Consider the following 45619-nt stretch of genomic DNA (forward strand, 5'->3'; position numbering starts at 1 on the left):
ATAACGCTCGGCGGCTTCAGCCAGCTGCTCATCGGTGGTAAGCGTCGTGGCATCGATATAATTACCGGCGTCCGGCAGGCCAGCCCTTTTGGCAATATTTGCGACGGTCAGGGCATTATCGCCGGAGATTACCTTGATGGCCACACCCTGCTCCGCAAAGTAGGCCAGTGTTTGGGGCGCGCTGGGCCTGATTTTGTCGCTCAATACGAGCAGGCAGACCGGCTCCGGTTTTTGAGGAAGCTGTTTTTCGACAAAGCCCTCGGCGGAATGTGCCAAGATGAGCACCCGCTGCCCTGAGGCGGCATAGCGTGCCATTTTCTCACGGATATCAGCGGGGAGGGTTCCCTTAAACACAAACTCCGCGGCGCCGATGATGTAGCTGCCCTTTCCGGCAAAGGTGGCGCCGCTCCATTTCCTGGCGGAGGAGAAGGGAACGGCGTTTGTGCATTGCCAGTCCGGGCATTGGGAAAAGGCCTGCCTCAATGCGGAAAACGTAGGGCTGGTGTCGGGGCTGGAGGCAGTCAGTGCTGCGATAATGGCTGAAATCTCTTCAGTAGATACGGAGGAAAGCGGAAGCACGTGATCCACCTGCATGGTTCCCTCCGTGATGGTCCCTGTTTTATCCAGACAGAGAACATCCACACGGGCCAATGTTTCAATGGAGTACAGCTCCTGCACCAATGCATGGTGGCGGGAAAGGCGCAGTACACTGACGGCCAGAACCATACTGGTCAGCAAGACGAGCCCCTCCGGAATCATGCCTACCAGGGCGGCGACCGTACTGACGACAGCCCGTTGCAGCCCCTGGCCGGAAATGAAAATTTGTTTGTAAAACAGCAGCAATCCGATGGGAATAATGGCAATGCCAATATATTTGATGATGCGGTTGATCCAGGTCATGATTTCAGAGTTTGGCTTTTTAAAATATTTAGCCTCGTTGGTAATTTTCGCAGCGTAGTTTTCTCTGCCGACATGCTCTACCCGCGCCAAGCAGGAGCCCGCAACGACAAAACTGCCTGAAAGCAGCAGGTCGCCCGGCTTCTTGGCAACAGGTTCGCTTTCCCCGGTGACAAGCGATTCATTGATCTCGCATTCCCCCCGCAGAAGCAGACAGTCGGCACAAATTTGGTTGCCGCTCTCCAGTGCCAAAATATCATCCAGAACAAGCTCTTCCACGGAGATTTGCCGCTTTTGTCCGCTGCGGATGACATGGGCCTTTGGCGCTGCGACAACAGCCAGTTTATCAATGGTTTTTTTGGCACGGATTTCCTGAAAAGCGCCGATAAAGCTGTTACAGATGGCAACGCCCAGAAAAAGCATGTTTTTGTATGAGCCTACCAGAAAGACCAGAAGCCCAAGAATTACATTCAATAAATTAAATGGAGTCAAGATGTTATCGCAGATAATTTTTTTAATGCTTTTTGTCCGTACATCAGGAAAACCGTTGCTAAGCCCTTTTGAGGCCTGCTGTGCAACCTGTTCGTTGCTGAGTCCCTGGTCGGGGCTTACATGCAGCCGTATAGGCCCGGCGGTATGCTGCGAGAAATGGGTGGACATAAGAAACGCGCTCCTATCCTTAATAAATGGCAACAGCCCGGCGATGCTGTGCTTTATTTCGTATAAAGACTGCTGTTAAAGCCTAAAGGCGCCGACCTTTATTATACTAGCAATTAAGAAAAATTGCCAGAAATGTGAGGTATTTGTAAGGGACGTTAAAGATTTGTAAATATTTTCGTTGATATATACAAAGCGCAATCGTCAGCAAGCAGGGATTCCATCACAAATACACCTTGAGTTCAGGTTCATACCTGTTTATAATAGGAAAGCATAGAAAATAGGGGTGAAGGCTGATTTCCTATGCCTGCCCAGTTTGTTTTGCGGCTCCATCTACTTGGAGACCCGTACAGGACAGGATGGCGGATAGATTTTAAAGTAAGTCTCGCATAAATAATTTTTTATTTTGGAAAAGGAGGCGTGTACTATTATAGCAGCAATAAAAAAGAGGTTTATAAAGGAAGGCGGCCAATCCGGCCGGCTTGATCAATATATGGTTCTGCTGTTTACGGTTTCGATTTTTTTGCCTTTTATAATCAGCACCTTGGTAGCTTGCGGCATTGCAGTTGTAACAATGTTTCACTATGGGAGGCGACAGCGGGTTTTTGATGAGCCCTATACGAGGTTGCTGCTGGGTTTTCTGATTCTTCCCTTTTTTGTATCGGCGGTTTACGGGAACTATAAGGGGATGCTGATCTCTCTTTTAGTGCCGGCTATATTGATTAGCGGCCTGTACATTAAAAGCATTATGAATAAACAGCTGTTTAACCGGGCGATGGATCTGGCCTGTGTATGCAGCTTGCTTTGTTTTGCGGTAGCATTGGGACAGAAGTGGTTTTTCTATGGCGAAAACCCCTCCTATCGTCCGGAGTCTCTATGTATGAACGCCAATTATTACGGTATGCTGATCGAGTTTGTCATTCTGATTGCGGTTTACCGCATGGTGACCAATCCCAAACGCCTATGGGCCTACCTGGCCATTGTCGGCGTTAACCTGATTGGCCTTTATTTGTGCGCAAGCTTGTCGGCGCTGTTTGCCACCTGCTGCGGCTTGTTTGTATTTTTGCTGTTAAAAAAGAAATATAAGCTGGCAGCGGTGTTTTTTGTTGTCACGGCGTTATTTGTCGGCGCTAATTTTATCTATCCGCTTTTAATCCCGCGGGTTGAGAGCATCGATATTTCCTTTGGGCAGCGGTTTTCTATTTGGGAAACTGCAATGAAAGGTATTCGCCAGCATCCGCTTTTGGGGCAGGGACCGATGTCTTACAGCATCATCTGCGGCCCCTTTGGCGGCTATAAAACCTTTCACTGCCATAATTTAATTTTTGATGTATTGTTGAATTATGGGGTTATCGGCGCCGGTGTCTTCTTTTTCTATGGACTGCAAAAGCTGCATCTGATTGTCCGGCGCTTCAAAAGGGGGATCAGTAAAAATATGAATGCTTTGGTGCTGGCCCTGCTGACCGCTGTGCTGGCACATGGCATGACGGATGTGACTATTTTCTGGATTCAGACTGCAATGCTGTTTTTCCTGATCTATTCCTCGGTGGGAACGGTTTCGGAAGAGGAGCGCAGGGGGCAGGCTTCCCCTCTCCCGTTACCGGATTATGCTTTGGACCTGAATGCAAAAACAGCCTATGCGGTAAAGAACAGTTGACAGCCCACCATAGGGAATGCGTATTTTAGACAGGCATAAAAAAGATTGAAATTTGTCCGCCTCTGCTGTAAAATAAAAGCGGCAGAGGCATTCCTATATCTATTTGAGAAGGCGGTGTGACCTTGCGTTTATTGGTAGTAGTGGATTATCAGCATGATTTTGTAGACGGTTCCCTGGGCTTTGCAGAAGCGGTTGCTTTGGAAAAGCCAATTTGCGACAAGATACGTGCCTACCGCGAAAATGGCGACGATGTGGTATACACGATGGATACGCACGAGGAAAACTATTTAGAGACACAGGAGGGGCGGAAGCTCCCGGTTCCCCATTGCAGGAGGGGGACACCCGGCTGGCAGCTGTTTGGCGAAGCCGGCAAGGAACTGGCAGGCTGCCGTTCTTTTGAGAAGGAGACTTTTGGCAGTGCGGCGCTGTTTTCCTTTTTACAGCAAAATTTGTACGACAGCATTGAGTTGGTTGGAGTAGTCAGCAATATTTGCGTCATTTCTAATGCGGTCCTAGCGAAAACTGCACGGCCGGAAGCGGAAATTTTGGTGGATGCCCGCTGTACAGCTTCCAATGACGCGCGGTTGAACGAAATGGCGTTGAAGGTTATGGCAGGGCTGCAAATCACGGTGATATCATGATAAAGGAGCGTTTCCTGTAATGACGAAGAAGCAAAAGGCAGCCCTGGCGGTAGAGGCATTGAAAAAGGAATATCCGGATGCCGTTTGTTCGCTGACCTACCGGGAACCCCTGCAGCTTTTGATTGCAACCCGGCTGGCGGCTCAATGCACGGATGCCAGGGTGAATATGGTTACGCCCGCATTGTTCGAGCGTTTTCCGACTCTGGAGGCCTTCGCCCAATCGAGTGCGGAGGAAATTGAGCCCTATATTCATTCCTGTGGGCTCTACAAGACAAAGGCACGCGATATTCATGCGATGTGCCGCAGCCTGCTGGAGAATTATGACGGGGTGGTTCCGGATACCGTTGAAGAATTGACAAAGCTGCCGGGGGTGGGCCGGAAAACGGCGAACCTGGTGGTTGGCGATATCTATCATAAGCCTGCGGTGGTGACGGATACGCATTGCATCCGCCTGTGCGGAAGGCTTGGGCTCAGCGAGGGAAAGGAGCCCTATAAGGTGGAAAAGCAGCTTCGCGCGGTTTTGCCAATGGATGAGGCTAACGATTTTTGTCACCGCTTAGTACTGCATGGCCGTGCTGTTTGTCAGGCGCGGACCCCTAGGTGCGAACAATGCTGTATGAAGGAATTTTGTAATTATTTTAAAGCGGCCCAAAAAAAGTGAAATTATCTTTATTTTGTAGTTGAAAAATAAGAGAAAGCATGCTATAATAAATAACGCTGTTTAAAGCTTCGCTATTGTTATAGCAGATTAGGGCCTGTAGCTCAGCTGGGAGAGCGTTCGGTTCGCATCCGAGAGGTCAAGGGTTCGAATCCCTCCAGGTCCACCAGTAAAATGTTGAAAGAAGTCGACTGCTTTATAGCGATCGACTTCTTTCGATTTATATGATATAATACTCAATATTTGAGCATAAGAAAAAAGGAAATCAGTATGAATATTATTTATAATGATACGAAAAAGGATTTGCCAGCTGACCAGCTCCATAAATTATTTGTAGCTGTGGGGTGGTCAGCGGGAACGGACACTCCCGACATGATTAAAAACTATTCTATACCGTTTATTAATTCTACTCTGGTAATTTCAGCATGGGAAAATGAGCGTTTGGTTGGAGCGGTGCGGGTATTGAGTGATAAAATGTTTAGGTCAATTATATATGATTTGCTTATTCTTCCAGAATTTCAAAATATGGGAATTGGTAAAGAGCTATTAAAACGCTGTTTAGCACATTTTCCAACATCAGAATGGTTGGTTCAAACGACAGAAAATATATCCGGCTATTATGTGAAAAATGGCTTTAAGGTTATGGATGATGTGTTTTTAAACATCCCCTGTAAATTATTTTCGGATACCTAACGAATAATTTTATTGTGAGAGTTCAAGTGTTCCTCAAAAAACGGTAGGCGATTCATTTTGTGTCACATTTACACGTCGCGGCGAATCCTTGAGGTTCGCCGTATTTTTCTGCGCAAAACACGGCTTCACCGTTCGGACTTGCCGCTCCTCCTCCGTAAAAAGCCACGCTGCGCCTGCGCTATTCGCTTGTAAACGTGCTCACAACGCTTCGACTTGCTACCAGCCTTTTGGGGGTGCCGGCTTCGGCGCATGGCGCCTTTTTCTTTTTGTATTATTCATTTTGATAGAACTGATTAAAAGCTTTACAAGAGAAAGGTAGAGGAATACAGTGAAACTATATGTGAAGCAGATGTATGACTGGAACTATTATGCCTGCTATGCAGAGGATGTTGATGAAAAGTATTGGAATTATTTTAAAACAGAACTGTGGTGGCAGCTTGGAAATGGATTTATTAAGACCTATGACAATGTAGAGGGGTTTGAATACTGTGCTAAAAATTTCATGGAATTTGGTGAGGATTCGGTTAACCAGTCTTTAAAAATAGCGAAAGCCCCTTGGCAAGAAGCTTTACAATGGCTCATTATAGAGATGAAAAAGACAGGCGCGCCCTGGTACCTTCACGGCAGTACGGCAATGGCGCTGTGGGGAATTGATGTGGAGCCGAGGGATATAAATATTATTGTTGCCAATTATTCTGATTACGACAGAGTGCGGGAGCATTTTTACCAATATGCAATCAAACCCTTTCAGCGTTGCGGCAACTGGGTTATGAGCGGTTTGGGAACCGTTTTTCACCAGGCAAATATCGGCTTTTCCTTCAATAATAAAGAGCTTGAGCCGTATGATATGTCCACCCTGCGGAAAACAGAATATAAGGGAGAGGTGCTCTACATTTCCACCCTTGAAATGCTAAAGCGGGATAACGAAAGCTATGGCCGCCCGGAGCGCGTTGAGCAAATTGAAGAGAAAATCAAGCGCTGCTGATCGTTTATAAGGATGTATGTATGGCTTCAGGCCAATTTTTCTTACTAGGCGGTATTGGGAAAGAAAGGCTGTTATTTCGGTACAGGCGTACCGGAATAACAGCCTTTTGTTCTGCGCAAAACGACATGCACTTTGATGATAGTCTAAAAAACCGCACCCGGACAGAAGCCTTTTCTGTCCGGGTGCGGTTTTTACATTTGGGGTCTCTGAGGTCCAGAACCATTGTCAAAACCGGTATTATGGAAGATTACAACGTAGCTTGTCAATAAATCCCGGCTGGCTCAAAGGTGTTTGAAAGCTGCTTTACCATATTGACATGTGGAACCGATTCGTCATAAACAATGCCGCCCACACGCCGGTAACCCAGTTTTTCATAAAATCCAAGCGCACGCTCCTGCGCGCAAAGCTGGATGGACCGTGCTCCGTTTTCTTGGGCAGCCTGCTCCAGGCGCAGGACGATTTGGGATCCGCAGTCCCGTCCCCGGAAGGCGGGAAGAACGGCGATGCGGCCAATGGTAAAGACACCCTCTGTTTCAGAGGGAAATGTGCGGCCAGTCGCAGCAGGAACCTGCTCCAGCCATAAAACCGCATGCCAGGCAATGGGGTCGGTACCGTCAAATTCCAGCTGAAAGCCCTGCTCCTCCACAAAGACCTTCTGCCGGATGGCCTGTGCGGCGGGTATATTTTCCAGCCCTTTGGCAAGTTCAATTTTGATGTCGTTCATTGCTGATAAGCCTCCAATAAGGATTTATTTTTTCTTAAACTACCTGGAACAGGTAAAATTTTAAATAGTTGGTTTCCGGCACATTCCAGAGGATGGGATGGTCCGGAGATTGCTGTCGTGCTTCAATTTGCCGAAGGGAAACGGCGGCATCCGCAGCTGCATCGCGCAGCATTTTGCAGAAAAGCTCTTCCGTCATAAAGTGGGAACATGAACAAGTAGCCAGGTAACCGCCCCGAGGAAGCAGCCTCATAGCCCGCAAATTAATTTCCTTATAGCCGCGCAGCGCGCTTTTTACCGTCGCGTGGTTCTTGGTAAAGGCGGGCGGGTCCAAAATAATAAAGTCATAGGGATGGCCGCCGGCCTCAACCAGTTTTGGCAGCAGGTCGAATACATTGACGGTCTCAAAGGAGATGCGATTCTCCAGCCCGTTGAGCTGTGCGTTTCCGACAGCCGCACGAATGGCATCTGCGGAAATATCCACTGCGTGCACGCTGGCGGCGCCGCCATTCGCCGCATTGAGAGCGAACGCCCCCGTGTGGGTGAAGCAGTCCAGCACATGCCGGCCTGCCGCCAGACGGGCGACTGCCTGGCGGTTATATTTTTGATCCAGAAAATAGCCTGTTTTCTGGCCGTTTTGATAATCGACCCAGTAGGATAGGCCGTTTTCCACAATTTTTATACGGCTGGGAAAATCTGTACATGGCGCTACCGGCGGATAAAAACCGGCGCCCTGCTCTAACCCCTCCAATGTACGAATTGCGGCATCATTGCGCTCGTAAATGGCATCGATGGTTTCGCCCTCTTCGCGCAGGATTTGCAGCAGCAGGGGAAAAAGCAGGTCCTTCCGCTGCTCAATACCAAGGGACAGCGTCTGCGTGACGAGAAGATTGTGAAAACGATCCACTGTTAAACCAGGGAAAAAGTCGGCCTCCCCAAAAATGAGGCGGCAGCAGTCAAAATCAGCGCCCATCACAGTTTTACGGTAGGCTATGGCATGCCGCAGGCGCCGCTCCCAAAAAGCGGTGTCAAAGCGGTCGTTGGCATTGCGGGATATCAGGCGCACCTGAATTTTTGAGTGGCCGTTGATAAAGCCCGTCCCCAGATAGCGGCCTTTGCTGCTCAGTACGTCGACGAGGCCGCCGTTTTGGCAGGCGCCCTCCCGGCGAGTGATTTCAGCGCCATATACCCATGGGTGCCCGGCCCGTATGCTGCGTTCTGATTTCTCGGTGATGAATATTTTAGCATATTGTCGCTGTTGCTCCATGACGGTCAATCCTTTCTTGGGTGGGGCCGAAAACGGCTTTTCGGCTTCGTGTCGTTGTTTAATCTCAGGTTTCAAAGGGAAAACGAATGCCCCAGCGGGCACGCAGCGTGTCCATCAGGCCAATGACGCGCAGTGTTTCAGCGTGCGGGCTTTGCGGGCATTCCGTCCTTCCCTCTGCAAGAGCGGCGAATGCGGCTCGGATTTCATATTCAAACCCGTTGACCTCAAAGGGGAACCGGTACTCGTCAGGCGATTGTCCGTCAATATGGAGGGTAAAGCGTTCCGCGCTCATAAAGTTTGGCACCTCGATGCGCCCTTTTGTGCCGTAAATGGACGCATAAACCGGCATGTGGTTCAGCATGGAACATTGAACGGTACCCAGCGTGCCGTTGCGGTAGCGGAGCACGGTGGTACTCTGTGCATCGACGCCAAGCGTTGTCTTTACGGCCTCAGTAGCAATGGAGGCGATGTCTGATTCCATAAACAGGGAGAGAAAGGTGAAGGGGTACACGCCGAGGTCCAGCAGCGCGCCGCCGGCCAGCTCGGGCCTTGCCATTCGCTCGACATGGCTCAGCGGGCATCCGAAGGTGGCGCTGGCTGAGCAAATTTCGCCGATAGCGCCGCTCGCCAGAATTTCCCGAACCTTGTTAATATAGGGCAGGTAGCGTGTCCACATCGCCTCGGTAATAAATAAGTTCTTTTGCGCGGCCAGTGCGAACAGCTCTTCGGCCTGAGCGCGGTTTGCAGTGAAGGGCTTTTCACAGATGACCGGGTGTCCGTGCTCAAGGCAAAGCTTAGCCAGCTTATAGTGGTGGGAGTGGGGAGAGGCGATGTAAATCAGGCCGGCGTTGGGGTCGGCGGCAAGCTCCTCATAGGAACCATAGGCCTTTTGAAAGCCGTGTTCAGCGGCAAAAGCCGTTGCTTTGCTTGCAGTACGGGAAGCTACCGCATAGGGCTCGGTCTCTGGCAGTGCATTTAGGGTTTGTGCCATTTTTGCGGCAATATTGCCGAGACATAGGATGGAGACCTTCATGATAAAACTCCTCTCGATTGTGCTAAATATTTTTATAAGTTTGTACTTTGCCCGCTGTTTGAGGCCGGATGCTGCGGTGGATCCAGGTGCACATCCATCTGGGGAAAAGGAATATGGATCCCCTCGGCATCAAAGGCAAGCTTGACGCGCTCCTGCATGTCGAAAAAAAGGGCCCAGTAATCCGGCGTTTTACACCAGGCCTTTACGGCAATAGCGATGGCGCTGTCCTTATGGGCGCTTACAGCGATAAGAGGGGCCGGGTCGGCCAGCACCAGCGGATGCTGGTCACAGATTTTTTGTAGGACGGCTTTTACCTGGGCCAGGTCCGCCTGGTAAGAAACCTGGTACTCCAGATCCACCCGGCGCGTCTCCATGGAGGTGTAATTGGTCAGCGTACTGACGGTCAGCTTTGAATTGGGAATGATAATCTCCCGGTTGTCATAGGTGCGCAGTGTAGTAAACATGATCTCAATCCGCTCCACGGTACCCTCTGCACCGCCCTCCACGGCTAAATAATCACCTGCCCGGAAGGGGTGGGTAAAAATGATCTGCGCGCCGCTGGCAATGTTGCTCATGCTGTCCTTTACCGCCAGCCCGATGGCCAGGCCCGCGGCGCCCAGAGTGGCAATAATGGATGTGACATCCATCCCAAGCTGCGCCAATGTCATGATGCAGACAATGATTTTAAGCAAAACACGCAAAAGAGAACAGATAAACGTAATAATGCCCGTGTCGGCATGGGAGCGGTTCATCGCCCGGCGAAGAAGCTTGATGGTGAGGTTGCTCAGCCACCAACCGGCGGCAAATATGACGGCGGCCCCGAGCAGGCGCGGCAGGGACTGCTCCAGCCAGGCAAGAAATTGTGTCCACAGATTTTGCAAACAGATAGCCTCCTCCTTGTAAATTCGCTTGAATAAGCGTTGCTTAGCAGGGCTTGGTATAATTTAATAATAATATAGTTTGTCAAAACTGTCAAAGAAAAGCGGAGGTTCGGCTGGCCTAAGCGTGAAACAGCAGAAAAAACTTGACATCATTTGCAAAAAGGGCTATATTATTAATAATAAAGATAAATGCTTGGATGGGGACAGGGAAACAGACTCCTTGCCGGCAGAGAGCCGCCGGCCGGTGTAAGGCGGTGCGGGAGCTGTGGAGGATCACCCCGGAGCAGGCGGCTGAAACCATGGGGAGTAAGCACGCACGGGTTCTTCCCGTTACAGAGGGCTGCATTGCTTGGATGCAGAAAAGCGGCCGCGGGGTTTCCTGCGGCAATTAGAGTGGTACCGCGAGCGATGAGCCCGTCTCTATCTTTTTGCAGATAGAGACGGCTTTTTTATTTCGGCAGCCTGGCAGAAAAGCGGCGGGTACCGGGCATGATAAGCGTGAACAATGGAGAGAATTGGAGGAATTTTCATGAAGTTGACCGGGGCACAGATTATTATGGAATGCCTCTTGGAGCAGGGGGTCGACACGGTGTTCGGATATCCGGGCGGCGCGGTGCTGAATATTTACGATGCGCTCTATGAGTATCAGGACCGCATCCGGCATATTCGGACGGCGCATGAGCAGGGGGCGGCACATGCAGCCGACGGCTATGCGCGCTCAAGCGGTAAAACCGGTGTTTGCATTGCCACCTCGGGGCCTGGCGCGACCAACCTGGTGACAGGAATTGCCACCGCTTACATGGACAGCATCCCGGTCGTAGCGATTACGGGAAATGTGACGCGGGACCTGTTAGGGCTGGACAGCTTTCAGGAGGTCGATATTACCGGCATTACAATGCCGGTTACCAAGCACAACTACATTGTCAAGGATATCCGGGATCTGGCCTCCATTTTGCGAGAGGCTTTTCAGATTGCGAACAGCGGGCGTAAGGGCCCGGTGTTGGTTGATATTCCCAAGGATATTACGGCCCAGACCTGTGCCTACGAAAAGCAGCCCCCGCTCCCGCTGGCTGAGTGTGGCCTGCCGCCTCAGGAGCGCTTAGCTCAGGCGCTGGAGCTGTTGAACCGGGCGGAGCGGCCCTTTGTTTACTGCGGGGGAGGCGTTGTGCTGTCGGAGGCCTCGGAGGCCCTGTCGGCATTTGTAGAAAAGCTGGATGCGCCTGTTTCGTGCAGCCTGATGTGCCAGGGCGGTTTTGATCAGGCCAGCCCGCGCTACATGGGAATGCTCGGTATGCATGGCACCAAGACGGCGGCGCTTGCTATTCAGAATTGCGACCTCTTTATCGCGGTCGGCACGCGCTTTTCGGATCGCGTTCTGTGCAACGCCGGGCTTTTTGCCCGCCATTGCCCTATTCTGCAAATTGATATTGATTCCGCAGAGTTCAATAAAAATATTGAGGTAGATCTGCGGCTCAGAGGCGACGCCAAGGAAATTTTGAACACATTGCAGGGAATGCTGGAGACAAAGGATCATCGCGCGTGGATGGCGGACGTCGCGTCATGGAAGCAGGCCTATCCGCTGCGGCAGGTGTCTCCTAGTCAGGATGGCGTGACGCCTCAGGAGGTGCTGGAGACGCTGAACCGCCTGACGGGATCGCAGGCTATCATCGCAACGGAGGTAGGCCAGCACCAGATGTGGGCCGCACAGTTTTATACCTACCGCACACCGCGCCAATTCATCTCCTCCGGCGGCCTGGGGACAATGGGCTTTGGGCTCGGAGCCGCTATCGGCGCCCAGGTGGCAAACCCGGGCAAGCGGGTGGTAAACATTGCGGGGGACGGCAGTTTTCACATGAACTGTAATGAGCTTTCAACCCTTGCGGCCAACCAGATCCCTGTCATTGAACTAGTTTTCAACAATACAGTGCTCGGCATGGTCCGGCAATGGCAGAAGCTGTTTTATGAGAACCGCTTTTCTCAGACGGACCTGGACCATACAACGGACTTTCCGCTGCTGGCAAAGGCCTTCGGCGTCAAGGCGCTGGTCATTGAAAAGAAGGCGGATATCGAGCCTGTGCTGCGCGAGGCACTGGCGGGCGGCGTGCCGGTATTGATTGATTGCCGCATCGACCGCGATTTAAATGTTTTGCCGATGGTACCCGCGGGCGAGTCGGTGGAAAACCCGATTTTAGAGATGTAAGGGGGATTTGGTGTGGAAAATATTGTGAATGAAAACCCTGCCGGGGAAAAGGAATATATCTTATCGGTTCTTGCCAGGAACCGTGCGGGTGTGCTGCTGCGCATAGCGGGGCTTTTCAGCCGGCGCTGCTATAACATCCTCAGCATTGTTGCGGCGCAGACGGAAAACACCGAATATTCCCGGATATTAATTGTAGTCTCGGGGGATGACCGGATTGTACGGCAGGTCGACAAGCAGCTCAGCAAGCTGGTGGATATTGTACAGGTAGATGTACTGGAACGGGAGAAAACAGTGGTGCGGGAGCATTTGCTGCTAAAGGTCAAACGAACGCTGGAAAACAGCGAGCGCCTGGTAGAGATTGCCAACGTGTTCCATGCAAATATTCTGCATGTGGAACCGGATTCAATGATTGTGGAGCTCACCGGAGATGCGGACAAGCTCAATTCTTTTATTGAGCTTTACAATCCTTATCAGGTCTTGAAAATTTTGCGCACGGGCGCAATGGCAATGAAAAAATAAAGGCCGCGGCGCAGCTACGGCTTGTAAAGGTTAGGAGATTTGCTATGGTCACGTTGGATAAAGTGTATCACGCCGCATATGTTTTGAAGGATGTCATCCGTAAAACGGACCTCATCTACGCGCCTAAAATCAATCCCGAGGCCCAGATCTATTTAAAAACGGAAAATTTGCAGATTACGGGTTCCTTTAAGGTGCGGGGCGCTTACTACAAGATCTCGCAGCTTTCCAAGGAGGAGCGAGAAAAGGGCGTCATTGCCTGTTCGGCAGGAAACCATGCCCAAGGGGTTGCGCTGGCAGCTCAAAAGAGCGGAATCCCGGCCTTGATTTGTATTCCGGATGGCGCGCCGATTTCCAAGGTGGAAAATACCAAGAGCTATGGTGCGCAGGTAGAGCTGGTCAAGGGCGTTTATGATGATGCCCACCGCCGTGCCTGTGAATTGCAGGAGCAGAGCGGAAGAACTTTTATCCATCCTTTTGACGACCCGGATGTGATTGCCGGACAGGGAACCATCGGGCTGGAGCTGCTCGACCAGCTGCCGGATGTAGATGCGGTGATTGTGCCGGTCGGCGGCGGCGGCTTGATTTCCGGCGTGGCCTTTGCAATCAAGTCGTTAAACCCCAACTGCAAGGTCTATGGAGTGCAGGCCAGCGGCGCCGCCAGTATGAAGGAGGCCATTTCCCACCATCAGATTGCGGCCCTGGAGCGTGTCAGAACCTTTGCAGACGGCATCGCGGTGAAATGCCCGGGGGATTTAACCTATGAAATGGTCAATCAATATGTGGATGACGTTGTCACGGTGACCGACGATGAAATTGCGACGGCTATTTTAACCTTGATTGAGCAGCACAAGCTGATCTCGGAGGGAGCGGGCGCCGTTTCCGTGGCGGCGGCGATGTTCAATAAGGTCGATGTCAAGGGTAAAAGGGTGGCCTGTCTGGTCTCCGGCGGCAACATCGACGTAACGATTTTATCCCGTGTAATCAACCGCGGCCTGCTAAAGGCAGGCCGGCTGGTCGACCTGACTCTGGAGCTGGATGATAAGCCCGGCCAGCTTAAAGAGGTGGCAGGGATCATTGCAGACCTGGGCGGAAATGTCGTGCATGTACGCCACGACCATGGCGGCGAGGACACCGACATCGGCGGCTGCTACCTCAGCATTCAGATGGAAACGCGGAACAATGAGCATGTAGAGGAAATCCGGCGGGCTATCTCTGAGGCAGGATATAAAATTATCAAGTATTTGTAAATAGATATGATTACCAATAAATAAGGAGTGTGTCAATTATGAAAGTGTATACTACCGAAAAGGCGCCGGCCGCAATCGGGCCCTATTCTCAGGCTATTGAGGCGAACGGTTTTCTTTTTGCAAGCGGGCAAATCCCGATTGTTCCGGCAACAGGAGCGCTTGCAGCGGGGGATATTACCGTGCAGGCTGAACAGGTTATGAAAAATGTCGGCGCGATTTTGCAGGCCGCCGGCGCGGATTATACCGATGTGGTAAAGACCACCTGCTTTTTGGCTGACATGGAGGATTTTGCTGCGTTTAATGAGGTGTATGCAAAATATTTTACCGGGAAGCCAGCGCGCTCCTGTGTAGCGGTAAAGGAGCTGCCTAAAAAGGTGCTTTGTGAAGTGGAGATAATCGCCGTTAAGAGAACAAACTAAAACAGCGGGTACAATAAAAAAGGATTGCCGCGGCGAATGCCGGAGCAATCCTTTTTTATTGTACGGTAGAAGTTCTAATTATTCCTCGCTGAACATATCTTTTCCTACGCCGCAGAGCGGGCAAACCCAGTCTTCAGGCAGGGCATCAAAAGGTGTTCCCGGCGCAATTCCGTTATCCGGGTCTCCGACAGCGGGGTCATATACATAACCACAGGCATTGCAAACATATTTATCCATTGTAATAACACTCCTTTGTTTAAGTACCAATTATAGTGGTACACCAAAATTTTCTAATCTATCAAAAGTATAATCGATGAAGGGCTAAAAGTCAATAGAACCCGGCTTCTAAAATACGCTTTACGAAGCTGCAGCCCTTCAGTGCTCCTCGTTGTAATCTTCCACAATACCGGGTAAGGTATTCGCGAAGACCTGTTCTTTTTTCAGCAGATACCCAAACTTCAATAAACGGATGAAGCCGCCTAAACCGTTTCCCTTAATTGCGGCCTGAACGGCGCGGCCTTCCCGTCCGTCCTCAAACTCTTTTACTTCAATACAAAAACTCCTGAAACCACAGCCCTCTAAGGCATAGTTCAAAACTCTGCCAGCGGCAATGGCCTTCCCCAAATTGATTTTCAATGCTTCTCACTCCTACAGGTGAATAAAAATCACAAATTTACAATACTATAATACCGCTAATTCCGTTAATAATCAAGTAAAATTTTGTCATATTTTGGGATTTATCCAGAAAAAGCAATTTAGTTGAAATTTAACAGTCCCTCTTGGTGTTGTTGCATAAAATTTTAGTCTTTATATAACACAACAGAAGATTTTGATATTTTCATAAAAATGTTCTACAATATTTTGTCCTTGGTTCTGGTCATAATGAATCGCTTAAATACATATATTAGCATGGACACGCCAATAACGAGGATGGAGGTTGATCAAAGTTGGATTGGGAAACACTTAATTCGACAGAATGTGTGAATATACTTAACGCTGACACTCGAAGAGGATTGAGTGACCGGGAAGCACAAAAAAGACTGAAGAAAAATGGAAAAAATGAACTGATACCGCCTAAGAAGAAAAACCTGCTGCTGCGCTTTTTGTCTCAATTCTCCGATTTTATGGTAATTATCCTTTTAATTGCCGCGGCAATATCCTTTGTTACCTCTTATCTTCAGCAGGATGCCGATTACATAGACTCCATCATTATTCTGGTTATCGTTGTCCTCAATGCGTTCATTGGGCTGGTACAGGAGAGCCGGGCGGAGAAGGCGATTGAAGCGTTAAAAAAAATGAGCTCCCCGCATGCCTGTGTGCTGCGGGGTGGCAAGCTCCGCAATATTCCTGCCTCCGACTTGGTAACGGGGGATCTTGTCCAGCTGAAAAGCGGAGATATGGTACCGGCGGACATTCGCCTGCTCGAAAGCCATGACCTTCGATGTGAGGAAAGCGCTCTGACGGGCGAAAGCCTTCCGGTTGAAAAAAATGCTGCCCAGCGCTGTCCGGCGGGAACTGCACTGGGGGATCGCAAAAATATGCTGTTTTCTTCCTCTGTACTGACGGCTGGAAACGGAACAGGTGTCGTCGTGGCTACCGGAATGGACACACAGGTGGGGAAAATTGCGGGAATGCTCTCTGCACAGGAGGCGCCTAAAACACCGTTGCAGCTAAAGCTGGCCCAAACAGGGCGCTGGCTGGGGCTTGGCGCCCTGGCGATCTGCGCCGTAATCTTTGTGATGGGCCTGCTGCAAAGAGTACTGCCGCTCGACATGTTTCTCATTTCCATCAGCCTGGCGGTTGCGGCAATCCCCGAGGGGCTGCCCGCGGTCGTGACGATCGTACTGGCGGCCGGCGTAAAACGGATGGCGGCGAAAAAGGGGATTGTCCGGCATATGCCGGCGGTGGAAACATTGGGAAGCGCCAGCGTAATCTGTTCAGACAAAACCGGGACCTTGACACAGAACCGAATGACCGTTACGGAGCTATGGACGGCTTCCGGTACGGCCGGAATTTCTTCGGCAGATGGGCAGCGTGTGCTGGCATTGTCGGCGCTGTGCAATAACAGCACGCAGCAAAACGGCCACTACCTGGGGGAGCCCACAGAAACGGCCTTGGCAGAGGCTTGCCGGACAGATAAATCCGAGCTGGACCGCCAATATCCGCGGGTGATGGAAATTGCGTTTTCCTCCTCCAGAAAAATGATGACTACGGTTCACCGCCTTCCGGATGGACGTTTTCGCATCATCTCCAAGGGGGCGCCGGATGTTTTGCTGGGCCGCTGCCAGCATACGGGTGTAACAGCACAGGCCGCGCGAAAAAATGAGGAGATGGCACGCCGTGCGCTGCGGGTAATCGGGGTTGCCGTACGGGACGTAGCCAACCTGCCGCCGCGCCGGGAGGATTGTGAGCAGGGTCTGTCCCTGCTTGGGCTTGTAGGTATGATCGACCCGCCCCGGCCCGGTGTGAAGGAAGCGGTGGAAACCTGCAAGCAGGCTGGAATACGTCCGGTTATGATTACCGGGGACCATCAGGCGACAGCCTCTGCCATTGCCGGGGAACTGGGCATTTTGACAGAACGCTCCGCAGCTATAACGGGAAAGGAGCTGGACGCCCTGCCGCAGCAGGAGCTGGAGAAAAGAATTTACGATTATACCGTCTTTGCCCGCGTTTCTCCGGAACACAAGGTGCGGATTGTCAAAGCTTTTCAGGCCCGTGGCGAGGTGGTGGCCATGACAGGGGACGGAGTAAATGATGCACCGGCGCTGAAATCCGCAGATATCGGCTGCGCCATGGGGCGCGGCGGGACGGATGTGGCGAAGGAAGCAGCCGACCTGATCCTTGCGGACGACAATTTTACCACCATTGTCGCTGCGGTAAAAGAAGGCCGGGGTATCTATGATAATATTAAAAAAACGATTCATTTTTTGCTGTCCTGCAATATTGGTGAAATTCTGACGGTATTTGTCGGTTTTTTGCTGGGCCTTCCGACGCCGCTGCTGGCGATACAGCTTTTATGGGTGAATTTGGTCACGGATTCGCTCCCGGCCCTGGCGTTGGGCGTGGAGCCGATTGAGTGGGATATTATGAAGCGCAGCCCGGCAAAAAAAGGGGAAAGTGTGTTTGCCGGAGGAATGGGATATAGCATATTGGTAGAGGGCTGTTTAATCGGTTCGCTGTCGCTGCTTGCATTTACCATTGGGCGGCTGTTTTTCGATACAGCGCCGGCCAACCCCATTGTAGGCAGAACAATGGCTTTTGCGGTGCTGTCGCTGGCGCAGGTTGCGCATACGTTTAACATGCGGAGCAGGGGTCGGGAAGGGAAGGCGGCGGAAAGCCGCGCAACACGGCGCAGCCGGTTGGGCGCCGCGGCGGCGATCTGCATCGCGCTCCAGAGCATGGTGATTATTTTCCCGCCGTTGGCGGCGATTTTTAAGGTTATGCCGCTAAGCTTTGGGCAGTGGGCTATTGTAGCGGGGCTTTCGTTGCTCCCGCTGCTGTTGGGGGAAGTGGAGAGGCGCTGGAATAGGCGGAAAAGAGTTGACTCGGTAAAGCAGCAGGCGCGGTGGCAGCGGTATAAAAAGCCAAGGTAAACGAAAGCTGTAAATTTAGATCAGGCTGCGGGCTACCAAAAGCCCGCAGCCTTTTTTACAGCGAAATAAGGGCGCAGCCCGGCGGGCTACGCAAAAGTCCTTGGTTTTAAGCGTGGTTTGTGGTATGATTCATAGGGACGTTAGGCCGGGGATTATTCGGCGCGCGGCGCCGCAGGCATGCATGTCATTGTTGGGCGCGTTCATGCGGTTCAGGAGCCCGGCATCGTTCAGAATAAAACACGAGATAGGAAGGCTTTCAATATGAAGGATTTTGACGTGGTTGTAATCGGCGCAGGCCCGGCAGGAATTTTTACTGCGCTTGAAATGGACAGGTTGCTGCCTGAAAAAAGGGTGCTGGTGGTTGACTCCGGCAGCAGTATCGATCATCGGGCTTGTCCCGCGCGCACAAGCGGACAGTGCGCGCATTGCAAGACCTGCAGTATTATGAACGGTTGGGCCGGCGCCGGCGCTTTTTCAGACGGAAAGCTTTCTTTGAGCGAAGAAGTGGGCGGAAATGTTACGGATTATCTGCCGCTCGACGAGGTTCGGGAACTGATTCGGTACTGTGATGGCGTTTACCTGCATTATGGCGCGCCGGACAAGGTGTTCGGCGCGCAGAGCAAATTTGCCGAGCAGGTTTCCTACCAGGCACGGAGGGAGAATATACAATTGATTCCCTGTCCTGTCCGCCATATGGGGACGGAGTATTCCTTCGAGGTTCTGCGAAATATGTACCGCTATTTGGAGAATAAGCCCAATTTTGAGTTTAGAGAACGGACCACGGCGGAGTCCATTCTGGTTGAAAACGGCCGGGCTGAAGGAGTCTATCTGGTAGACCGCGCCGGTGAAAAAACACTGGTGCGAGCCCCCTTTGTGGTCGCGGCGCCGGGCCGCGGCGGTGCAAACTGGCTGAACCGTATTGCCCGCCAGAACGGCCTGGCAACTACAAACAATGAGGTGGATATCGGGGTCCGCGTAGAGGTTCCCAATGCAGTGATGGATCATTTGACTAAAAATCTTTATGAGGCAAAATTAGTCTATTATTCAGACACCTTCGAAAATAAAGTGCGGACCTTCTGTATGAACCCGGGCGGGATCGTCAGCGAGGAGCATTATGACACAGGGGACGGAACCCCCGGCATAGCAGTAGTGAACGGGCACTCCTATGCCGATGAAGATAAGCACAGCGACAATACCAATTTTGCCATGCTGGTCTCTACAAGGTTTACAAAGCCCTTTAACCAGCCGATTGAATACGGGCGTTATATCGCGCAGCTCGGCAATATGCTGACCGGCGGCGGCATCATGGTTCAGCGCTTAGGCGATCTGCTGCTTGGACGCCGTACGGATGTTACCCGCCTGAAGAAATCGACAACGGTTCCGACGCTGAAAAATGCGGTGCCCGGCGACCTGTCGTTTGTGCTGCCGCATCGTCATTTGACAAGCATTGTAGAGTCGCTGAAGGCGTTTGATAAATTGGCGCCTGGACTCTATTCGAAAAATACGCTGCTTTACGGGGTGGAGGTCAAGTTTTATTCTTCTAAAGTTGCAGTACAGCCTCATTTTGAGACGGCGATTGAAAACCTATATGCAATTGGAGATGGAGCAGGGATTACGCGCGGCCTCATGCAGGCCTCGGTAACCGGCGTGGTTGTAGCCAGGGACATTGCCGCGAAAGTGTAAGGCCCGGCCAAAGATAAGAGGTAAAAATAAAATGCCTATGATGTGAAAACATCATAGGCATTTTTTATAAACGGATAGCAAGGGCATCCGCATCAAGAATACATGATTTGAGAATAAGTAAACCTATAATCAATTAAATTTTCTGAAGAAAATGGCAGTGCTAATCCCCAGTCAACCATTACTTGAAAAACATTTTCACTATGTCTGTATTTTGTAAATTTACCGGTAACTTCATGCAGAAACGGGCTGTACCGTTCTTAATTAACTATATTCAGAAGCCAAAGTCGTTATTTGCGATATTCGGCTAAAATAATTCAAATATAAACTGTAAATTATACATAATATTTATTATATGCCCTTATTTTAATCTTAATTGTCAAATTTGTCAATGTATTACATAAAATTTTTTAAAAAATATTTAAAAAACTATTATTAAAAAATAATTCTTAAATTATATTCGGAAATTTGGATAAATAAGACTAATTAAAAAATCTTATATAGCTATTTTGACGAATGATGAATTTTGAGTAATATTTTACTTAAAATCGTAATATGCTTTATTGGAATTGCTGAATTTAGCGATAATAAACCCGGTAAATCATCTTCCGGCGAACAAGCTGTTAATATCACTTATGCCGTGTGGCGGACGCTCTGATATGGATCGGGGCGTGTATAGGCTTGGGACTCCATCCCTGGAGGGGAGTTGAATATTATATTTCAGATAGGAGAGAAAAAGATGAAGAAACGTTTTTTGGCAACCGTTTTAGCCGCTGCGTTATCGCTTTCAGCGGTGCTGACAGGCTGTACGACCGGCGGAACGGCATCCGTCAATGACGGCGGCGGCAGCTCGGGAACGGTCTCGGCTGGAAATGAGGCCTGGGACAGCAGCAAGAAGGATAAAATCGTGCTGTCGGTTATCAACAATTACTACACAGCTGGTTGGAAGCAGATGGCTGAAGAGTACATGAAGCTCCACCCGGAGACGGAAGTGGTGGTCGATGTCGTCGCGGATAATGATGCCTATACCCAAAAGGTGACGACTTGGCTGACCTCCGACGATTTGACACAGGCGGCAGACATTATTCATATCAACTTTGCTTCGGGCCCAATGGGTGGCTATAACGTCATGTATGAAAAGGACATGATTTACGACTTTAACGACATGATGGATGAAACGAACCCCTATAACGGCGGTAAAAAGGTCAGCGAGGCCTTTAACAAGGATGATTTGCCCCTGCTGCAGGACCTGGGCAAACAATATGCCTTGCCGTTTGATTTTGTCGGGGTCGCAATTATGTACAATAAGGATATCCTCGATAAAAACAACATAGCGGTTCCGACAACGAACGAGGAGTTGGTAGCCGCTTGCACTAAGCTGAAGGAGGCCGGCTTTGAGGCGCCGATTGCAGCGACCTCGGAGGCTTCATGGTACCTCTCGTCCATAGCAGACGCGGCCTTGCGCGCCAAAGAGCAGGATTTTCTGGTGCAAGCGGGCGACGGCCTTTATGATGCCGCGACCATGTCTGTTAACGACGGCTTTACCTTCAATGAAAATGACTGGACCTGCGACCGTTATACCATTATGAGCGGTGAGCGGATTGCGGCCTATCAAATGGAAAATAAATTCCTCGATGACACAACGGTAGCTGTTTGGGACGAATTTCGCAAGGTCGCTCAGTTCTTCCAGACCAATTATGCCTCTTCTTCCTCCACAGAAGTACTCTCCAGCTTCGAGCTGGGAAATTCCGCATTCCTGCTGTCAGGCTCCTGGAATGTGGGGGTTCTTAACAGCGATATTCAGGAGATGGGCGAAGACGGCTTTGAATGGGGAACCATGGCCTTCCCGAAGTATGAGAACGCTCCGTCCGGGTTCCAGTCTGAACTGCGCACGCTGTACAGTGTCGGCAACGCTATGGGCATTATCAAGACCAATGGTGACGGCGACCATCTCGAGCGTGTAAAGGACTTTTATAAGTTCTGCTACAGCCCGGAAAATTCGCAGAAAATGTTTGAAACAACACTGGCCGCCGGCAATTTTGTCCAGGGCCCTCCGGCAATTATTGGTGTTGAACTGTCGGAAGAGCTTAATAATAAGCTGGCCGGGTTTGTTCAGGAAGGAGCCGTCAAGGGTGATTTTGGCGGCATCGTAGGCCAGGATAAATATCAGACTGCCGACCAGGGCTCCTACATCGAGGCTTTAAATTCCTTCCTGAAGGGGGATCTGACGGCGAAGGAATTTGCGAAAAACTCTCGCCAATCGCCGTGAAGAGCGTTCAGGAAAGCATCGATAAAAATGGTTATGACCTAGACCCAGCCACTAAGGACGAAGTGAAATCTTAAGCGGTCAAGACTCTTTCCTTCCTTATATTTCTGGAGGCGGAGCTTCCGCCTCCAGAAATTTTTAAAAAAAGGCCAATGCCGCGGCAAGGGAGGGCCGGAAGGGCTGCCGGGTTTAGCTGTACGAATCTAAACACAAGTGCGGCAGTACGGTAAAGGAGCTTTTTATAAGGGTTGTTTGGCGTTGACTTGCCTGTACTTTAGAAGTAGAGGAGGTTCTCTATGGTAAAAAAGAAGAAGTTTAGCATAATCCCTTACCTGTTTATAGCCCCCACCTTTGTGCTGGTTTTTATTTTCAGCTATTATGCCATGGGGGTCGCATTTTCTCTTTCCTTTATGGATGCAAGGGTCGGTTTTGAATATTCATTTGCAGGCATTGATAATTACCTGCGGCTGTTTCAGGACGGAACGTTCTGGGCATCTTTTGGAAATCAGGCGGTTATGACGGTGACGTCAGTCTTTAACAGCATCTTTTGGCCGCTGCTGGCCGCGGAGCTGTTGTTTTTCGTCCGCCGGAAAAGAATTGCCAACGTTGTAAAAACCGCGTTTGTCATTCCCATGCTGGTACCGGGGATTGTCAATATATTGACATGGCGCTATTTGTATAACAATGATTTCGGCTTTAATACGATTTTAAAATCCATCGGTTTGGGGTCGCTGGCACATAACTGGCTTAACGACCCGAACACGGCTTTGTGGTGCATCATTTTTATTGGTTTCCCATTCGTATCCGGCTTATATTTTCTCATCTTCCACGCGGGAATCAATAACATTGGCATGGAACTGTATGAAGCGGCTATCATTGACGGGGCCAGCAGTTTCCAGGTCATTACCAGGGTTCATTTACCCAACGTGGTGCCCTACATTAACGTAGTATTCACCCTGTCTCTCATTGGCAGCCTTTCAAATTTCGGCCTGGTCGCAGCGACAACCGGCGGCGGGCCCGGCAATGCGACAATGATTCCCTCCATGCTGATGTACCAGGTTGCTTTTGGCGACAGTGAATTTGGTTATGCTTCCTCGATGGGTGTCATTCTGTTCATCATTATTATGATCGTCACCCTGCTGACCAGAAAAATTTTCAGCAAGAAGGGGGCGGATTAGCACATGGGCGCAAAAACGAAAAAGGGCGTGGGCTTCTGGCTTTCCAGGGTGTTGATCGGCTTCCTGCTGGTAACCACATTCTATCCTTTTCTGCAGCTTCTAAACATGTCGTTCAAGTCCAATCTGAAAATTAAACTGGACTTTCTGGGGTTTCCCAGCCCGGTTAAACTAGAGAACTATGTAAATGCCTGGGGATTTGTTCTTTCTCCCATTCTAAATTCATTGTTTGTCTGTGCGGTTTCTCTGTTTTTAATCCTGTTTATGGTTTCTTTGACGGGGTACGCCTTTGGACGAATGGATTTCAAGGGAAAGAATATCCTGTTTGCCCTTTTGCTGGCGGTACTGATGATCCCATATACTTTGCTGATTGTTCCGAACTACAGCATAATATCAAGCATGGGGCTGCTGAATACATATATGGCATTGATTCTTCCCTACATAGCGGGGCAGCAGATTTTCGGTGTGGTGCTGGCAAGAACCTTCTATTCCTCCTTGCCGCAGGAGATGTTTGAGGCTGCTAAAATAGATGGAGCCAGCGAATTTCAGGTTTATACCAAAATTGCGCTGCCGTTGTCTGTGCCGACGCTGATTACAGTTGGCGTCACCGTTGTTGTGTCGATGTATAACGATTACATCTGGCCGACCCTGGTGCTTACAACGGGCGACCGAATGAAGACGTTTTGCCAGATTGTGTTTAACAATGCGGCCGGAAACGGCGCTTCCGACCTGGGGATGCTGGCGGCCTCCTTTGTGATTGGCACATTGCCGCTGCTTATCATCACCTGCTCCTGCTTAAAATATTATTTGCAGGGTATGCTGGAAGGCGCGGTGAAGGGCTGAAGGCTGAATGCTATTACCCCGGCGGTTCCAATAAAAAGTTGGAACCGCCGGGGTAAATTGTTATCAGTGGATTTATTTGAGGGACGGAGCGTTTACTCCCAGCTCTTCCAAACCTCGGGGCAGTAGCCGACCGTGGCCTTTCGACCGTTGCGGACAATAGGGGTTCGGAAAATTCGCGGATTCTCCAGGAGCTTTTCAGCCTTTTCATCGTCGCTGGCAAGATATTGGAAAAGCAGTGCAGCCTCGTCCTTTGATTTGCCGTCGACAAGCTGGTCGATGCCTCCGACCGCGTTTTTGATGGTTTCAAGCTCGCGTTTCCCCATGCTGTGCAGGGGTAGATCGATAAATTGATAAGAAACACGCCGTTCTTTAAAATAGCGTTCTGCTTTTTTGGTGTCAAAGCATTTGCTTTTGCCGTATATTTGAATATTCACTGAAGCATTCCCCTCATTTGAAAATTGCCGTTTCCGTATTTGAGGCCCCGGAGGTACCTGCGAAGTATTTGCCCTGCCAGCTGCCGCGGCGGATAAGCTCCTTGTCAATTCCGCCGAGAACGGAGATTTTATCGCGGCTCCAGCGAGGTGCAAGCAAAAGACGGCGGTCGCCGTCACCAGTCAGGCGTTCAATCACGGTTTGGGGCGGTAAAAGCTCTAATTGCGAGCACACGAGTGAAATATAGGTTTCCTTCTCCATGAGTTGGATCTTCCCGGCGCGCCAATCCTCAGCGAATGAGGAGCCCTCCAGGATGTGGAGTAGATGCAGCTTGAGGCCGCCGGGGCGCAGGGAAGCGACAAAACGGGCGCTTTCTAACATCATTTCTTCACTTTCGCCAGGCAAGCCGTTGATTAGATGGACGCATATGCGAATGCCGGCAGCAGTCAGCGCCTTATAAGCCGATGAAAATTCATATAGGGTGTGACAGCGGTTGATGCGGCGGGCGGTTTCATCATGGATGGTCTGTAAGCCGAGTTCAACGGTCAGATCGGTACGCCGCGACAGCTCAGCTAAATAGGAAATGAGCGCGGGGCTCAGGCAATCCGCCCGTGTGCCGATGCTGAGGCCGCAGATGCCGGGGACGGTAAGCGCTTCTTCATAAAGCGCTTTTAGCCGCGGAAGTGGGGCATAGGTGTTGGTGTGGTTTTGAAAGTAAGCGATTGCCAGGGCTGACGGCCATTTTTTGCGAATCCGCTGCAGCTCCTGTAGGCACTGCGCCGTAATGGGCGGATACGCGCGGGCAACGGAAGAGGCGCCGGTACAATAGCGGCATCCTCCGCTGCCGCGGGTTCCATCAATGTTTGGGCAGGAAAAGCCGCCCTCGATAACGGCTTTTCCTATACGCACGGGGAATTTGTGCTTCAGATGCTCATACAGGGAATAATAACGTTTTCCGCCGAATGCGGCGGGCGGCGTATATTGGTTTTGCATTAGCGGCCAAATTCAGAGAGCTTTAATTCAGGGTTATGCTCTTCCGCCCAGCGGATGCTCCATTCGTTTGCAAAAATCAAGAGAAGCCGGCCTTTTAGGTCCTGAATACGCCGGGTGTCGGAGGTCAGGTTTAAGCGCTTGGGGTCAAAATCCTCTTCGGTATTTTCAATCCAGCGGATATACTCATAGGGAAGGCCCTCCATGCGAATGTCAACGCCATATTCATTTTTCAGGCGATATTCCAGCACATCGAATTGCAGGGTGCCGACGACGCCGACAATGACCTCCTCCATGCCGCCGCCCAGCTCCTGGAAAATCTGAATAGCGCCTTCCTGGGCAATTTGGGTCATTCCCTTGACAAATTGCTTGCGCTTCATGGTGTCTACTTGCGTAACGCGGTTGAAGTGCTCCGGCGCAAAGGTGGGGATGCCGCCGTACTCAAATTTGCAGCCGGGCGCGACCAATGTGTCGCCTATGGAAAAAATACCTGGGTCAAAAACGCCAATGATATCGCCTGCATAAGCCTCGTCGATAATTTCACGCTCCTGGGCCATCAGCTGCTGAGGCTGGGAAAGCTTGATCTTTTTCCCCCCCTGCACATGGTAAACCTCCATGCCCTTCTCAAATTTACCGGAGCAGATGCGCATAAAAGCAACGCGGTCCCGGTGCGCCTTGTTCATGTTGGCCTGAATCTTAAAGACAAAGGCGGAGAACTCCGGGCGGAAGGGGTCGATCTCACCCTTGTCCGAGGCCCTCGGCAGCGGTGAGGAGGTCATGTTTAAAAATTCCTTTAGAAAGGGCTCGACGCCGAAATTAGTCAGTGCGGAGCCAAAGAAAACGGGTGACAGCCGGCCATGCCGTACCGCGTCCATGTCAAACTCATAGCCGGCGCCGTCCAGCAGTTCTACATCGTCCCGCAGGGCCTGACAGTGGCCTTCGCCGATGAGTGCGGCGAGGCTGCCGTCATTCAGATCCGCCTCGATGATGGGGACCTCCTGTTGGCCGTTTGCTGTGTCGCCGACGGCCTGGAAAGCCAGAATCTCTTTTCGGCCGCGGTCATATACCCCCTTAAATTCCTTACCGCAGCCGATGGGCCAGTTGACCGGGTAGGTCTGAATGCCAAGCTCGTTTTCAATTTCATCAAGCAGGTCGTATGGGCTGCGGGCCTCACGGTCCATTTTATTGATAAAGGTGAAGATCGGAATATCGCGGAGCAGGCATACCTTGAACAGCTTACGGGTCTGCGGCTCAACGCCTTTCGCGGCATCAATAACCATCACCGCGGAGTCCGCGGCCATCAGCGTGCGATAGGTATCCTCCGAAAAATCCTGATGCCCGGGGGTATCGAGAATATTGATGCAGTAGCCGTCATACTGAAACTGCATGACCGAGGAGGTAACGGAGATCCCGCGCTGCTTTTCAATTTCCATCCAGTCGGAAACAGCATGCCGTGCGTTTTTCTTCCCCTTTACAGAGCCGGCTAGGGCAATAGCGCCGCCGTAAAGCAAAAATTTCTCGGTCAAAGTAGTTTTACCGGCGTCCGGATGAGAAATGATTGCAAATGTGCGCCGCCGGGTGATCTCTTGTTTGATGTCTGCCAAGATGGTTCCTCCATATTCTTTTTAAATGTGCGGATAAGCTCAAATATCGTCAATAGCAGTAAGCCGATGGTTTTATATGGGTAGTGACGGCTGGCGGGGCTCGAAAATTGAAGTTCGGCTGTTGCCAGGGGGCCGTTCCCTTTGTAGCAACACGTAGATACCTTTTTATTTTATCCTTTTTTAGCGAAAATTTCCATTGGAGACCTGAACAAGGTTTTACGGGCAATCCTTTTTCTTTCTTCACAAATTACCAGCCTTCCAGACGCAGCTCCTCAGCAAGCGCCTTGAGCGAGCTTCGGGCGGTTCGCCAATCCGGCATAAAATGTGCGACGAGTGCCCAAAAGGCGGGGGAGTGGTTATGCTCTCGGGTATGGCAGAGCTCGTGGAGAATGACATAATCAATGGCCCGAGGCGGCGCCAGAATCAGCCGCCAGGAAAAGCTGAGCGCATTTTTACCGGAGCAGGAGCCCCAGCTGCCCGCGGCAGAGGTGATGCGTACGCCGGTGGGGGTAAGCCCTGTGTGGCCTGACAGTTCCTGAACCCGGGAAAGGATATAGCCCTTAGCAAGCTGTTTGTAAAGCGCGATAATACCGGGCTGCAATTCCCGCAGTGTACCGGGGGGCAGCAGGAAGGCCCGGCCGTCAAAGGCCGGTTGCTGGTTGCTGCGGCTGTCTGCCGGCCAATGTGTTCCCAGCAGTCTTAATTGACGGACCGGACCGGCGAGAAGGGCATCGCGCTGTGACAGCCGCTGCAGCGAGAGCGCCTGTTTTTCGGCAATCCAATCCTGTTTTGAGCGTACAAAGCGCTCAATTAGCTCAGCGGGGGTTTTCAAAGGGGCTCGTACTTCTACATGCCCGTCGGGTAGAACGGTGAGGACCATGGTTTTCCTTTTCGAGCGTTTGATTTGATATTCCATAGATAAGGCTCTCCTTGTTGTCGATCAGGGTTTCATGTTGAGCAGTGCGGCAACGGGGCTGGGTATCGGCTTTTATTCATATATACGAAATATTTTATTCATAAAGTTGCGCGTCAAAAATGTTATATTATTTAAAGAATAAATCAATATTGCTTGGATTTCAAGAAGTGAGGGGTATAACGTGAAAAGATTGACAGTCTGCGCGGTTTTGCTGATGCTGTCTTGTTTAGTGCTTTCGCTCACGGGTTGTAGCAGCAAGCCGGCAGATGTAAAGGAAAGCACCTGGCAGCTCAGCGGTGTTGAGGCGGGTGAGACCAAAATTCCGGAAGGGGTTTTTGATGACAGCCTCCAGGTTGCATTTTTAGAGGACGGCGCCGTCCGGCTGACGTTTTCCGGCCAGGAAACCGGGGGAACCTACCAGCAGAATGAGGATAAGCTGACCATTCAGTTTGACAATGGAGCAACATGGAACGCGACCGTTTCAGGGGAGAAGTTTTCCGTTGATGTTGGAAATAATACCGTGATGATTTTTGCGAAAAAATAAACGGTATTACCGCGATTGAATATGGCAAGGGGGCTGGTGCAGCGCATCCAGCCCCCTTGTTGTATATTTAAATCTATTTTTAGAAGGCTGCAAGCGGTGCAGCGTCATACAATGCTACCGCATGCGGCGTGCCTCATTCACTGCGCCCAAGTAACCAGTCAACGGAGACACCCAGAATTTTTGCCAGGGCAACCAGCTCAAAATCTGTAACAGAACGGATCTGCCCCTCCAGCTTCGATAGGCCGGAGGCATTCATGTCCACCCCATTGACCTGCAGCTGCGCCAGCAGCTCCTTTTGCTTCATGCCGAGCTTTTTGCGAGCAATTTCCACACGGGCGCCGACGAGGTTTCGCGTGCCCAGAGCTTGCTTGCGTAATCTCATTTGAAATGTCCTCCTTTCAGAAAAAATCGGTATTCAGTTGTAAAAAGATAAAAAGCCCTTCACAAGGTGCTTTTGATTTTTAATTAACAAGGTGAAAAAAGCTGTAAACCAGCATGAAAAATGCCGGAGATGAAATAACTTTTTATTCATTATAGTCTTTTTTTGTAAGAATTACAATGAGTATCCTGTATTTTGACAGAGAAATTGGAGAACACAGCGCTTTTTAGCGGAAAGCCTGAGAAAGCCCTTTGTTATTTTGGAAAAAATTTGTTATAATATACCCAATGCCATACAGATGAAGATCGCAGGCATGAATGCTACTTAGTTTGGAGATGCAACCGTAATGGAAAATAAAGCGCTCGGAAAAAATCTTAGCATGCTGACAGATTTCTATGAGATCACAATGGCGAACGGCTACTTTACGAACCACTTTGAAAACACCATAGGCTATTATGACATGTTTTTTCGCAAGGTGCCCAATGACGGCGGGTTCGCAATCATGGCGGGCGTCCAACAGGTCGTCGAGTATATTGAGAACTTAACCTTCACAGAGGAGGATCTGGCATACCTGCGCTCTGTAAAGATTTTTAACGAGCAATTCATTGAATACCTTAAAAACTTTAAGTTTGTCTGTGATATTTGGGCGGTTCCGGAGGGAATGCCCATTTTTCCGGGCGAGCCGATTCTGACAGTGCGCGGCCCGGTTATTCAGGCGCAGCTGGTAGAAACCATGATTCTACTGACCGTCAACCATCAGAGCCTGATTGCCACCAAGGCCAATCGTATTGTGCGCGCGGCCCGCGGCCGTGCCGTCATGGAGTTTGGCTCCCGGCGGGCGCAGGGGGCCGACGGCGCTATTTACGGCGCGCGCGCGGCCTATATCGGCGGCTGCTGCGGAACGGCCTGCACCATCTGCGACCGCGATTTTGGCATTCCGGCGCTGGGGACCATGGCGCACTCCTGGGTACAGCTGTTTGACAGCGAGCTGGATGCGTTCCGGGCCTATGCGCGCGAGTACCCTTCTTCCTGTACGCTTTTGGTGGACACCTATAATGTGCTTAAATCCGGCGTTCCCAACGCCATCAAAGTGTTTAATGAAATTTTACTGCCGCAGGGCTACCGCCCGGCAGGCATCCGCATCGACAGCGGCGACATCACCTATTTGTCGAAAAAGGCGCGTAAAATGCTGGATGAAGCCGGTTTCCCGGATTGTAAAATCTGCGCATCAAACTCCCTTGATGAATATATTATACGCGATATGCTCATGCAGGGTGCCTGTGTGGACAGCTTCGGCGTTGGCGAGCGGTTGATTACAGCCGCGCCGGAGCCCGTTTTTGGCGGTGTTTACAAGCTCAGCGGCATTGAAAAAGCGGACGGCACGATTCTGCCCAAGATTAAAATCAGCGAAAATGTTGCCAAAATCACCAACCCGGGCTTTAAAAGGCTTTGGCGCTTGTATGACCGGGAGACGGGCAAGGCGATTGCCGACGTACTGACGCTTCATGATGAGGTGATTGACGACAGCAAGCCCTATGAAATTTTTGACCCCGAATATATTTGGAAACGGAAGGTGATTACCAATTTCCGCGCCGTGGATATTCGGGAGAAAATTTTTGAGCATGGGCGTTGTGTTGCCCGCTATCACGACCTGAATGAGCTCAAAGAATATTGCGCCGGACAGGTTGGAACCCTGTGGGACGAGGTCACGCGCTTTGAAAACCCACACCGTTATTATGTGGACCTCTCACAACGCCTGTGGGACGAAAAGAACCGCTTGCTTGAGGAGCACGCGGAGTAAAGTGTGTTGACTTTTTAGCGAAATTCAGGTAAACTGAATGCTTGTGAGTAGACCTAACAGCTGCGGGCGAAGCCCTGAAAGGGGTTCGTCCGAGGAAAGTCCGGGCTCCACAGGGCAGAATAACGGCTAACGGCCGCCGGGGGCGACCCTAGGGAAAGTGCAACAGAGATATACCGCCGCTTTTGCGGTAAGGGTGGAAAGGCGAGGTAAGAGCTCACCAGCATGCGGGGAACCGCATGGCTCTGCAAACCCTATTCGGAGCAACACCGTGGAGGGACATGATGCGTCGGCCCGGCGCGTCCCGGGGAGGTGGCATCGAGCTGGCGCGGCGACGCCCAGCCAAGATAGATGGCTGTTCACGACAGAACCCGGCTTATGGTCTGGTCACATCAGAAGGCCCCTGTTTTTTCAGCAGTATTGCTGAGTAAACAGGGGCCTTTTTCCAGGGCGCTTTTTATCAAGTGGCCTTGCAGTACAGCTCGCCGCAGATAATATGAATGTATATGAAATGATTTTTATGAAAGGTTAGGGAAAAGCTATGCTACAAAATAAAATTAGAACACCAGCGGAGATAAAACAATATATGGATGAATTGAAAAAATGGTTGAATGACGAAAGAGAAACGCCCGTAGAAGAAATGTCAAATTTCTTTTCTCAACGAATTAATATTTATGACCATGTCCATCTTGAGCATTGGGCAAAAGAGTATGAGCATATTGCGGATTTTTTTGATAATAATTTGAAAACGCTTCTTGATATTGGTTGTGGTACAGGCTTAGAGCTTGAAGCCATTTATAAGCGGTTTCCGAATATAAATATAACAGGGATTGATTTATCCGAAGAAATGCTTAATAGGCTGAAATCAAAATATCAAGACAAAAATATTGAATTAGTGGCAGCGGACTATTTTGAATATCCCTTTGAAAAAAAACAGTACGAGGCCGCTTTGTCGTTTGAAACACTTCATCATTTTATTTATTCCAAAAAGCAAACTATCTATAATAAATTATTTCAATCAATAAAAAATGGTGGTTACTATATCGAATGCGATTACTTTGCTTGTTGTGACGAAGAAGAACAGTTATGCCTTGAAGAATATGAATATAAACGCAAAAAAAACAATATAGCTGATGATGCTTTTGTGCATATTGATATTCCACTTACTTTTGAACATCAATGTGACTTACTAAGAAATGCAGGCTTTGTGAATATAAAGATTTTATACCAAAATGACAGTACAGTTATTATTCGCGGTGAGAAAAGAACTGGTATTTTTGAATGAAGCAATGGCTGTTATGTTCCTGTCTGTAAAAAATAAAACACGCATAAATTTGTTGAAAAATATAGTGTTGAAAATTTTCCCTTTTTTGCCCCATGAGGAAAGGCGCTAAAGAATAAAGCCTAAAACAAGATACAGCAGCAGGGCTGCGCCGGCAAAGCACAGGGCATAGGGGAGCTGCGTTTTAACGTGGGAGACAACGTTGCAGCCTGTGGAGGAGCAGGACATAATGGTGGTGTCCGAAATGGGGGAGGTGTGGTCCCCAAAGACGGCCCCGCCCGCAATGGCGCCTACAATCAGGGGGATGGGGGTGCCGAAGCTGACAGCCATTGGCAACAGGATGGGCATCATAATGGCGATGGTTCCGGCACTGGTTCCGGTGGAAAAGGAGATGATACAGGTAAAAAGAAACGCGACCGCGGAGAAAACGGCGGGCGCCATAAATCTTGTCAGCAGGGAAGAAAGGTACCCGGCGGTTCCAAGCTGGCTGATCATCCCGCTGAGCGTATAGGCGAGCACCATAATCGCTGCAATGGAGATCATATTGCCGCAGCCGGTTAGGAAGGTGTTGATGCCCTCGCCGATTTTTTGCCGTTTGCTTATTGCCAGATCCACCATTAAATAAACCGCCGCACTGACAATTCCAAAGATCAGGCCGCTTTCGGCATCTCCGGCGGTCATGCTCCCGCCGCCGCTGTATAGGATATAGGCGATGGTGACAACGACCATTACGGCAAGCGGAATGAGCAGGTGGCGGGCTTTGCCGCCGGCTGACGCCTGGGTCTGAGCCGTTTCCGTTGTTTCACCGCCCGTTGCATCTGCGTAGGCCTGCTCGGCTTTTTTCATAGGGCCAAACTCAATACCGAACAGCAGAAACAGGGCGACCCCGGCAACAGCGAGAATACAATAAAAATTGAAGCCGATTGCAGAAACCATTTGCCCGGTTGGGTTCTCAATCCCTTGCGCCTCAATAAAGCTGGCAATATAAGGGCCGTAGGCGGCAATGGGAATGAGAATGGACATCGGTGTAGAGGTGGAATGGACAATCCATGCGTTCTTTTCAGGGGACATGCGGAAGGCTTTCGCCAAGGGGCGGGAGACAGAGCCGGTGAGCATAACGCTGAGCGTTCCGTCTATAAAAATGAGTACGCCGACCAGCCAGGTAAAGAGGGCGGCGCCCTTTTTAGAATGGATCAGCTTCCCTTTTTCAACCATCAGCGTGGTAAAGCCCGATAATCCGCCGGATTTTTCAATCAGGCAGAAGAGGCCGCCCAGCATCAACAGGATGAAGATAATAGAGGTACTGGAGTGGTCGGAGAATACGTTGATCATAGCGTCCTTCAATCCAACCAGGGCGTTCATCGGCTGGTAACCCGCGAGAATCAGATTCCCGGCTAGGAGAGAGGCCAGCAGCGCAATGATGACATTTTTAGTGAGCAGGGCCAGCACAATGGCCAGCAGGGAAGGAATAACGGATAAAATCCCATAATTCATGAGGATGCCTCCCATCAAGGATAGATAAGAATATTATATCGGACTGTAAAATGATAATCAACCTAAACTAAGGTTTCTTATAGATGTTCTCACCGGCCTGTCATTGCGCTTCGTTTTGTGCTACAATGAATTAAAAGCCGGCCCCCTCCCAGAAAGCCGGTGTTTACCGCTTTGCCGCCTTTTCTGCCGGCGCTTTTACGGAGGCCGTGGGTGTTAAAAAGGGGGGCGCTTTTAAAACGCCGAAGATAAGGCAGAGAACAGTTTTGAGAACACGGAAGGCCCCTTTAAATAGAACTTGAGGTGTAGAGATGGAAAATAGACAGTTGGCCGGCAAGGTTTGTGTTGTTACGGGTGGGGCGCTGGGCATTGGGCGCTGCCTTACCCATGTATTCGCCCTACAGGGAGCGGATGTCGCTTTTATCGACCTGAATGCTCAAGCGGGAGCGGAAACTGAACGCCTGTTGATGCAGGAGGGGGCGCGAACCCTTTTTTATGCGGGCGATGTCGCAAAGAAGGAGGAGCTGGAAGCATTTACACGGCGCATCGAGGACTGCTTTGGCGGGGTGGATTTTTTGATTAACAATGCCTGCCTGACTAAGGGCGGTATTCATTCCGGTTGCGGTTGGGAAGAATTTGACTATGTGCAGCGGGTGGGCGTTGTGGCGCCTTATTACCTGACGAAATTATTGCTTCCTCTTTTTAGGCCGGGTGCCAGTATTGTTAATATCAGCTCCACACGGGCGTCAATGTCACAGGCGGACACAGAAAGCTACACTGCGGCAAAGGGTGGAATTGCAGCATTAACACACGGCCTGGCGGTGAGCCTGGCGGGCAGGGTACGGGTGAACGCGGTTTCTCCGGGCTGGATCGATGTGGGGGCCTGCCACGACCCCGGCTACAAGCCTTTGTATTCCCGCGCGGATAAGGAGCAGCATCCCGCGGGGCGGGTAGGAGACCCGGATGACATAGCCCGTGCTGTTCTGTTCCTGTGTGATGAGAGAAACAGCTTCATCACCGGGGCAAACCTTACAATAGACGGCGGGATGACCAGAAGAATGATATATGATGGCGATGAAGGCTGGCGCTATAGGCCTTGAAGGCTTGAAGGGCAGCGCGGGCGCGAGAAAAATTTTGACTGGAAATTATTTTCCTTTATGTTTACCCTCTGCGCGGTTGCTTTTGGCAGTAGTTTTGTCGTCATTCCGTTTATGCGCAAAAAATTTGTCGAGGGTTACCATTGGACTAAAGAAAAGAATGATGGATTGAACGGCGCTCACACAGGCACAGCCGTGCTTAGCCTTTATTTCCTGGGTCCAGGTACGGCTTAAATGGGACAGGCGCCCGGTTATTTTGATAAGGGTATTGTATTTCATAAGTTTGCTTGCTATAATATTTTTAGATGTACTTAGCGAAAGAACACTTTTGGATAAGTGTTCTTTCTTTATAAATGACGGTTTGGGCTCATAGGCGAAGGGAATGAGTTCACACCGGGCTTTTGGAGGTGGAGCGGTGAAGGCGGTCCTACAGCGGGTCCAGCGGGCGAGTGTAGAGGTTACAGGCGAAAGGTGTGCTCAAATCGAGCAGGGCCTAATGATTTTATTGGGAGTCGTTCCGGCGGACCAGGTTAGCGAAGCGGAATTTTTGGCACAGAAATGTGCGCAGCTGCGGATTTTTGAGGACGGCCAAGGAAAAATGAACCGCTCTCTGCTGGACGTGGGCGGTGAGGCCTTGGTGGTTTCACAGTTTACGCTCTGCGCCGATTGCCGCCATGGCCGGCGGCCGGCCTTTACCGGGGCGGCCAGGCCGGAACATGCCAGGCCGCTTTATGAGCAGTTTGTCAAGCGGCTGGCGGAATGTGGCGTCCCGGTTCAAACGGGGCGCTTTGGAGCGGACATGCAGGTGTCCCTGCAGAATGACGGGCCGGTTACTATTATTTTAGACACAGAAGAGATGATGCCCGGAAGGTTGTAAACGACACATAAAAATATTTGAAGTTGTTGGAGGGAAAGCAATGGAAAAAAGACGGTATAAGAGCACGGCCCTTGAGGTTTCGCTTCTGGGGCTGGGCTGTATGAGGCTGCCCAAGGTGGGGCCGGACACGGAGGAAATTGACAAGGCCCGGGCACAGGAAATTGTCGACTATGCCTATAGCCATGGGGTCAACTATTTTGATACGGCCTATATGTACCATGGCGGCGCGTCTGAACCCTTTATTGGGCCCGCGCTGAAAAAATATCCCCGTGAGAGCTATTGCCTCGCCAGCAAGATGCCGGTGTGGATGTGCAAAGATGAGGCGGAGGTCGAGCGTGTGTTCAATGAACAGCTTGCTAAATGCCAGGTTGACTATTTTGATTTTTATCTTTGCCATTCATTAAATAAAGATCATTTTGAGCGGATCGAGAAGCTGCATGTTTATGATTTTCTGCAGAGAATGAAAAAAGAAGGAAAGATATGCCGTTTGGGCTTTTCGTTTCACGATAAGCCGGAGGTTTTGCGCACCATTGTTGCCGCACATCAATGGGACTTTGCCCAAATCCAGCTGAACTATCTGGACTGGGAGATGCAGGATGCAAAAACGCAGTATGAAATCTTGACGGAGAACGGAATCCAGGTCATTGTCATGGAACCGGTTCGCGGCGGCGCGCTTGCCAGCCTGTGCCCGGAATCCGATGCCATTTTCAAGCAGGCTGAGCCCGAGCGGAGCGTCGCATCCTGGGCGGTTCGCTATGCGGCCTCTCTGCCGAACGTCCTGACGGTGTTGAGCGGAATGTCTAATATGGAGCAGGTGCAGGACAATGTTGCGACGATGACGGATTTTCGGCCGCTCTCCAGGGAAGAATACCAAATTGTGGAGCATGCGGTAGATACCTATAGAAAAAATAAGACGGTGCCCTGCACCGGCTGCCGCTATTGTATGGACTGCCCCTTTGGAGTCGATATTCCGGCGGTTTTCAGGCTGTATAATCAGTACGCTATTTCCGGCGACGCTGCCGGCTTTAAGGCAGAATATGAGCGGCTGGGCGCGGAGCATCAGGCCGCGGCTTGCAAATCCTGCGGCGCATGTACCCGGGTGTGCCCGCAGCATATCGAAATTCCCAAGCGAATGAAGGAAATAGCGGAGCTATATGCCAGCCTGTGAGCGCTCCCCGGGGCCGTTTCGCTTTCGGGAAAATATATGCAGCGGGCAGGATTTCTCCTGCCAGGATATTGACCATACGGTGCTGTCCGGCTGCCGGTTTGAGCTGGTGGACTTTTCGGATGCACTGCTGGAGTATTGTACCTTTGAGGCCTGCGTTTTTAATGCCTGTAAGCTGAATGGCGTGCTGCTGAAGAACTGCGCGTTCGTGAACTGTACGTTTCCCTACAGCGGCTTTTTTGCCGCTGAATTTCACCAGTGCAAGATGACGGGAAGCAGCTTTGCGGGTGCAAGTTGCGCCGGGGTATTGATTAAGGGCGGAGATTGGTCCTATACGGATTTACGGGAGCTCGACTTTAGCCGTATGAGGCTGTCCGGCGTGAGCTTTGAGGGGGCGGACCTACGGGAGTGCCGCTTTGAAAACGGCGCCTACCGCTCCTGCCGGTTTGATGGCGCTCAGCTGGCAAACGCCAGCTTTCAGGGAAGCGACCTGCGCGACAGTACCATGCGCGGGGTGGATATTTCCGCGGTTAAATTGAAGGCCGCGCGGATTGACCTGGAGCTCGCCGTCACTTTTGCCGAGGCGACAGGCGCGAAATTTGCCCCCTAGTGAGGAGAATCATCATGCTGGAAATAGAGCGGAAATTTTTAATCGATTCCTTTCCGGAGCTGCCGGTTTGGGAGGAAAAGCGCATGTGGCAGGGCTACCTTGCCACCGCCCCGGTGGTCCGCATCCGGCGTACACAAACGGCGGATGCAGTCAGCTGTGTACTGTGCATTAAGGGAGAGGGCAGCCTTATACGAAAGGAAATTGAGCTTCCATTGAGCCGGGAACAGTTTGAGGAGCTGGCGGGCCTGCTGGAGGGGCCGATGATTGAAAAAATTCAGCGGGTATACCAACTGCCGGGCGGGCTTAAGCTGGAGTGCAACTGCGTTGACCGGGACCGGCCGCCGGCGTTTTGGTATGCAGAGGTGGAATTTCCCACCAAAGAGGCGGCAATGGCCTTTGAGCCCCCGGCTTTCTTAGGTAAAGAGGTCACGGAGCAGTCCGGCTTTTCCATGCGGGAGTACTGGCTGCGCCGTCTTGGAGAAATGGACTGAGGGCCTGGCAAGCCTTCCCGAGCGGGCATGCAGGCGTTCAGCCCTACCGCATGTGCTTTACCGCCGGAAAGCATGCATAATAAACCTCAGAGCTGTACAGTTTATTTTGCAATGCCCAATAAGAAAGCTTTATTAAAAACATGGCGTAGTGTCACTTAGATCTACGCCATGTTTTTCTGTTTTTTGGAAACGATCGATTTTCTATGCTTGTTCCGTTATGAGACATAACGGAACAAACCGGAACGCGGTTAAATAATAATTTTCTGTACGCCAGAAGCATACGGAGGCTTATGAAGGGTATAAACAGGGCCTGGCGCGCCATTGCAGCAGACGGATAAAGCGAAAACGAACCAATAAAACGCAAACGGCAAATGCATGCTGCCTCTGCCGTTTATACATTATAATTTGTTTGTAAGTGCAATTATCCAGTTTACCCAACCCTTAATACTTGACGAACGGCGTTCATATGTGCTGTCGCTTTCTACTTGGTAAAGGTTTGACTGCTTCATGATACGGATTATGTCATTTGTAGCGGGCATTGCGCCTGCTTGCAGGTATAAACGCAGAGACATGTTGAAGGCCTTGTGCGACAATATGCGGTTGCAATACGCCAATTGGCGTTGTTTAAAACCTAAATTCAATATGCGCTGTCCGGCTTCGCTTATGGAATACATTGGCGTTCCGCTCTCTTTTTTCTTTTCAAGCAATCCTAAATAACGGGCAGCGTCCGTATAATAGTTGGTTTGTCTTGCGTCAAAGTCGTATCTTTCTGTTATATCGGTTCTGCTTAATTCCTGCATACTGACAAGTTCGCAAAGATTGATAATTCTTTCAAATTTATCTGCCTGAGGGAAAGGCACCTTGGGCTCGTCAACAACAATAGCGTTTTCTAAAACCGATTGAATATCAGACATGGAAATCGCGGTGTCTTCAACAGAATAGTTTTTTTGCTTTACCAATTGCAGGGAGCAGTAATGATGAGGATCTTCAAATGCGTATTCAAATAATCTGTAAATTCCATTAGAATAAACAAGGAAAATGGGCCTTACTGGTTTTGTAACGCGGCTTTGCCACACACGGAACGGGTAGTATAATTGCCTTATTAGAAAATCTTCCGAAAGATCTCTTTTCGCTTCAAACAGGGCTAAGGATGAAATGCCTTCATATGCTGCATCAATTTCAATTTGTGAATTATTCACGGCGACCTGATGAAAACAACCGGTTTTTGTATCTTTGATGTTAAACGAAAAAGAGCCCGAACCCATGCGGCCTGAAACGGTAGCTACAATGCCGCTGTCTTCCATAAAGTCAGCTATAATTCCAGAGGCAACCGCACAGTTTAATGAGATTGCCTCACTTGGGATATTATTGCTGTCTAAGCTTTGAATATGGGGAGGTAAAGACACCTTTGTTACCGGCAAGGTGCCTGTTTCAAATTTATGGTATGCGTCAAAATGCGCAATTATATAGTCGCCGCGGGTTATGGGCAAAATGGCTAACCTGTTGCTTGCAAACAGCTGGGGCAGGCTGCTCGTATGGTCGAATTTTGCCATTAAACGGGGTTCGCGAAATTCTTTAATTTGCGTGGCGGAAATATTAAAGAAACCTTCGCTTTCAACATGGCGCAAAATATCATATTTGTCGAATAGCCGTTCCCATGCGGCATTATTCAAATTTCTATTATTCATAATTTCGCACTACCACTTCATCAACGCCGCCGCGCTTGCTGCCTACAGAGTTTACGGCGCGTTTTGCCTGTACAACAGTTATATTATAGCCTGCATACTGTTCCATGATGAAAGGTGTGGCAGAGTTTGAAAGCATGAACTTTATACCCCGCCTGTTCAATTCATCACAGCATTGGCGTAAACGTATTTGTTCATTCTTGGAAAAACCGCCTTTTGCATATCCTGTAAAGCTCGCAGTTTCCGAAACCGGGTCATAGGGCGGGTCGATATAAACAAAAGTTCCCTTTTTTATGCTTGACAAGACCTCTGAATAATCTATGGAGGAAAAATGAATGTCCGCTGCGTTAAAATATGCGCTGACAGCACGCAGCACAGGTGCATTTACAATATTGGGGTTACGGTAATATCCGTACGGAGAATTAAACTCACCGGCGTTATTAACGCGGTAAAGGCCATTATAGCAAGTTTTGTTCAAATATAGAATGCGTGCCGCCTTTTCAACATCTGATAGAGATTGATATTTTTCCTTATCTCTATCCCAATTGCGAACAGAATAAAAATAATCGGCTTCGTTCTTGTGTTTTTTTAATTCTTCTATCAGGCCGTCAACGTTTTGCTTAATAACGCCATAAACGCCAATCAAATCCTTATTAATATCATTGACATAGGCCGTATTAGGCTGCAAGTGAAAAAGCAACGCTCCGCCGCCGACAAATGGTTCACAATAGGACGTTATCCTCTTTGGCAATAGTGGAGAAAACGTTTCTATAAGCTGTCTTTTGCCGCCTACCCATTTTAAAACAGGAGCAACAAGTTTGTTTTTCTTCATGGTAGGCGTGGTTCCTTTCCTAAAGACATAATAATACATAAAACACCATACCACAAGCAAACAGGAAAAGCAATAGAAAATATGCGGGGCCTTCTATCTTTCCACCCACATTTTTAACGAGTCCCCGGCGGAGGAACGAAACAGACAAACACCCGCGATACGGACGGGTGCCAAAAGGCTATACCCCAGCAATTACTAACCGGGACATTTTTGAAAGCCTCCCCCAATACGGCACAATAGGACAGGAAATAAAATGCCGAATGGGGAGGGAAAATTTGCTTTTGCTGGGCGCCGGCCGAAAGCACCGGGAGAAATTAACACAGCTGCTGAACCAGTAGGGTGTTGGCAGCACCGAGAGAGGAGGGAGAAGCCGTGACTGAATGCTCGTGTACGGTAAAGTATTACAAAAGAATTTGACAGACACCAGCCCCTCGGTTCCGTAACATAAAGGGAAATTGATAGAAAAGTTAATGATTACGTGATATAATTATGAATAAAATAATGGGATAAATGAGAATTTGAGAGGATAAACGAAATGGATTTTAAAAATTTATTGCCAGCTAAAAATCGAGACGAATTGCGGCAATGGCTTTTGGAAAACTATAATAAAGAATCCGAATGTTGGGTAGTTGTAAAGCGAGGACGACCAGTTGCTGATAAAACATTTTGGTATATAGACGCAGTTGAAGAAGCAATGTGTTTTGGCTGGATTGATAGCACCACAAAGAAAATAGATAACGAAATAACGGCACAAAGGTTAGCCCCTCGTAGAAAGGGAGGCCTATGGTCTGAATTGAATAAAGAACGCTGCCGCAGAATGGAACGATTAGGGCGAATGACAGATGCGGGACGCGCTATGTTGCCTGATATGACTGAGAAGGGATTTGTGATTGATAAAGATATTTTAGGCGCATTGCAAGCTGACGCAGAAATTTGGGCGAATTTTCAAAATTTCCCCCCGCTTTATCAGCGTGTGAGAATTGATACAATTCAGATTAAGAAAAAGCAGCCGAAACTGTTCCAGAGCCGCTTACAGAAACTTTTGGACAATACAAAGGCGAGAGTTATGTATGGCGAATGGAATGATAATGGGCGATTGCCTACGGAATAACAAATCTAAATTTAAAAATGAAAGGATAAAGAAATACATGAAGCTATTTATTTTTGGAAAATTTATAAATTCAGGTTATCAGCCCCCCTTGTTTTTCGGCGTGGAAAACGAGGGGGTATTTTCTTGTCCCTGGAACCTTGAAAACTAAATACCCATTCATTAGACCTGTTCTTGCCGCTGGCCTTACAAGCCGAGCTGCCTTAGCAAAATGCGCCATGAGTCCGGGGGAACATAGAAGCAGAATTACCTTGAATGCTGCTATTTTGCCTGGCTGTCTTTTCCCCGTGAGCGGTTCCCCTTTGCTATGATTGCTGGATGGCTGCCAGCAGAAGGCCATAACAGGCGGTAAGGTTAAAGATACTCCCGCCCGGCCGAGAACGGACGTTGTTCGTTTTAAACCGTCCGCAGCCAATGAGGGCGGCTGCATAAGAACCATGCAGAGGGTGGAAAGCCCGTGGAGCGGATACACTGTCAGCCATCTGATGACTTCCCATCCTTGTGTTTGATTTTTCTTTATAGTTCTTTAAAATACTGTAAACAAGAGTTATGTTATTAATATAATCTTAATGCTTCAGACGTCTTCTTTACATCAAAAAAAGCCCAGCTATGGTATAATTAAAAAGAATAGAAAAATGGGGTGAGGCAACATTGGAAAATATGGAGGTTGCTTATAAAGGGCATATAGACAGTCAAAGACAAGGGAGTCTGAAGATTTTCTTTGGCTATGCAGCAGGTGTCGGTAAAACCTACGCTATGCTTAAAGCGGCACATCAGGCGAAAAAGCAAGGGAGCGATATTGTAGTTGGGTATATTGAGCGTCACACCAGACCCGATACGCTTGCACTGCTTGAAGGATTAGAACAGCTTCCCAACAAAGAGGTTACTTATAAAGGCATTAAAATAAAAGAATTTGATTTAGATACCGCTCTTAAGCGTCATCCCCAAATAATACTTGTAGATGAATTAGCGCACAGTAATGCGGCAGGGTGCCGCCACACTAAACGTTATCAAGATGTTGAGGAGCTCTTGAGAGCTGGTATCGATGTTTATACAACAGTTAATGTTCAACATTTAGAATCTCTTAATGACCTAGTGGCCTCTATTACACAAATTGCCGTCAGCGAACGAATTCCTGACTCTGTGTTTGACTCTGCAGATCAAGTTGAATTGGTTGATATCGAACCAGATGATTTAATTGCCCGGCTGCAGTCGGGGAAGGTATATCGCAAAAATCAGGCTTCCCGTGCGCTTAATCACTTCTTTACGAGAGATAATTTGGCTGCACTTCGTGAAATAGCCTTACGGCGTACCGCCGATCGGTTAAGCCGGAATGCGCAAAAAAGCGGAAATGAAACTGTTGCAAAAGCTGGAGAGCATATCTTAATTTGTCTTTCAAGCTCTCCTTCAAATGCAAAGGTCATCCGAACAGCTGCCCGTATGGCGGAGGCTTTCCATAGTGGCTTTACAGCTTTGTTTGTTGAAACTCCCGAAACAAAAGAGTTGAAGGGCGAGAGCTTAAAAAGATTAAGGGATAATCTTCGGCTTGCAGAACAATTAGGCGCTCAAATTGCCACTGTTTATGGCGATGACCCGGCTGTACAAATTGCGGAATATGCCAAGGTTAGCGGTATTACGAAAATTGTTCTGGGAAGAACAAATCACAAATCCACAATATTTCTACGGAGTAAGACATTAGCAGATAAATTGACAAAATTAGCTGGAGATATTGATATTTATATCATTCCGGATGCTCAGTCTTTCTATAAGAAAAAATTTAATTTACTTCGAAAAGAGGAACAAAAATTTAAGTGGACCGATTTGTTGAAAGCAATACTGATCACATTGTGCGCAACAATGATCAGCTTTGGATTTTACATTGCCGGTCTTCGAGAAGCAAATATCATTACGGTGTATATTCTGGGTGTTTTACTCACTGCAATTTGGACGCACGGCCATTTATACGGCGCGCTTGCATCCTTGCTTAGCGTCATCTCCTTCAATTTCTTTTTTACTATTCCAAGATTCACATTAGAAGTAACAGATCCCGACTATCCGGTTACCTTCTTGATTATGCTGGCGGCAAGTATTATTTCGAGCTCATTGGCAACCCGTGTAAAAAAACAAGCCCGGCAATCTGCCCAAAAAGCTTACTATATGGAGCTTCTAATGAATAGCAGTCAAAAAATGCAGCAAGGGCGGGACGAACAGGAAATTATTGCCTTTGCAGCAGAACAGATAAGGGCGCTTCTGGATCGGCCAATTTTGTACTCTCTGGCTATAAAAGGAAAAGAGCTTGATTTTAAGGTTTATCCTCAGTCGGAAACAAATAAATTTATCGGGGCATTGACTCCGGAAGAAATAGGGGTTGCTGACTGGGTTGTAAAAAACAACAAGCACGCTGGAGCAACCACAAACACACTCTCTCACGCACAAAATCTGTATTTGTCTGTTCGAGGAAACCAGGAAGTTATGGGCGTAATAGGAATTCCGTCAAAATATTACCCGCAATTGGACGTGTTCGAGAAAAATTTGCTGATTTCTCTTCTAAACGAATGTGGATTGATTTTGGAACGTCGAAGGCTTCGGGCTGAAAAACAGGCGATTGAAATGGAAACGCAGAGGGAGCGCCTTCGTTCCAATTTATTGCGGGCGATTTCTCATGATCTTCGCACGCCGCTTACCAGTATCAGCGGAAATGCGGGCGTCCTGATGGAGAAAAGTATTTTGTTAGATGAAAGCAAAAAACAGGAGATATATAGTTCTATTTATGACGACTCGATGTGGCTTGTAAACCTTACAGAGAATTTATTGTCCATTACACGGATCGAAAATGGAACAATGCATCTCCAGATGAATGCGGAACTAATCGACGATGTATTTCGAGAGGCGGTCTCCCATGTGGACCGAAAAGCATCTGAACATGAGATATCAGTAGAACTTGCGGACGATCTTTTGATGGCGAAAATGGATGTACGATTGATTGTCCAAGTGATTATCAACATTGTAAACAATGCCATCAAATATACGCCAGAAGGTTCTCATATCTGCTTATCGGCAAAGAAAGAGAAAAAAATGGTGCGGATCTGCATTGCGGATGACGGACCGGGCATTTCAGATGAATCCAAGCTGCATTTATTTGATATGTTTTACACGGCAGATATTGGCAAAGCGGACAGCCGCAGAGGGTTAGGCCTGGGTTTAAGCTTATGTAAGTCTATTATAGATGCTCATGGGGGAAAAATTTCTGTCAGTGATAATAAACCGCATGGTGCGGTATTCTCTTTTACATTACCTTTAGAGGAAGTGAATTTCGATCATGTATAAACCGAAGATTCTAGTGATAGAGGATGATCCTGCTATCACTAACCTGATACGAACGACATTGGATACACAGGATTATCAGTATCATGCTGCGAAAAATGGGACAGGCGCGCTTTTGGATGCCGTTTCTTATAATGCAGATGTTATTATTTTGGATTTAGGGCTGCCGGATATGGATGGAGTTGAAATTATCCAAAAAGTGCGGGGTTGGAGTAATGTGCCCATTATTGTAGTAAGTGCCAGAAGTGAAGATCAGGATAAAGTAGAAGCCTTAGATGCCGGGGCTGATGATTATTTGACAAAACCGTTCAGTATTGATGAACTTTTGGCTCGCCTTCGTGTTGCCTTGCGCAGAAGCAGGGCGGATGAGGCCGCCTCCCAAGTACAAACCAATGTGTACCGCAATGGAGATTTAACCATTGATTTTGCTGCCGGCTGCGCTTATATGAGTGAGAACGAAATTCATTTGACGCCTATCGAATACAAATTGCTTTGTGTCCTTGCCAAAAACACCGGAAAAGTTTTAACGCATAATTATATTTTGAAAGAAGTCTGGGGAAATGCATCCGCATCGGATACACCTTCTTTGCGGGTGTTTATGGCAACCTTGCGGAAAAAGATTGAGCAAAACCCTTCTGCGCCGCAATATATTCAAACTCATATTGGCGTTGGGTATCGAATGATACGTCAATAAAGAAAAGTCTATATATTAATATGCTTTAATAACGTTGCCCATCTCGCATAAATGGGCAACGTTATTTTATTGTATGGAGAAAACCACTCGCTAGGCGAGTGGTTCAAAAGAAGGCTTATGCCGATGATGTAGACAAAAAAACTCCCTTTGCTAAAATAGAAGTGCGGTCTGCCAACTGCACGACAAAAGCAAAGGGAGGTCATTCGAAATGAACGACATGAATAGTTTAACGCATACGACGTGGAATTGCAAATATCATATCGTCTTC

The 45619-nt window shown here is 49.3% G+C and carries 40 protein-coding genes, 1 tRNA gene, 1 other RNA gene, 1 pseudogene and 1 other annotated feature (1 of these 44 running past the window's edge); of the genes and pseudogenes, 28 read left to right on the forward strand and 15 right to left on the reverse strand.

Features of this window, described 5'->3' with window-relative positions; translation table 11 throughout:
* Positions 1–1557: the 5' portion of a cation-translocating P-type ATPase gene (locus DPQ25_RS11525; protein ID WP_112333327.1), read on the reverse strand. Its footprint begins 822 nt before the window's first position; the window shows 1557 of its 2379 coding nt (coding positions 1–1557); its start codon is at positions 1555–1557; the stop codon falls past the left edge of the window.
* Positions 1558–2128: 571 nt separating this feature from the next.
* Here DPQ25_RS11525 and DPQ25_RS11530 point away from each other — a divergent pair.
* The 6 genes from DPQ25_RS11530 (at position 2129) to DPQ25_RS11555 (ending at position 6188) form a co-directional block, all read left to right on the forward strand.
* Positions 2129–3211 (forward strand): O-antigen ligase family protein, encoded by a 1083-nt coding sequence (locus DPQ25_RS11530; protein WP_146740562.1) that lies wholly within the window; start codon positions 2129–2131, stop codon positions 3209–3211.
* Between the two features lie 122 nt (positions 3212–3333).
* Positions 3334–3852 (forward strand): cysteine hydrolase family protein, encoded by a 519-nt coding sequence (locus DPQ25_RS11535; protein WP_112333329.1) that lies wholly within the window; start codon positions 3334–3336, stop codon positions 3850–3852.
* A gap of 19 nt (positions 3853–3871) precedes the next feature.
* On the forward strand, positions 3872–4513 hold the full coding sequence (gene nth / locus DPQ25_RS11540; protein ID WP_112333330.1) for an endonuclease III: 642 nt from the start codon (positions 3872–3874) through the stop codon (positions 4511–4513).
* A 90-nt stretch (positions 4514–4603) separates the two neighbouring features.
* Positions 4604–4679, forward strand: a tRNA-Ala gene (locus DPQ25_RS11545).
* 101 nt (positions 4680–4780) lie between these two features.
* A complete protein-coding gene (locus DPQ25_RS11550) occupies positions 4781–5203 on the forward strand; it encodes a GNAT family N-acetyltransferase (protein ID WP_112333331.1) in 423 nt (140 codons plus the stop codon).
* Between the two features lie 328 nt (positions 5204–5531).
* Positions 5532–6188, forward strand: a complete 657-nt coding sequence (locus DPQ25_RS11555) for a hypothetical protein (RefSeq protein WP_112333332.1) — start codon at positions 5532–5534, stop codon at positions 6186–6188.
* A 262-nt stretch (positions 6189–6450) separates the two neighbouring features.
* Here the strand turns inward: DPQ25_RS11555 and DPQ25_RS11560 are convergent, their stop codons facing one another.
* From DPQ25_RS11560 to DPQ25_RS11575, 4 genes are all read right to left on the reverse strand, one after another.
* A complete protein-coding gene (locus DPQ25_RS11560; RefSeq protein WP_112333333.1) occupies positions 6451–6912 on the reverse strand; it encodes a GNAT family N-acetyltransferase in 462 nt (153 codons plus the stop codon).
* 34 nt (positions 6913–6946) lie between these two features.
* On the reverse strand, positions 6947–8176 hold the full coding sequence (locus DPQ25_RS11565; protein ID WP_112333334.1) for a class I SAM-dependent rRNA methyltransferase: 1230 nt from the start codon (positions 8174–8176) through the stop codon (positions 6947–6949).
* Between the two features lie 64 nt (positions 8177–8240).
* Positions 8241–9209 (reverse strand): Gfo/Idh/MocA family protein, encoded by a 969-nt coding sequence (locus tag DPQ25_RS11570; protein ID WP_112333335.1) that lies wholly within the window; start codon positions 9207–9209, stop codon positions 8241–8243.
* 32 nt (positions 9210–9241) lie between these two features.
* Positions 9242–10090 carry a mechanosensitive ion channel family protein gene (locus DPQ25_RS11575; RefSeq protein WP_112333336.1) on the reverse strand — a complete coding sequence of 283 codons (849 nt, stop codon included), beginning with the start codon at positions 10088–10090 and terminating at the stop codon, positions 9242–9244.
* Positions 10091–10275: 185 nt separating this feature from the next.
* Positions 10276–10515, forward strand: a binding site (T-box leader).
* Between the two features lie 104 nt (positions 10516–10619).
* Here DPQ25_RS11575 and ilvB point away from each other — a divergent pair.
* The 4 genes from ilvB to DPQ25_RS11595 are packed head-to-tail and all read left to right on the forward strand — an operon-like array spanning position 10620 to position 14475.
* On the forward strand, positions 10620–12290 hold the full coding sequence (ilvB, locus tag DPQ25_RS11580) for a biosynthetic-type acetolactate synthase large subunit (protein WP_112333337.1): 1671 nt from the start codon (positions 10620–10622) through the stop codon (positions 12288–12290).
* A gap of 12 nt (positions 12291–12302) precedes the next feature.
* The gene (gene ilvN, locus DPQ25_RS11585) at positions 12303–12809 is read left to right on the forward strand and encodes an acetolactate synthase small subunit (protein ID WP_242978319.1); all 507 of its coding nucleotides are present in this window, start codon (positions 12303–12305) and stop codon (positions 12807–12809) included.
* 44 nt (positions 12810–12853) lie between these two features.
* Positions 12854–14056, forward strand: coding sequence for a threonine ammonia-lyase (gene ilvA / locus DPQ25_RS11590; protein WP_112333338.1), 1203 nt, complete (start codon positions 12854–12856; stop codon positions 14054–14056).
* Positions 14057–14094: 38 nt separating this feature from the next.
* The gene (locus DPQ25_RS11595) at positions 14095–14475 is read left to right on the forward strand and encodes a RidA family protein (RefSeq protein WP_177577035.1); all 381 of its coding nucleotides are present in this window, start codon (positions 14095–14097) and stop codon (positions 14473–14475) included.
* Between the two features lie 78 nt (positions 14476–14553).
* Here DPQ25_RS11595 and rd read toward each other — a convergent pair whose 3' ends face one another.
* Together rd and DPQ25_RS11605 are read right to left on the reverse strand one after the other, a co-directional pair.
* Positions 14554–14712, reverse strand: coding sequence for a rubredoxin (gene rd, locus DPQ25_RS11600; RefSeq protein WP_112333339.1), 159 nt, complete (start codon positions 14710–14712; stop codon positions 14554–14556).
* Between the two features lie 138 nt (positions 14713–14850).
* The gene (locus tag DPQ25_RS11605; RefSeq protein WP_112333340.1) at positions 14851–15111 is read right to left on the reverse strand and encodes a hypothetical protein; all 261 of its coding nucleotides are present in this window, start codon (positions 15109–15111) and stop codon (positions 14851–14853) included.
* 311 nt (positions 15112–15422) lie between these two features.
* Here DPQ25_RS11605 and DPQ25_RS11610 point away from each other — a divergent pair, with 311 nt between their 5' ends.
* The 5 genes from DPQ25_RS11610 (at position 15423) to DPQ25_RS11630 (ending at position 24032) form a co-directional block, all read left to right on the forward strand.
* Entirely contained in the window at positions 15423–18068 is a 2646-nt protein-coding gene (locus tag DPQ25_RS11610) for a calcium-translocating P-type ATPase, PMCA-type (RefSeq protein WP_112333341.1), read from the forward strand.
* Positions 18069–18329: 261 nt separating this feature from the next.
* The gene (locus DPQ25_RS11615; protein ID WP_112333342.1) at positions 18330–19751 is read left to right on the forward strand and encodes an NAD(P)/FAD-dependent oxidoreductase; all 1422 of its coding nucleotides are present in this window, start codon (positions 18330–18332) and stop codon (positions 19749–19751) included.
* A gap of 736 nt (positions 19752–20487) precedes the next feature.
* Complete coding sequence (locus DPQ25_RS11620) at positions 20488–22017, forward strand: ABC transporter substrate-binding protein (protein WP_112333343.1); 1530 nt, start codon at positions 20488–20490, stop codon at positions 22015–22017.
* A gap of 293 nt (positions 22018–22310) precedes the next feature.
* Positions 22311–23192 carry a carbohydrate ABC transporter permease gene (locus tag DPQ25_RS11625; RefSeq protein ID WP_112333344.1) on the forward strand — a complete coding sequence of 294 codons (882 nt, stop codon included), beginning with the start codon at positions 22311–22313 and terminating at the stop codon, positions 23190–23192.
* 3 nt (positions 23193–23195) lie between these two features.
* Positions 23196–24032, forward strand: a complete 837-nt coding sequence (locus DPQ25_RS11630; RefSeq protein ID WP_112333345.1) for a carbohydrate ABC transporter permease — start codon at positions 23196–23198, stop codon at positions 24030–24032.
* A gap of 92 nt (positions 24033–24124) precedes the next feature.
* Here the strand turns inward: DPQ25_RS11630 and DPQ25_RS11635 are convergent, their stop codons facing one another.
* From DPQ25_RS11635 to DPQ25_RS11650, 4 genes are all read right to left on the reverse strand, one after another.
* Positions 24125–24466, reverse strand: a complete 342-nt coding sequence (locus tag DPQ25_RS11635) for an arsenate reductase family protein (RefSeq protein ID WP_112333346.1) — start codon at positions 24464–24466, stop codon at positions 24125–24127.
* A 13-nt stretch (positions 24467–24479) separates the two neighbouring features.
* Positions 24480–25457: a TIGR01212 family radical SAM protein gene (locus tag DPQ25_RS11640; protein ID WP_112333347.1), complete on the reverse strand. Its 978-nt coding sequence runs from the start codon at positions 25455–25457 to the stop codon at positions 24480–24482.
* Complete coding sequence (locus DPQ25_RS11645) at positions 25457–27058, reverse strand: peptide chain release factor 3 (RefSeq protein WP_112333348.1); 1602 nt, start codon at positions 27056–27058, stop codon at positions 25457–25459. The genes DPQ25_RS11640 and DPQ25_RS11645 overlap by 1 nt, the downstream gene beginning before the upstream one ends.
* A gap of 247 nt (positions 27059–27305) precedes the next feature.
* On the reverse strand, positions 27306–27974 hold the full coding sequence (locus DPQ25_RS11650; RefSeq protein ID WP_112333349.1) for a M48 family metallopeptidase: 669 nt from the start codon (positions 27972–27974) through the stop codon (positions 27306–27308).
* Positions 27975–28155: 181 nt separating this feature from the next.
* Here DPQ25_RS11650 and DPQ25_RS11655 point away from each other — a divergent pair, with 181 nt between their 5' ends.
* Positions 28156–28518, forward strand: coding sequence for a hypothetical protein (locus DPQ25_RS11655; protein WP_146740563.1), 363 nt, complete (start codon positions 28156–28158; stop codon positions 28516–28518).
* 133 nt (positions 28519–28651) lie between these two features.
* Here the strand turns inward: DPQ25_RS11655 and DPQ25_RS11660 are convergent, their stop codons facing one another.
* On the reverse strand, positions 28652–28900 hold the full coding sequence (locus DPQ25_RS11660) for a helix-turn-helix domain-containing protein (protein WP_112333351.1): 249 nt from the start codon (positions 28898–28900) through the stop codon (positions 28652–28654).
* A 343-nt stretch (positions 28901–29243) separates the two neighbouring features.
* Between DPQ25_RS11660 and DPQ25_RS11665 the strand changes: the two genes are divergently transcribed.
* The 3 genes from DPQ25_RS11665 to DPQ25_RS11675 all read left to right on the forward strand — a co-directional run bounded on the left by DPQ25_RS11665 (position 29244) and on the right by DPQ25_RS11675 (position 31980).
* Positions 29244–30698 (forward strand): nicotinate phosphoribosyltransferase, encoded by a 1455-nt coding sequence (locus DPQ25_RS11665; protein ID WP_242978320.1) that lies wholly within the window; start codon positions 29244–29246, stop codon positions 30696–30698.
* A gap of 44 nt (positions 30699–30742) precedes the next feature.
* Positions 30743–31089, forward strand: an RNA gene (gene rnpB / locus DPQ25_RS11670) — RNase P RNA component class A.
* 192 nt (positions 31090–31281) lie between these two features.
* The gene (locus tag DPQ25_RS11675) at positions 31282–31980 is read left to right on the forward strand and encodes a class I SAM-dependent methyltransferase (RefSeq protein ID WP_242978321.1); all 699 of its coding nucleotides are present in this window, start codon (positions 31282–31284) and stop codon (positions 31978–31980) included.
* Positions 31981–32085: 105 nt separating this feature from the next.
* Here DPQ25_RS11675 and DPQ25_RS11680 read toward each other — a convergent pair whose 3' ends face one another.
* Positions 32086–33471, reverse strand: a complete 1386-nt coding sequence (locus DPQ25_RS11680) for a Na+/H+ antiporter NhaC family protein (RefSeq protein WP_177577037.1) — start codon at positions 33469–33471, stop codon at positions 32086–32088.
* Between the two features lie 308 nt (positions 33472–33779).
* Here DPQ25_RS11680 and DPQ25_RS11685 point away from each other — a divergent pair, with 308 nt between their 5' ends.
* The 6 genes and pseudogenes from DPQ25_RS11685 to DPQ25_RS11710 all read left to right on the forward strand — a co-directional run bounded on the left by DPQ25_RS11685 (position 33780) and on the right by DPQ25_RS11710 (position 37708).
* A complete protein-coding gene (locus DPQ25_RS11685; RefSeq protein WP_112333354.1) occupies positions 33780–34568 on the forward strand; it encodes an SDR family oxidoreductase in 789 nt (262 codons plus the stop codon).
* Positions 34569–34619: 51 nt separating this feature from the next.
* Positions 34620–34799 (forward strand): annotated as a pseudogene (locus DPQ25_RS15345) (hypothetical protein); the annotation flags it as partial.
* Positions 34800–34980: 181 nt separating this feature from the next.
* Entirely contained in the window at positions 34981–35442 is a 462-nt protein-coding gene (dtd, locus tag DPQ25_RS11695; protein WP_112333356.1) for a D-aminoacyl-tRNA deacylase, read from the forward strand.
* A 40-nt stretch (positions 35443–35482) separates the two neighbouring features.
* Positions 35483–36610, forward strand: coding sequence for an aldo/keto reductase (locus tag DPQ25_RS11700; protein WP_112333357.1), 1128 nt, complete (start codon positions 35483–35485; stop codon positions 36608–36610).
* Positions 36597–37217, forward strand: a complete 621-nt coding sequence (locus DPQ25_RS11705) for a pentapeptide repeat-containing protein (RefSeq protein WP_112333358.1) — start codon at positions 36597–36599, stop codon at positions 37215–37217. The genes DPQ25_RS11700 and DPQ25_RS11705 overlap by 14 nt, the downstream gene beginning before the upstream one ends.
* Positions 37218–37231: 14 nt before the next feature.
* Positions 37232–37708, forward strand: coding sequence for a CYTH domain-containing protein (locus DPQ25_RS11710; protein WP_242978322.1), 477 nt, complete (start codon positions 37232–37234; stop codon positions 37706–37708).
* Between the two features lie 398 nt (positions 37709–38106).
* Here DPQ25_RS11710 and DPQ25_RS11715 read toward each other — a convergent pair whose 3' ends face one another.
* Positions 38107–39396 carry a type II restriction enzyme gene (locus DPQ25_RS11715; RefSeq protein ID WP_112333359.1) on the reverse strand — a complete coding sequence of 430 codons (1290 nt, stop codon included), beginning with the start codon at positions 39394–39396 and terminating at the stop codon, positions 38107–38109.
* On the reverse strand, positions 39389–40225 hold the full coding sequence (locus DPQ25_RS11720; protein ID WP_112333360.1) for a DNA adenine methylase: 837 nt from the start codon (positions 40223–40225) through the stop codon (positions 39389–39391). Before DPQ25_RS11720 ends, DPQ25_RS11715 begins: the two co-directional genes overlap by 8 nt.
* Before the next feature lie 535 nt (positions 40226–40760).
* Here DPQ25_RS11720 and DPQ25_RS11725 point away from each other — a divergent pair.
* From DPQ25_RS11725 to DPQ25_RS11735, 3 genes are all read left to right on the forward strand, one after another.
* Entirely contained in the window at positions 40761–41336 is a 576-nt protein-coding gene (locus DPQ25_RS11725) for a YdeI/OmpD-associated family protein (RefSeq protein WP_112333361.1), read from the forward strand.
* 657 nt (positions 41337–41993) lie between these two features.
* Entirely contained in the window at positions 41994–44660 is a 2667-nt protein-coding gene (locus DPQ25_RS11730; protein ID WP_112333362.1) for a sensor histidine kinase, read from the forward strand.
* Positions 44653–45351 carry a response regulator gene (locus tag DPQ25_RS11735; RefSeq protein ID WP_112333363.1) on the forward strand — a complete coding sequence of 233 codons (699 nt, stop codon included), beginning with the start codon at positions 44653–44655 and terminating at the stop codon, positions 45349–45351. The genes DPQ25_RS11730 and DPQ25_RS11735 overlap by 8 nt, the downstream gene beginning before the upstream one ends.
* Positions 45352–45619: the final 268 nt, after the last annotated feature.

It is taken from the genome of Hydrogeniiclostridium mannosilyticum, assembly GCF_003268275.1.
GTDB classification, from domain to species: domain Bacteria; phylum Bacillota; class Clostridia; order Oscillospirales; family Acutalibacteraceae; genus Hydrogeniiclostridium; species Hydrogeniiclostridium mannosilyticum.

Excerpts from the sequence above, each read along its gene's own strand:
- DPQ25_RS11720 (WP_112333360.1), bottom strand. The coding sequence starts at position 40,225 with ATGAAGAAAAACAAACTTGTTGCTCCTGTTTTAAAATGGGTAGGCGGC.
- DPQ25_RS11715 (WP_112333359.1), bottom strand. The coding sequence starts at position 39,396 with ATGAATAATAGAAATTTGAATAATGCCGCATGGGAACGGCTATTCGAC.
- nth (WP_112333330.1), top strand. The coding sequence starts at position 3,872 with ATGACGAAGAAGCAAAAGGCAGCCCTGGCGGTAGAGGCATTGAAAAAG.
- DPQ25_RS11595 (WP_177577035.1), top strand. The coding sequence starts at position 14,095 with ATGAAAGTGTATACTACCGAAAAGGCGCCGGCCGCAATCGGGCCCTAT.
- DPQ25_RS11620 (WP_112333343.1), top strand. The coding sequence starts at position 20,488 with ATGAAGAAACGTTTTTTGGCAACCGTTTTAGCCGCTGCGTTATCGCTT.
- DPQ25_RS11705 (WP_112333358.1), top strand. The coding sequence starts at position 36,597 with ATGCCAGCCTGTGAGCGCTCCCCGGGGCCGTTTCGCTTTCGGGAAAAT.
- DPQ25_RS11735 (WP_112333363.1), top strand. The coding sequence starts at position 44,653 with ATGTATAAACCGAAGATTCTAGTGATAGAGGATGATCCTGCTATCACT.
- DPQ25_RS11565 (WP_112333334.1), bottom strand. The coding sequence starts at position 8,176 with ATGGAGCAACAGCGACAATATGCTAAAATATTCATCACCGAGAAATCA.
- DPQ25_RS11560 (WP_112333333.1), bottom strand. The coding sequence starts at position 6,912 with ATGAACGACATCAAAATTGAACTTGCCAAAGGGCTGGAAAATATACCC.
- DPQ25_RS11550 (WP_112333331.1), top strand. The coding sequence starts at position 4,781 with ATGAATATTATTTATAATGATACGAAAAAGGATTTGCCAGCTGACCAG.
- DPQ25_RS11675 (WP_242978321.1), top strand. The coding sequence starts at position 31,282 with ATGGATGAATTGAAAAAATGGTTGAATGACGAAAGAGAAACGCCCGTA.
- DPQ25_RS11640 (WP_112333347.1), bottom strand. The coding sequence starts at position 25,457 with ATGCAAAACCAATATACGCCGCCCGCCGCATTCGGCGGAAAACGTTAT.
- DPQ25_RS11700 (WP_112333357.1), top strand. The coding sequence starts at position 35,483 with ATGGAAAAAAGACGGTATAAGAGCACGGCCCTTGAGGTTTCGCTTCTG.
- DPQ25_RS11710 (WP_242978322.1), top strand. The coding sequence starts at position 37,232 with ATGCTGGAAATAGAGCGGAAATTTTTAATCGATTCCTTTCCGGAGCTG.
- DPQ25_RS11730 (WP_112333362.1), top strand. The coding sequence starts at position 41,994 with ATGGAGGTTGCTTATAAAGGGCATATAGACAGTCAAAGACAAGGGAGT.
- DPQ25_RS11650 (WP_112333349.1), bottom strand. The coding sequence starts at position 27,974 with ATGGAATATCAAATCAAACGCTCGAAAAGGAAAACCATGGTCCTCACC.
- DPQ25_RS11630 (WP_112333345.1), top strand. The coding sequence starts at position 23,196 with ATGGGCGCAAAAACGAAAAAGGGCGTGGGCTTCTGGCTTTCCAGGGTG.
- DPQ25_RS11615 (WP_112333342.1), top strand. The coding sequence starts at position 18,330 with ATGAAGGATTTTGACGTGGTTGTAATCGGCGCAGGCCCGGCAGGAATT.
- DPQ25_RS11570 (WP_112333335.1), bottom strand. The coding sequence starts at position 9,209 with ATGAAGGTCTCCATCCTATGTCTCGGCAATATTGCCGCAAAAATGGCA.
- ilvA (WP_112333338.1), top strand. The coding sequence starts at position 12,854 with ATGGTCACGTTGGATAAAGTGTATCACGCCGCATATGTTTTGAAGGAT.
- DPQ25_RS11685 (WP_112333354.1), top strand. The coding sequence starts at position 33,780 with ATGGAAAATAGACAGTTGGCCGGCAAGGTTTGTGTTGTTACGGGTGGG.
- ilvB (WP_112333337.1), top strand. The coding sequence starts at position 10,620 with ATGAAGTTGACCGGGGCACAGATTATTATGGAATGCCTCTTGGAGCAG.
- DPQ25_RS11530 (WP_146740562.1), top strand. The coding sequence starts at position 2,129 with ATGTTTCACTATGGGAGGCGACAGCGGGTTTTTGATGAGCCCTATACG.
- DPQ25_RS11660 (WP_112333351.1), bottom strand. The coding sequence starts at position 28,900 with ATGAGATTACGCAAGCAAGCTCTGGGCACGCGAAACCTCGTCGGCGCC.
- DPQ25_RS11680 (WP_177577037.1), bottom strand. The coding sequence starts at position 33,471 with ATGAATTATGGGATTTTATCCGTTATTCCTTCCCTGCTGGCCATTGTG.
- rd (WP_112333339.1), bottom strand. The coding sequence starts at position 14,712 with ATGGATAAATATGTTTGCAATGCCTGTGGTTATGTATATGACCCCGCT.
- DPQ25_RS11665 (WP_242978320.1), top strand. The coding sequence starts at position 29,244 with ATGGAAAATAAAGCGCTCGGAAAAAATCTTAGCATGCTGACAGATTTC.
- DPQ25_RS11725 (WP_112333361.1), top strand. The coding sequence starts at position 40,761 with ATGGATTTTAAAAATTTATTGCCAGCTAAAAATCGAGACGAATTGCGG.
- DPQ25_RS11625 (WP_112333344.1), top strand. The coding sequence starts at position 22,311 with ATGGTAAAAAAGAAGAAGTTTAGCATAATCCCTTACCTGTTTATAGCC.